This window comes from Pseudomonas sp. JDS08PS003 (assembly GCF_045013505.1).
Lineage (GTDB): Bacteria > Pseudomonadota > Gammaproteobacteria > Pseudomonadales > Pseudomonadaceae > Aquipseudomonas > Aquipseudomonas protegens_B.
Window position 1 is genome coordinate 396,294 of sequence record NZ_CP120724.1, and the last position, 56,219, is coordinate 452,512.

At 63.0% G+C, this 56,219-nt stretch carries 52 protein-coding genes (2 of these 52 cut by a window edge); 25 read left to right on the forward strand and 27 right to left on the reverse strand.

Going from position 1 to position 56,219, the window contains the following annotated elements:
* The 6 genes in view from P7C00_RS01815 to lpdA are tightly spaced (at most 51 nt apart) and all read left to right on the forward strand, a layout consistent with a single transcriptional unit that may run on beyond the window.
* A protein-coding gene (locus tag P7C00_RS01815; RefSeq protein ID WP_346634113.1) for an acyl-CoA desaturase crosses the window boundary here: on the forward strand, positions 1-193 show its 3' portion. 764 nt of this gene lie to the left of the window's left edge; the window shows 193 of its 957 coding nt (coding positions 765-957); its start codon lies off the left edge, out of view; the stop codon is at positions 191-193.
* Positions 194-244: 51 nt separating this feature from the next.
* Positions 245-565, forward strand: coding sequence for an acyl carrier protein (locus tag P7C00_RS01820; protein WP_123724225.1), 321 nt, complete (start codon positions 245-247; stop codon positions 563-565).
* A gap of 18 nt (positions 566-583) precedes the next feature.
* Positions 584-2,563: an alpha/beta fold hydrolase gene (locus P7C00_RS01825; RefSeq protein WP_346634114.1), complete on the forward strand. Its 1,980-nt coding sequence runs from the start codon at positions 584-586 to the stop codon at positions 2,561-2,563.
* A gap of 37 nt (positions 2,564-2,600) precedes the next feature.
* Positions 2,601-2,798 (forward strand): rubredoxin, encoded by a 198-nt coding sequence (locus P7C00_RS01830; protein ID WP_123724223.1) that lies wholly within the window; start codon positions 2,601-2,603, stop codon positions 2,796-2,798.
* Between the two features lie 37 nt (positions 2,799-2,835).
* Positions 2,836-3,762, forward strand: coding sequence for an alpha/beta fold hydrolase (locus P7C00_RS01835; RefSeq protein ID WP_346634115.1), 927 nt, complete (start codon positions 2,836-2,838; stop codon positions 3,760-3,762).
* A complete protein-coding gene (lpdA, locus tag P7C00_RS01840) occupies positions 3,759-5,213 on the forward strand; it encodes a dihydrolipoyl dehydrogenase (protein WP_404938042.1) in 1,455 nt (484 codons plus the stop codon). Before P7C00_RS01835 ends, lpdA begins: the two co-directional genes overlap by 4 nt.
* 55 nt (positions 5,214-5,268) lie before the next feature.
* Here the strand turns inward: lpdA and tauD are convergent, their stop codons facing one another.
* The 7 genes from tauD to P7C00_RS01875 form a co-directional block, all read right to left on the reverse strand.
* Positions 5,269-6,108 carry a taurine dioxygenase gene (gene tauD, locus P7C00_RS01845; protein ID WP_404938043.1) on the reverse strand — a complete coding sequence of 280 codons (840 nt, stop codon included), beginning with the start codon at positions 6,106-6,108 and terminating at the stop codon, positions 5,269-5,271.
* Positions 6,109-6,252: 144 nt separating this feature from the next.
* Positions 6,253-7,092, reverse strand: coding sequence for a taurine ABC transporter permease TauC (gene tauC / locus P7C00_RS01850; RefSeq protein ID WP_404938044.1), 840 nt, complete (start codon positions 7,090-7,092; stop codon positions 6,253-6,255).
* A complete protein-coding gene (tauB, locus tag P7C00_RS01855; protein WP_346634119.1) occupies positions 7,089-7,883 on the reverse strand; it encodes a taurine ABC transporter ATP-binding subunit in 795 nt (264 codons plus the stop codon). The genes tauC and tauB overlap by 4 nt, the downstream gene beginning before the upstream one ends.
* 27 nt (positions 7,884-7,910) lie before the next feature.
* On the reverse strand, positions 7,911-8,888 hold the full coding sequence (gene tauA, locus P7C00_RS01860) for a taurine ABC transporter substrate-binding protein (protein WP_404938045.1): 978 nt from the start codon (positions 8,886-8,888) through the stop codon (positions 7,911-7,913).
* A gap of 161 nt (positions 8,889-9,049) precedes the next feature.
* Complete coding sequence (gene gshA / locus P7C00_RS01865) at positions 9,050-10,633, reverse strand: glutamate--cysteine ligase (protein ID WP_346634121.1); 1,584 nt, start codon at positions 10,631-10,633, stop codon at positions 9,050-9,052.
* A 216-nt stretch (positions 10,634-10,849) separates the two neighbouring features.
* Positions 10,850-11,233 carry a PaaI family thioesterase gene (locus P7C00_RS01870; protein ID WP_011058654.1) on the reverse strand — a complete coding sequence of 128 codons (384 nt, stop codon included), beginning with the start codon at positions 11,231-11,233 and terminating at the stop codon, positions 10,850-10,852.
* On the reverse strand, positions 11,233-13,557 hold the full coding sequence (locus tag P7C00_RS01875; RefSeq protein WP_346634122.1) for a Tex family protein: 2,325 nt from the start codon (positions 13,555-13,557) through the stop codon (positions 11,233-11,235). Before P7C00_RS01875 ends, P7C00_RS01870 begins: the two co-directional genes overlap by 1 nt.
* Positions 13,558-13,917: 360 nt before the next feature.
* Between P7C00_RS01875 and ompR the strand changes: the two genes are divergently transcribed.
* Positions 13,918-14,658 carry a two-component system response regulator OmpR gene (ompR, locus tag P7C00_RS01880; RefSeq protein ID WP_016966992.1) on the forward strand — a complete coding sequence of 247 codons (741 nt, stop codon included), beginning with the start codon at positions 13,918-13,920 and terminating at the stop codon, positions 14,656-14,658.
* Between the two features lie 105 nt (positions 14,659-14,763).
* The gene (locus P7C00_RS01885) at positions 14,764-16,077 is read left to right on the forward strand and encodes an ATP-binding protein (RefSeq protein WP_123724213.1); all 1,314 of its coding nucleotides are present in this window, start codon (positions 14,764-14,766) and stop codon (positions 16,075-16,077) included.
* Positions 16,078-16,152: 75 nt separating this feature from the next.
* Here P7C00_RS01885 and rimK read toward each other — a convergent pair whose 3' ends face one another.
* The 3 genes from rimK to P7C00_RS01900 all read right to left on the reverse strand — a co-directional run bounded on the left by rimK (position 16,153) and on the right by P7C00_RS01900 (position 18,334).
* The gene (gene rimK / locus P7C00_RS01890; protein ID WP_007931744.1) at positions 16,153-17,058 is read right to left on the reverse strand and encodes a 30S ribosomal protein S6--L-glutamate ligase; all 906 of its coding nucleotides are present in this window, start codon (positions 17,056-17,058) and stop codon (positions 16,153-16,155) included.
* Positions 17,055-17,471 carry an ATP-dependent zinc protease gene (locus P7C00_RS01895; RefSeq protein WP_374046134.1) on the reverse strand — a complete coding sequence of 139 codons (417 nt, stop codon included), beginning with the start codon at positions 17,469-17,471 and terminating at the stop codon, positions 17,055-17,057. Before P7C00_RS01895 ends, rimK begins: the two co-directional genes overlap by 4 nt.
* 83 nt (positions 17,472-17,554) lie before the next feature.
* The gene (locus tag P7C00_RS01900; protein WP_346634123.1) at positions 17,555-18,334 is read right to left on the reverse strand and encodes an EAL domain-containing protein; all 780 of its coding nucleotides are present in this window, start codon (positions 18,332-18,334) and stop codon (positions 17,555-17,557) included.
* A gap of 115 nt (positions 18,335-18,449) precedes the next feature.
* Between P7C00_RS01900 and P7C00_RS01905 the strand changes: the two genes are divergently transcribed.
* Positions 18,450-18,854 carry an RNA-binding S4 domain-containing protein gene (locus P7C00_RS01905; protein ID WP_016966989.1) on the forward strand — a complete coding sequence of 135 codons (405 nt, stop codon included), beginning with the start codon at positions 18,450-18,452 and terminating at the stop codon, positions 18,852-18,854.
* Between the two features lie 76 nt (positions 18,855-18,930).
* Here the strand turns inward: P7C00_RS01905 and P7C00_RS01910 are convergent, their stop codons facing one another.
* Entirely contained in the window at positions 18,931-19,743 is an 813-nt protein-coding gene (locus P7C00_RS01910; RefSeq protein ID WP_346634124.1) for a phosphatase PAP2 family protein, read from the reverse strand.
* 99 nt (positions 19,744-19,842) lie between these two features.
* Between P7C00_RS01910 and hslO the strand changes: the two genes are divergently transcribed.
* Both hslO and P7C00_RS01920 read left to right on the forward strand, forming a co-directional pair.
* On the forward strand, positions 19,843-20,745 hold the full coding sequence (hslO, locus tag P7C00_RS01915; RefSeq protein WP_404938046.1) for an Hsp33 family molecular chaperone HslO: 903 nt from the start codon (positions 19,843-19,845) through the stop codon (positions 20,743-20,745).
* Positions 20,746-20,924: 179 nt separating this feature from the next.
* Positions 20,925-22,469, forward strand: coding sequence for a phosphoenolpyruvate carboxykinase (locus tag P7C00_RS01920; protein ID WP_404938047.1), 1,545 nt, complete (start codon positions 20,925-20,927; stop codon positions 22,467-22,469).
* A gap of 62 nt (positions 22,470-22,531) precedes the next feature.
* On the opposite strand, the gene P7C00_RS01925 is transcribed toward P7C00_RS01920, so the two are convergent.
* From P7C00_RS01925 to P7C00_RS01940, 4 genes are all read right to left on the reverse strand, one after another.
* A complete protein-coding gene (locus P7C00_RS01925) occupies positions 22,532-23,386 on the reverse strand; it encodes an EamA family transporter (protein WP_404939891.1) in 855 nt (284 codons plus the stop codon).
* 62 nt (positions 23,387-23,448) lie between these two features.
* Complete coding sequence (locus P7C00_RS01930; protein ID WP_404938048.1) at positions 23,449-24,720, reverse strand: type II toxin-antitoxin system HipA family toxin; 1,272 nt, start codon at positions 24,718-24,720, stop codon at positions 23,449-23,451.
* Entirely contained in the window at positions 24,717-25,211 is a 495-nt protein-coding gene (locus tag P7C00_RS01935; RefSeq protein ID WP_404938049.1) for a helix-turn-helix domain-containing protein, read from the reverse strand. The genes P7C00_RS01930 and P7C00_RS01935 overlap by 4 nt, the downstream gene beginning before the upstream one ends.
* Before the next feature lie 135 nt (positions 25,212-25,346).
* A complete protein-coding gene (locus P7C00_RS01940; RefSeq protein ID WP_404938050.1) occupies positions 25,347-25,700 on the reverse strand; it encodes a DUF1493 family protein in 354 nt (117 codons plus the stop codon).
* A gap of 233 nt (positions 25,701-25,933) precedes the next feature.
* On the opposite strand from P7C00_RS01940, the gene P7C00_RS01945 reads away from it, so the two are divergent.
* The 4 genes from P7C00_RS01945 to P7C00_RS01960 all read left to right on the forward strand — a co-directional run bounded on the left by P7C00_RS01945 (position 25,934) and on the right by P7C00_RS01960 (position 30,907).
* On the forward strand, positions 25,934-27,106 hold the full coding sequence (locus P7C00_RS01945) for a tetratricopeptide repeat protein (protein ID WP_404938051.1): 1,173 nt from the start codon (positions 25,934-25,936) through the stop codon (positions 27,104-27,106).
* Between the two features lie 67 nt (positions 27,107-27,173).
* Positions 27,174-28,304: a polysaccharide deacetylase family protein gene (locus P7C00_RS01950; protein ID WP_346634130.1), complete on the forward strand. Its 1,131-nt coding sequence runs from the start codon at positions 27,174-27,176 to the stop codon at positions 28,302-28,304.
* Between the two features lie 120 nt (positions 28,305-28,424).
* The gene (locus P7C00_RS01955) at positions 28,425-30,359 is read left to right on the forward strand and encodes an ATP-dependent DNA helicase RecQ (protein WP_346634131.1); all 1,935 of its coding nucleotides are present in this window, start codon (positions 28,425-28,427) and stop codon (positions 30,357-30,359) included.
* A gap of 113 nt (positions 30,360-30,472) precedes the next feature.
* Positions 30,473-30,907 carry a thioesterase family protein gene (locus P7C00_RS01960; protein ID WP_123724201.1) on the forward strand — a complete coding sequence of 145 codons (435 nt, stop codon included), beginning with the start codon at positions 30,473-30,475 and terminating at the stop codon, positions 30,905-30,907.
* 21 nt (positions 30,908-30,928) lie between these two features.
* On the opposite strand, the gene P7C00_RS01965 is transcribed toward P7C00_RS01960, so the two are convergent.
* From P7C00_RS01965 to P7C00_RS01975, 3 genes are all read right to left on the reverse strand, one after another.
* Positions 30,929-31,402 (reverse strand): YMGG-like glycine zipper-containing protein, encoded by a 474-nt coding sequence (locus P7C00_RS01965; protein WP_123724200.1) that lies wholly within the window; start codon positions 31,400-31,402, stop codon positions 30,929-30,931.
* Between the two features lie 299 nt (positions 31,403-31,701).
* On the reverse strand, positions 31,702-34,050 hold the full coding sequence (locus P7C00_RS01970; RefSeq protein ID WP_404938052.1) for an FdhF/YdeP family oxidoreductase: 2,349 nt from the start codon (positions 34,048-34,050) through the stop codon (positions 31,702-31,704).
* Positions 34,051-34,330: 280 nt separating this feature from the next.
* Positions 34,331-35,218 (reverse strand): LysR family transcriptional regulator, encoded by an 888-nt coding sequence (locus P7C00_RS01975; RefSeq protein WP_346634133.1) that lies wholly within the window; start codon positions 35,216-35,218, stop codon positions 34,331-34,333.
* Between the two features lie 136 nt (positions 35,219-35,354).
* Between P7C00_RS01975 and lysM the strand changes: the two genes are divergently transcribed.
* Positions 35,355-35,795, forward strand: a complete 441-nt coding sequence (lysM, locus tag P7C00_RS01980; protein ID WP_346634134.1) for a peptidoglycan-binding protein LysM — start codon at positions 35,355-35,357, stop codon at positions 35,793-35,795.
* Positions 35,796-35,865: 70 nt separating this feature from the next.
* On the opposite strand, the gene yrfG is transcribed toward lysM, so the two are convergent.
* Positions 35,866-36,528 (reverse strand): GMP/IMP nucleotidase, encoded by a 663-nt coding sequence (gene yrfG / locus P7C00_RS01985; protein WP_346634135.1) that lies wholly within the window; start codon positions 36,526-36,528, stop codon positions 35,866-35,868.
* Between the two features lie 65 nt (positions 36,529-36,593).
* Between yrfG and nudE the strand changes: the two genes are divergently transcribed.
* Together nudE and cysQ are read left to right on the forward strand one after the other, a co-directional pair.
* The gene (gene nudE, locus P7C00_RS01990) at positions 36,594-37,160 is read left to right on the forward strand and encodes an ADP compounds hydrolase NudE (protein ID WP_060837055.1); all 567 of its coding nucleotides are present in this window, start codon (positions 36,594-36,596) and stop codon (positions 37,158-37,160) included.
* An 11-nt stretch (positions 37,161-37,171) separates the two neighbouring features.
* Positions 37,172-37,999 carry a 3'(2'),5'-bisphosphate nucleotidase CysQ gene (cysQ, locus tag P7C00_RS01995; protein ID WP_346634213.1) on the forward strand — a complete coding sequence of 276 codons (828 nt, stop codon included), beginning with the start codon at positions 37,172-37,174 and terminating at the stop codon, positions 37,997-37,999.
* A 142-nt stretch (positions 38,000-38,141) separates the two neighbouring features.
* On the opposite strand, the gene P7C00_RS02000 is transcribed toward cysQ, so the two are convergent.
* The 7 genes from P7C00_RS02000 to rfbB form a co-directional block, all read right to left on the reverse strand.
* Complete coding sequence (locus P7C00_RS02000; protein WP_346634136.1) at positions 38,142-38,597, reverse strand: YiiD C-terminal domain-containing protein; 456 nt, start codon at positions 38,595-38,597, stop codon at positions 38,142-38,144.
* 37 nt (positions 38,598-38,634) lie between these two features.
* On the reverse strand, positions 38,635-40,041 hold the full coding sequence (locus P7C00_RS02005; RefSeq protein WP_346634137.1) for a sigma-54 dependent transcriptional regulator: 1,407 nt from the start codon (positions 40,039-40,041) through the stop codon (positions 38,635-38,637).
* Positions 40,042-40,115: 74 nt separating this feature from the next.
* On the reverse strand, positions 40,116-41,924 hold the full coding sequence (locus tag P7C00_RS02010) for an ATP-binding protein (protein ID WP_346634138.1): 1,809 nt from the start codon (positions 41,922-41,924) through the stop codon (positions 40,116-40,118).
* 34 nt (positions 41,925-41,958) lie between these two features.
* Positions 41,959-42,840, reverse strand: coding sequence for a dTDP-4-dehydrorhamnose reductase (rfbD, locus tag P7C00_RS02015; RefSeq protein WP_346634139.1), 882 nt, complete (start codon positions 42,838-42,840; stop codon positions 41,959-41,961).
* Positions 42,837-43,382 carry a dTDP-4-dehydrorhamnose 3,5-epimerase gene (rfbC, locus tag P7C00_RS02020; RefSeq protein WP_346634140.1) on the reverse strand — a complete coding sequence of 182 codons (546 nt, stop codon included), beginning with the start codon at positions 43,380-43,382 and terminating at the stop codon, positions 42,837-42,839. The genes rfbD and rfbC overlap by 4 nt, the downstream gene beginning before the upstream one ends.
* Positions 43,379-44,254: a glucose-1-phosphate thymidylyltransferase RfbA gene (gene rfbA / locus P7C00_RS02025; protein WP_346634141.1), complete on the reverse strand. Its 876-nt coding sequence runs from the start codon at positions 44,252-44,254 to the stop codon at positions 43,379-43,381. The genes rfbC and rfbA overlap by 4 nt, the downstream gene beginning before the upstream one ends.
* On the reverse strand, positions 44,251-45,333 hold the full coding sequence (gene rfbB, locus P7C00_RS02030) for a dTDP-glucose 4,6-dehydratase (RefSeq protein WP_346634142.1): 1,083 nt from the start codon (positions 45,331-45,333) through the stop codon (positions 44,251-44,253). The genes rfbA and rfbB overlap by 4 nt, the downstream gene beginning before the upstream one ends.
* Positions 45,334-45,574: 241 nt before the next feature.
* Here rfbB and P7C00_RS02035 point away from each other — a divergent pair, with 241 nt between their 5' ends.
* The 4 genes from P7C00_RS02035 to P7C00_RS02050 all read left to right on the forward strand — a co-directional run bounded on the left by P7C00_RS02035 (position 45,575) and on the right by P7C00_RS02050 (position 51,201).
* Positions 45,575-48,493 carry an aminotransferase gene (locus P7C00_RS02035; RefSeq protein ID WP_404938053.1) on the forward strand — a complete coding sequence of 973 codons (2,919 nt, stop codon included), beginning with the start codon at positions 45,575-45,577 and terminating at the stop codon, positions 48,491-48,493.
* 269 nt (positions 48,494-48,762) lie between these two features.
* Positions 48,763-49,641 (forward strand): N-carbamoylputrescine amidase, encoded by an 879-nt coding sequence (gene aguB, locus P7C00_RS02040; protein WP_404938054.1) that lies wholly within the window; start codon positions 48,763-48,765, stop codon positions 49,639-49,641.
* Between the two features lie 5 nt (positions 49,642-49,646).
* Positions 49,647-50,753, forward strand: coding sequence for an agmatine deiminase (aguA, locus tag P7C00_RS02045; RefSeq protein WP_404938055.1), 1,107 nt, complete (start codon positions 49,647-49,649; stop codon positions 50,751-50,753).
* 247 nt (positions 50,754-51,000) lie between these two features.
* Complete coding sequence (locus P7C00_RS02050) at positions 51,001-51,201, forward strand: hypothetical protein (RefSeq protein WP_123724184.1); 201 nt, start codon at positions 51,001-51,003, stop codon at positions 51,199-51,201.
* Between the two features lie 60 nt (positions 51,202-51,261).
* Here the strand turns inward: P7C00_RS02050 and P7C00_RS02055 are convergent, their stop codons facing one another.
* Complete coding sequence (locus tag P7C00_RS02055) at positions 51,262-53,361, reverse strand: TonB-dependent siderophore receptor (protein WP_346634146.1); 2,100 nt, start codon at positions 53,359-53,361, stop codon at positions 51,262-51,264.
* Positions 53,362-53,623: 262 nt separating this feature from the next.
* Here P7C00_RS02055 and P7C00_RS02060 point away from each other — a divergent pair, with 262 nt between their 5' ends.
* The 3 genes from P7C00_RS02060 to P7C00_RS02070 all read left to right on the forward strand — a co-directional run.
* On the forward strand, positions 53,624-54,319 hold the full coding sequence (locus P7C00_RS02060; protein ID WP_346634147.1) for a DsbA family protein: 696 nt from the start codon (positions 53,624-53,626) through the stop codon (positions 54,317-54,319).
* Between the two features lie 27 nt (positions 54,320-54,346).
* Positions 54,347-54,736, forward strand: a complete 390-nt coding sequence (locus tag P7C00_RS02065; protein ID WP_402893089.1) for a nuclear transport factor 2 family protein — start codon at positions 54,347-54,349, stop codon at positions 54,734-54,736.
* Positions 54,737-54,975: 239 nt separating this feature from the next.
* On the forward strand, positions 54,976-56,219 hold the 5' portion of the coding sequence (locus P7C00_RS02070) for an OprD family porin (RefSeq protein WP_346634149.1). 43 nt of this gene lie beyond the right edge of the window; only the first 1,244 of its 1,287 coding nucleotides appear in the window; the start codon lies at positions 54,976-54,978; its stop codon lies beyond the right edge, outside the window.

Sequence of the window (56,219 nt, forward strand, 5' to 3'; positions counted from 1 at the left end):
CACCTTTGGCGAGGGGCTGCAAAACAATCACCACGCATTCCCTGCCTGGTACCGGCATGGCGTGCATTGGTGGGAGCCCGACTTGTCGGGCTGGACACTGGCGTTAATGGGCAAGCTGAGACTGGTCTCAGACCTGCGTTCACCGTCCCAGGCAATGATCGACAAAGTCCGTAAGCGTCAGGCCGCATCCTGAGCAACGGGATCGTCTGATCTGTAAACCATCCTACTCATCAAGGAAGATCCTATGGCCAACTTCATTTCCAATTTGCTGAGCACTCTGAGCTTCTCGGAGAAAAAACAGGCGGCGGTCGAACTCAACGAAGAGAGCATCAAGCATTGGCTGGTGCAGAAAATGGGTGCGCTGCTGAAGATCGATCCGTCCCAGGTCGATACCGCCCGCAGCTTCGAGTCCTACGGCCTCGACTCGCTGGTGGCGGTGAAGGTGGCGGGCGACCTGGAGAAGTTCATGGAGCAGCGCCTGTCCCCGGCCCTGCTGTTCGAATACTCCAGCATCGATGACTTGTCCAAATACCTGGCCAACGAACTGACCACATCCGAAGTTTGACTTCGCAGGAGCTTGGCCATGGCCATTGCACAGATGCCTTCGCAAAAAAACGATAAATTCAATGACCTGCTCCGACGCTCACAGGAGATCGAAGGCCTGCGTCTGACTGACGCAATCCCCAAGCACCTGTATCAGCCTCGGGTATGGCGCGGGATGCTCAGCTTCGTCGTCAGCTACATGCTCTACATCGGTGCGATAGTGGCGGTCGCCCACGTGCACTGGATGTTCTACCTGCCGCTGTGGCTGGTGGCGGGCCTGGGCGGCTGGGGCTTGTTCTGTGTGGCTCACGATTGCGGGCACAACTCGTTCTCGCGCAATCGCAGCTTCAACCACATCCTCGGGCATATCGCCTTGCTGCCGTTGCTGTACCCGTTCCACGGCTGGCGCCACATGCACAACATGCACCACGCCAACACCAACAACCTGGAAATGGACGTCGACTGGCGCCCGGTACTGCGCGTGCAATACGACGCCATGCCCTGGTGGGACAAGCTGGTCTACAGCAGCACCCGCACCTGGCTGTTCTGGCTGGGCACGGTCAACTACCAGCGTCACTCGGGCTTTCGCCCGTCGATGTTCCACAAGCTCGAAGCGCGCAACGAAGTGCGTCGTTCGATCCTGTTCATGGTGGTGGCTGCGCTGATCTACCTGCCGACCCTGGTGTACTTCACCGGCTTCACCGGGCTGTTCCTGTACTTCGTCGCCCCGTGGCTGGCGACCCATGCCTGGTTCAGCCTGACCACCATGATGCATCACATCAGCGATGAGACTCCGTTCCTGACCAAGGAGCACTGGAGCTTCAACAGCAGCCGACTGCTGCTGACCACTGACTACATGTACCCCAAGTGGTTGCTGTTCCTGACTCACTACATTTCGGTGCACACCGCGCACCACGTGGCGCCGATCATTCCCCACTACAACCTGCCCGAAGCCCAGGCAGCGCTGAAGACCGCCTTCCCGGGCATGGTCCGCGAGAAGCCCATGACCGTGCAGGATGTATGGCACGTGGCGCGCAATTGCCACCTGTACGACCCGGTCAATGGCTTCTATGAGTCCTTTGACCAGCCGGCCCAGGCGACCGGGGACCTGAGCACGCCAGGCGCCAAGGCGGCCAACAGCCCGCTGACCCTGAAGCAGCAAATGCTGCGCAGCTACATGGGCGTGCTGGGGACACTCTCGGTGGACACCGCCGGCGCCAAGGCCACGGACCTGTTCGGCTATACCCGGGAATACATCAAACAGCCGGACAAGGAAATGAGCCCCCTGGGCGCCCAGCGTTTCCATATCAAGGGCATTGCGGGCGTTCCCCATGGCTACCAGTGGGGCACGGGCGACCAGACCATTCTCCTGGTCCATGGCTGGGGGGCGGACAGTCGCAGCCTGTACTCCTTTACTCGTGCACTGCAGCGCCAGGGCTTCAAGGTCGCAACCTTCGATGCTCCGGCCCACGGCATCTCGCCGGGTTCGCTGAGCACCATGACCGAGTTCAAGGATGCGGTGAAAGCGGCCATTGTCGCCCTGGGCGATGTGGTGGGGATCGTCGCTCACTCCCTGGGCGGTATCGCCGCCACCGGTGCCCTGGCCGAACTGGCCGAGACCCATCGGATCAAGGCCCTGTGCCTGCTGGGTTCGCCGGCCAATCTGCCGGTGGTGATCCAGCGCTGGGCCAATGGCTACCTCAAGCTCAAGCCGCAAATCGTCGATGCCATGCACCGCGAACTGTGGAAGCGCAATGGTGTGCCGGTCCAGCATTGGGACATCCCGGCGCTGGGCAATGCCCTGCAACTGCCGACGCTGGTGCTGCATGACCTCAACGACCCGATCGTGCCGTTCTGCGAGGCGCAGCAGATCACCACGCTGATGCCTTGGGCGAAGCTGGAGCCGGTGTCCGGGCTCGGCCACGTGCGCATCCTCTCCGATGCTGCAGTGGTGGAGCAGGTGGCGCAGTTCCTGGCACAGAACATCAAGGTGGCCGAAGTGGCTCAGGCCAGCGCATGAGAACAACGCACAACCCTTTGATGATGGTTAACCACCCATGACGACCTATGCTGAAAACGCTGTGGCCGAGTCCGGCCTGTGGATGTGCCTGATTTGCGGCTGGATCTACGATCAACGGCTTGGCGATCCCGATTCGGGGGTGCCTCCGGGCACCGCCTGGGACGACATTGCCGAAGACTGGACCTGCCCGGAATGTGGCGTGAGCAAGTTGGACTTCAACATGGTGAAGCTGTAAGCCAACGCTTGAACCCTGTAGTCGATGAGGAAGGAAGATGGCGACCCAAGAGCAACCGTCGGCACCTGCCAAGGGCCGGCGCCGCAGCTTCAGGAAAATGCTCTTCAAGGGCATTTATAACGGGGTTCTGGGGCTGCTGCGTTGCAGTTTCTGGATTGAGTCGCGGCTGCTTCCTCGGCGTGCTGCGGTGCGGGCGCTGAAGATGTTCACCACACCGCAACGGCTGCGCCAGCATTTTCCGCTGACGCTGCCCAGCGCCACGGTGCAGGACCTGGACACCGAGGAAGGGCGGCTGCGTTGCTTCCGCTGGACCCCGCAACAGGTCCGCCGGCGAGTGGTGCTGGTGCATGGCTGGAGTGGCGCCAGTACCCAGTGGCAGTACCTTATTCCGCTGTTGCTGGAGGAGGGCTGTGAAGTGCTGTCCTTCGACTGCATCGGCCATGGCGGCAGCGGTGGCCGGCAAGCCTCGCTGCCGACCTTCGTCAGCATGCTGGATCAGGTGCAGAAACAACTGGGGCCGTTTGATACGGTGATCGGGCATTCCCTGGGCGGCGCTGCCGCCGGGTATGCCTTGAGCATCCCGGTCGGCAAGGACTTCCAGCGTGCAGTACTGGTTGCCGCGCCGGCCGACATCGAAAACGTCGTACGGCGTTTTGCGGCCTTTCTGTGGATCAACGATGACGTCAGACAACGCATGCAACTTCTGGTTGAGCAACGCTATCAGAAGGACATGAGCAGCCTGGCGGTCAGTCGTTATGGCCACCAGGTGGATATCCCGGTGCTGCTGGTGCATGACCAGCAGGATCAGGAAGTCCCGGCAGATGACCTGCAAACCTTCGCTGAAGGCTTGCGTCACCGGCAAGTCCTGCAAACCCGAGGGCTTGGCCACCTGAAAATTCTCAAGGACAACGCGACCATGGGAGCCGTGGTCGATTTTGTCTGTGCAAAGGACGGCAATCAATGAGTGAAAAATACGATGTGATCGTTATCGGCGCGGGTCCCGGCGGCTACGTCGCGGCGATCCGAGCTGCGCAACTGGGACTGAAGACGGTCTGTATCGAGCGCTACAAGGGCAAGGACGGCAAGACCGCTCTGGGCGGCACCTGCCTGAACGTGGGCTGCATTCCCTCCAAGGCGTTGCTGGACAGCTCCCATCACTATTACGAGGCGCGCAACGGTTTCGAGGTGCACGGCATCGGCATCAGCAATCCGCAGATGGACGTGCCGGCCATGCTGGCGCGCAAGGACGGCGTAGTACGCAATTTCAACGGCGGCATCGCCTCGCTGTTCAAGGCCAATGGCGTGGCCCTGCTGGAAGGTCACGGCAAGTTGCTGGCCAACAAGGAAGTGGAGGTCACCGCGGCCGATGGCAGCACCCAGCGCATCAGCGCCACCAGCATCATTCTCGCCCCCGGCTCACGGCCTATCGATATCGCCGCCGCGCCGCTGACGGACAAGGTGATCGTCGACTCCACCGGAGCCCTGGAATTCACCAGCGTGCCCAAGCGCCTGGGGGTGATCGGCGCCGGTGTCATCGGTCTGGAGCTGGGCTCGGTCTGGGCCCGCCTGGGCGCCGAAGTGACGGTACTCGAAGCCCTCGACAGCTTCCTGCCGGCAGTGGACGTACAGATCGCCAAGGAAGCGCAGAAGATCCTTGGCAAGCAAGGCCTGGATATCCGTCTGGGTGCCCGGGTGACGGCGTCCGAAGTGCAGGGCGACAGCGTCAAGGTCAGCCTCAGCGAGGCCGGCGAAGACAAGCAGCAGACCTTCGACCGCCTGATCGTCGCCGTGGGTCGTCGGCCCCTGACCACCGACCTGTTGGCGCCTGACAGTGGCGTACAGCTGGATGAGCGCGGCTTCATCCACGTCGACGGTCAGTGCCTGACCAGCGTGCCCGGGGTGTTCGCCATTGGTGACGTGGTACGCGGCCCGATGCTGGCGCACAAGGCTTCGGAAGAAGGGGTGATGGTGGCCGAGAGCCTTGCCGGGCATCACCATCCGCTCAGTTACGAACTGATCCCGTCAGTGATCTACACCCACCCGGAAATCGCCTGGGTCGGCCAGACCGAACAGGCCCTCAAGGCCCAGGGCATCGAGCTGAACATCGGCACCTTCCCCTTCTCCGCCAGCAGCCGCGCCATGGCGGCCAACGACACCGCCGGCTTGGTCAAGGTCATTGCCGATGCGGGCACCGACCGGGTACTTGGGGTGCATGTGATAGGACCGGGCGCTGCGGAACTGGTCCAGGAAGGCGCGATCGGCATGGAGTTCGGCACCAGCGCCGAAGACCTGGGGATGATGGTGTTCTCCCACCCGACCCTGTCCGAAGCCCTGCATGAAGCCGCCCTGTCGGTGAATGGCCAGGCGATTCATATCGGCAATCGCAAGAAGAAAGCTCCCGCCAGCGTGAAATAGCCAGCCTTCCCCGACCTCGCTCAGCGGGGCCGGGGCTTGCTGCATCCCCCGCGTTTCAGCGAAAGAACGGTACATCCCCAAGAATGGTCGCGCGGTGCATGACTCGGCGCTGTGGACGGTAGTCGTCCACCGCATAGTGCTGGGTCACGCGGTTGTCCCAGAACGCCACGTCATTTTCCTGCCAGCGCCAGCGGATGGTGAATTCCGGGCGGGTGGCGTGGGCGAACAGCAGCTTGAGGATGGCTGCGCTTTCGCTCTCGGACAGTTCGTTGATCTTGGTGGTGAAGCCGTCGTTGACGAACAGCGACTTGCGTCCGCTCACCGGATGGGTGCGGATCACCGGGTGCGACAGCGGTGGGTTCTTGCGTCGGGTTTCCTCCCAGCGCGCCAGGTCTTCGGGGGTGTTGCCGAAGCGCTCCAGAGGGAAGGACTTGATGAACTCGTGGGTGGCGGTCAGGCCCTGCAGTAGGTTCTTCATCGGCTCGGACAAGGCTTCGTAGGCGGCGATGCCGCTGGCCCACAGCGTGTCGCCGCCAAATTCCGGCAGCAGCTTGGCGCTGAGCACCGCGCCCATTGCGGGGGTCGGCAGGAAGGTTACGTCGGTGTGCCAGATGGCGTTGTCGCGCACGTCGGTTTCGGCGGTGTCGAGGATCAGCACTTGCGGTTGGTCCGGCACATTGGGGTAGATCGGGTGAATGTGCAGGTCACCGAAGTGGGCGGCAAAGCGCGCCTGTTGCTGTGGGTTGATCGGCTGGTCGCGGAAGAACAGCACCTGGTGCTTGAGCAGTGCCTGCTCGATGGCATCGCGCTGCTCGACGCTGAGCGGCTGGCTGATATCGACGCCACTGATCTGGGCGCCGAGGGCGGAGCTTAAAGGGGTGAGGGTCAGGCTCATGGTCGTTCTCGTATTCGCTGTGTGTAGGAGCCGGCCGCGAGGTGTTCCGCTTGTCGGCGAAGGCAGCCGAGAGGCGGGTATGAGGCTTGCGGGCCTCTTCGCTGGCAAGCCGGCTCCTACATAGGAGAGGGGGATCTGTTGTTGTCAGTGGGATTGGCCGTGCCAGGGCACCAGCTTGCGTTGCAGGGCGCGCAGGCCCATCTCCATGGCGAAGGCGATCAGGGCAATCACCAGTATCCCCAGCACCACTACATCGGTGACCAGGAATTGCGCGGCGGACTGCACCATGAAACCCAGGCCACTGGTGGCGGCAATCAGCTCCGCCGCCACCAGGGTCGACCAGCCCACGCCCAGGCCGATGCGCACGCCGGTGAGGATGTCCGGCAAGGCACTGGGCAGGATCACGTGGCGAATCAACTGCGCCCGGGTCGCGCCCAGGGACTGGGCGGCGCGCAGCTTGGCCGGGTCGACGGTGCGCACGCCGGTGGCGGTGGCGATGGCGATCGGGGCGAAGATGGCGAGGTAGATCAGCAGCACCTTGGACAGCTCGCCAATGCCGCACCAGATAACGATCAGCGGCAGATAGGCCAGTGGCGGTATCGGCCGGTAGAACTCGATCAGTGGGTCCAGCACGCCACGGGCGATGCGGTTGGCGCCAATGGCGATGCCCACCGGAATGGCCGTCAGCACGGCAAAGCCCAGGGCCAGGCCGATGCGTTGCAGGCTTGCCGCCAGGTGCTGCCAGAGGGTGGAATCCATGTAGCCGCTGGTGGCCAGCAACCAACCTTTTTGCAGAACGGCGGCCGGTGGCGGCAGGAACAGCGGTTCGATCAGGCCGGTGGCGGTCACCGCCCACCACAGGGCCAGCAGGATGATCAGGGTCAGCACGCTGATCCAGCGGGTGCTCAGGCTGCGGCGCACCGGCAATGGCGCTTTCGGGTTGGCATCGCGGGTGGCGGTGGCGGGAATCTCGTAGCTGCTCATGGGCGCTCCTGCTGCTGGGTGGCGCTGCGTTGGGAGAACACCCGGGACAGCACGTGTTCGCGGGTTTCGATGAACAACGGGTCGGACTTGATCGCCCGCGCCGATTCGCCGGCGGCGTAGCGCTGGCCGAAGTCCAGGTTCAGGCGTTCGACGATCTGCCCCGGGTTGGGGGCCAGGAGGATCAGGTCGGTGGCCAGGAACACCGCTTCTTCGATGTCGTGGGTAATCAGGAATACCGGCTTGGCGGTGCGGCGCCAGACTTGCAGCAACAGCTCCTGCATCTGCTCGCGGGTGAAGGCATCCAGGGCACCGAAGGGTTCGTCCATCAGCAGCACTCGCGGGTCGGCGGCCAGGGCGCGGGCCAGGCCCACACGCTGTTTCTGTCCACCGGAGAGCTGCCAGACACGGCGCTTTTCGAAACCGGCAAGGTCCACCAGGGCGAGCATCTCCCGAGCCCGGGCTTCACGCCGGTCTCGAGCTACTCCGGCCAGCTCCAGGCCGAAGGCGACATTGGCCAGCACGTCCTGCCAGGGCAGCAGGGCGTCGTCCTGGAACACTACGCCACGCTCGGCGCTGGGGCCCTTGACCGGCACGCCGTCGAGGCTGATGCGCCCGGCGCTGGGGTCGACGAACCCGGCAATCAGGTTCAGCAGCGAAGTCTTGCCGCTGCCGGAGGGGCCCAGGGCGACCAGCAGTTGCTGTGGCCCCAGGGTCAGGGAAATATCCGCCAGCACCGGTTCGGCGGCGCCGGGGTACTGTGCGCTGATGCGCTCCAGTTGTAGCAAGGCCATGACGGCTATCTCCTGTCCGGTCGCGGGTTATTCAGTGATGAACTTGGCGCTGACGTAAGGGGCGTAGTCCGGCAGTACCGCCTCGACCTTGCCTTGCTCCTTGAGGAACACCGCGGTGTCGGTGATGGCCTTGGTGGTCGGGGCGCCGAGGCTGACCACCTGATCGGCGGCCAGTGGGTAGACGTTGCCTTGCAGCAGCAGCGGGATATCGCTGGCCTTGGCCCCGGAGAGCTTCACCAGTTTGTCGACGTTGCCCTGGTTGGCCAGCCAGGCTTGCGGGTCTTTGCGGTATTGGGCATAGGCATCCAGGGTCACCTTGGCGAAGGCCGTGACAATTTCCGGGTGCTTCTCGGCGAAGTCCTTGCGCACGATCCAGGCATCGAAGGTCGGCGCGCCGAACTTGGCCAGCTCACCGGAGGTGATCAGCACCTTGCCGTTTTCCTTGGCCACACCCAGGGCTGGGTCCCACACGTAGGTGGCATCGATATCGCCGCGTTTCCAGGCGGCAATGATCGCCGGTGGCGCGAGGTTGAGGATCTGCACTTTCGAGGAGTCGATGTTCCAGTGTTTCAGCGCCGCCAGCAGGCTGTAGTGGCCGGTGGAAACGAACGGCACGGCGACCTTCTTGCCGACCAGATCCTGAGGGCTTTTGATCCCGGAACCGTCGCGGGCCACCAGGGCTTCGGCGGCGCCGATCTGGGTGGCGATGAGGAAGGTTTCCACCGGCACCTTGCGGGTGATGGCGGCGGTCAGCGGGCTGGAGCCCAGGTAGCCGATCTGCACATCGCCGGAAGCGATGGCCGCGATGACGTCGGCACCGTTATCGAATTTGCGCCAGTTGATCTTGGCCTGGGTGGCTTTTTCATAGCTGCCGTCGGCTTGGGCGACCTTGGCCGGGTCGACGGTGGTCTGATAGGCGACGGTAACGTCGGCCGCCTGGGCAAAGAAACTCGCAGCGGCCAGGGACGCGGCCGCCAGGAGGCGAAGGGGGAAATGCAGCTTCATGGGGGTGCTCCTCATAGGCGGCCGGTGATCGGCGTGGGAGGAGACTAAATGATCTAAGAATGCAGAAATAAATAACTTATTTGCATTAGCTTATGAGGGGAAATTCGTGGGCCTGGCCCGCAGGCTATTGTGGCGAGGGAGCAAGCTCCCTCGCCACGGATCTAGTTGCTGATGGCCAGGATGCTGGCCTGGTAGGCGCCGACGAACACGTCGAAATCACCCACTTCGTTTTGCTCAAGCTCGGTTTGCTGTTCCAGGGATTTGCGCGCCGCGTCTTCGAAGGCGGCTTGTTCTTCCTTGGCCAGGGGCTGGCTGCGGAAGTACTCGGCATGCACCTGACTCTGGCGCAGGGAGAACTGGCTGAAGCTTTCCTTGTGTTCGCTCATGGCCGCCAGCACCTGGGCCGAAGGCGTCAGGGACGAGTCCTTGACCTTGGCCAGTTGGGCGTCCAGCGCCTTGCTGTGCACGTCGCTGCCGTGGCTCTGGTCGAGCAGGGCGGCCAACGGCGCAATCTGCTCCAGCAGTTCGGCGGCCCACTCTTTCATTTCCACCGGCTGGCCCCGGCGTTGCAGTTGCAGGCCCGGGCGGCGGCCTTCCTTGACCACGGCGAGGAAGTTCGAGGTGGCGTTGCCGCACTCGTTGTTCTCGAACAGCGGGCTGTCGTTCAAGGCGCAATACAGCAGGAAGGCGTCGAGGAAACGGGCTTCCTGGACATCGATGCCCAGGGGCAGGAAGGGGTTGATGTCCAGGCAACGGACTTCGACGTACTGGATGCCCCGGGCCATCAGCGCCTGGATCGGCCGTTCGCCGGTGTAGGTCACGCGTTTGGGGCGGATGTTGGAGTAGTACTCGTTTTCGATCTGCAGGATGTTGGTGTTGAGCTGAACCCACTCGCCATCCTTGTGGGTGCCGACCTCCACGTAAGGCGCGTAAGGCGTGGCCACGGCCTTGCGCAGGCTGTCGGTGTAGCTGTTCAGATCGTTGTAGCAAGGGGTCAGGCCGGCCTGGGCCTGGCTCTGGTAGCCCAGGTCGCTCATGCGCAGGCTGGTGGCGTAGGGCAGGTACAGGGTTTCGGCGTCCAACTGTTCCAGCTGGTGCGAACGGCCGCGCAGGAAGCCCGCGTCCAGGGCCGGCGAGGCACCGAACAGGTACATCAAGAGCCAGCTGTAGCGACGGAAATTGCGGATCAGCGCGATATAGGCCGAGGACTGGTAGTCACGGTCGCTGCCGACAAAGCCTTCCGCGTCCTTGAGCAGCGGCCACAGCTGTTCCGGCAGGGAGAAGTTGTAGTGGATGCCGGCAATGCACTGCATGGTCTTGCCGTAGCGCAGGGCCAGGCCCTTGCGGTACACGTACTTGAGCTGACCGATGTTGGAGGTGCCGTAATAGGCGATCGGGATGTCTTCCTCGGCCGGCAATGGGCACGGCATCGATGGACTCCACAGGTACTCGTTGCCGAGCTTGCTGTAGGCGAAGCGATGAATCTTGTCGAGGCTGGCCAGGGTGTCCGCCGGGTCCGCGAGGGCCGGTGTGATGAATTCCAGCAGCGACTCGGAGTAGTCGGTGGTGATCTGTTCGTTGGTCAGCGCGGAACCCAGTTCTTCCGGGTGCGGGGTCTGTGCCAGGCGGCCTTCGCCGGTGACACGCAGGCATTCACGTTCGATACCGTGCAGGCACTGCTCGAGCAGGGAGAGGTTAGCGCGCTCGCCGAGCAGAGCCAGGCGGCGGTTGAGAAGTTCGCTCAAGTTGGATTCCTTCACGCGTCAGTCGCCCCAATATGGGGGTGGGCAGGACGGTCTACAAGGGTGAAGTTAAAACTGGCGTTTTCGCCTTGTTTTTGAGTCAAGCCGACTCGCCTGGAAACGCCAACACTCCATCCTTGAATCTGGCTTCAGCGCGGGCAAGAAAACCCCGACGCCGCTTTCGCAGCGCCGAAATTAACCCAATTTGAGGGCAGGCAGCTATAGGACCGCGAAGGTGCCTTGTGCTTTTGCGACCAGTTTGTCGCCCTGGATCACATCCGCTTCCACCACCAGGGTGCGGCGGCCGGGGTGGATCACCTTGGCCCGGCACAGCACCTCGCCCTCGGCCACGGCGCGGATGTAGTTGATCTTGCACTCGATGGTGGCGCTCTGCTGGTCAAAGCCGTGGGTGCTGGAACAGGCCAGCCCCATGGCAATGTCCACCAGGCTGAAGATCGCCCCGCCGTGGAGCTTCTGCCCGCGATTGCGCAACTGCGGGGTCAGCTCCAGAGCGACGTCCGCCTCGCCTGTTTCCAAGCGTTGCAGACGGCAACCGAGCAATTGGCTGAAGGCGCTTTCGGTCAGACCGGCGGGGATCTGCATCAGCGTTTCTTCAACTGCTTGGCGTTGGCGAACAGCGAGGCCATGGCGTTGTTGCTTGGAGCGGCAGCGGTGGTTTCCTTGCGTGGCGCATTGCCCTGGGAGGAGCGGGGCGCCGAGCCTGGACGAGAACCGCGGGCACCGTCGATCTTCTCGCCCGGGGTGTCGCTCATGCGCATCGACAGGCCCACGCGTTTACGCGGGATGTCGACTTCCATGACCTTGACCTTGACCACGTCGCCGGCCTTCACCGCTTCACGCGGGTCCTTGATGAACTTCTCCGACAGCGCCGAGATGTGCACCAGGCCGTCCTGGTGCACGCCGATGTCGACGAAGGCGCCGAAGTTGGTGACGTTGGTCACCACGCCTTCGAGGATCATCCCCAGTTGCAGGTCCTTGAGGTCTTCGACGCCGTCCTGGAACTCGGCAGTCTTGAACTCCGGACGCGGGTCGCGGCCGGGCTTGTCCAGTTCCTGGAGGATGTCGGTGACGGTGGGCAGGCCGAAGGTTTCGTCGGTGAATTTCTTCGGGTCCAGGCGCTTGAGGAAGCCGCTGTCGCCGATCAGCGAGCGAATGTCACGGCCGGTGTCGGCGGCGATGCGCTGCACCAGCGGGTAGGCTTCCGGGTGGACCGCCGAGGCGTCCAGCGGGTTGTCGCCGTTCATGACGCGCAGGAAGCCGGCGGCCTGTTCGAAGGTCTTTTCACCCAGGCGGGCGACCTTTTTCAGCGCGGCGCGGGTCTTGAAGGCACCGTGTTCGTCGCGGTGACTGACGATGTTCTGCGCCAGGGTCGCGTTGAGGCCGGAGATCCGCGCCAGCAGGGCCACGGAAGCGGTGTTGACGTCGACGCCGACGGCGTTCACGCAGTCCTCGACCACGGCGTCCAGGCCGCGGGCCAGTTTCAGCTGCGACACATCGTGCTGGTACTGGCCGACACCGATGGATTTCGGGTCGATCTTCACCAGTTCCGCCAGTGGATCCTGCAGGCGGCGGGCGATGGACACCGCGCCACGGATCGACACGTCCAGGTCCGGAAATTCCTTGGCCGCCAGTTCCGAGGCCGAGTACACCGATGCACCGGCTTCGGAAACCATGACCTTGGTCATTTTCATGGCTGGGTATTTTTTGATCAGCTCGGCGGCCAGCTTGTCGGTCTCGCGGCTGGCGGTGCCGTTGCCGATGGCGATCAGGTCCACCGCGTGCTTGGCGCACAAGGCGGCCAGGGTGGCCAGGGTCTGGTCCCACTTGTTGTGGGGTACGTGCGGGTAGACCGTGGCGTGATCCAGCAGCTTGCCGGTGGCATCCACCACCGCCACCTTGCAGCCGGTGCGCAGGCCCGGATCCAGGCCCAGGGTGGCGCGCGGGCCGGCCGGGGCGGCCAGCAGCAGGTCGTGCAGGTTGTGGGCAAAAACGTTGATCGCCTCGGTTTCCGCGCCGTCGCGCAGCTCGCCCAGCAGGTCGGTTTCCAGGTGGGTGTAGAGCTTGACCTTCCAGGTCCAGCGCACCACTTCACCGAGCCATTTGTCGGCGGGGCGGTTCTGATTCTGGATGCCGAATTGCTGGCCGATCATGCCTTCGCACGGGTGCATGGTGCCCGGCAGCTCGTCACCGACTTTCAGGGCGGAGCTGAGAATGCCTTCGTTGCGGCCACGGAAAATCGCCAGGGCGCGGTGCGACGGCATGCTTTTCAGCGGTTCGTCGTGTTCGAAGTAGTCGCGGAACTTGGCGCCTTCCTCTTCCTTGCCGGCGACCACGCGGGCGCTGAGGGTGGCCTCCTGCTTGAGGAAGTTGCGCAGCTTGTCCAGCAGGCCGGCGTCCTCGGCGAAGCGCTCCATGAGGATGTACTTGGCGCCTTCCAGGGCGGCCTTGACGTCGGCTACGCCTTTCTCGGCGTTGACGAAGCGGGCGGCTTCGGCTTCCGGGGCCAGGTTCGGGTCGTTGAACAGGCCGTCCGCCAGTTCGCCGAGGCCGGCTTCCAGGGCGATCTGGCCCTTGGTGCGGCGCTTCTGCTTATAGGGCAGGTAAAGGTCTTCGAGGCGGGTCTTGGTGTCGGCCAGTTTGATGTCGCGGGCCAATTCCGGGGTCAGTTTGCCTTGTTCCTCGATGCTGGCGAGGATGCTGATCCGCCGTTCGTCGAGTTCTCGCAGGTAGCGCAGGCGCTCTTCCAGATGACGCAGTTGGGTGTCATCGAGGCTGCCGGTGACTTCTTTCCGGTAGCGGGCGATGAAGGGCACGGTGGAGCCTTCATCCAATAGAGCGACGGCCGCTTCGACCTGTTGTGGGCGTACGCCGAGTTCCTCGGCAATGCGGCTGTTGATGCTGTCCATAAAACCACCTGACAAATGTGTGAAAGCAGGCCCGCGGGCACGAAAATAAGGCCCGGCGAGTCTGGTTGAGCGGCCTGGCCCGCGCCGCCACCTGGATCAAAAGGCTGCCTGTTGACCCGTGAAATCGAAAAAATACTGCCGGCCCAGACAAATAAATAAACCGGCCGAAGTCGTACTGATCAGATATTGCCCAACACAAAAGGCGGCGCATTATACCCAGCGTTAGCCGTTGCGGGGTGATCGCCAGCCTCAGGCCGACAGCGGGTTTGCTGGCGATAGAGGAAAAATCTGCTAACAATGCACACGGTGCGTATAACGGCAGCTACGCCATAATGCGCACCGAGATTAGAGGAGCATCCAATGAGCAGCACTGCACAAACTGCTGAAGGCGAAAAAATTCTTATTGTTGACGACGATCCGGGTCTGAGCAGCCTGCTGGAGCGTTTCTTCGTCAGCAAGGGCTACCGTGCCCGTGCTGTACCGAACACCGAGCAAATGGACCGTCTGTTGGGTCGCGAAGTGTTCAATCTGGTGGTTCTCGACCTGATGCTGCCCGGCGAAGACGGCTTGACCGCATGCCGCCGCCTGCGCAGCGCCAACAACCAGATCCCGATCATCATGCTCACCGCCAAGGGCGACGAACTGAGCCGCATCAAGGGCCTGGAACTGGGCGCCGACGATTACCTGGCCAAGCCGTTCAACCCTGACGAGCTGATGGCTCGGGTCAAGGCCGTGCTGCGTCGCCAGTCGGCTCCGGTGCCGGGTGCGCCGGGCAGCGAAGACGAAAGCGTGACCTTCGGTGACTACGAACTGTCCCTGGCCACTCGCGAGCTCAAGCGTGGCGATGAAGTGCACATGCTGACCACCGGTGAGTTTGCGGTGCTCAAGGCGCTAGTGATGAACGCCCGCCAACCGCTGACCCGGGACAAACTGATGAACCTGGCCCGTGGCCGCGAGTGGGATGCCCTTGAGCGTTCCATCGACGTGCAGATCTCCCGCCTGCGGCGGATGATCGAACCCGATCCTTCCAAGCCGCGCTATATCCAGACCGTCTGGGGCGTGGGTTATGTCTTCGTGCCGGATGGCACCGCGACCAAGTGATAGGTGATTTGTAGGAGCGAACGCCCGGGCCGGCAACGACCCGGGCGTTCGCATTCCGCAACTGTGCGAGCGCGAGTCGCTCCTGCAAAGTGTGTATTGGCTGTTATGAAAACCCCGTTGTGGTTCCCCCAGAGTTTCTTCTCCCGCACCCTGTGGCTGGTGCTGATCGTGGTGCTGTTTTCCAAGGCATTGACCCTGGTTTATCTGTTGATGAACGAGGACGTGCTGGTGGACCGGCAATACAGCCACGGTGTGGCCCTGACCCTGCGCGCCTACTGGGCCGCCGACGAATCCAACCGCGACCAGATCGCCGAGGCCGCAGGGCTGATCAAGGTGGTGGGCAGCGGCGTGCCGGCCGGCGAGCAGCACTGGCCCTACAGTGAGATTTATCAGCGGCAGATGCAGGCTGAACTGGGTGCCGACACCGAAGTGCGCCTGCGCATGCATGCACCTCCGGCACTTTGGGTACGGGCGCCGAGCCTGGGGGATGGCTGGCTCAAGGTGCCGCTGTATCCCCACCCGCTGCGAGGGCAGAAGATCTGGAGCGTGCTGGGCTGGTTCCTGGCCATCGGCCTGCTTTCCACCGCCTCGGCGTGGATCTTCGTCAGCCAGCTCAACCAGCCCCTCAAGCGTCTCGTCTACGCCGCTCGGCAACTGGGCCAGGGGCGCAGTGTGCGCCTGCCCATCAGCGACACACCGAGCGAGATGACCGAGGTCTATCGCGCCTTCAACCAGATGGCCGAAGACGTGGAGCAGGCGGGGCGTGAACGGGAGCTGATGCTGGCCGGGGTATCTCATGACTTGCGCACGCCGCTGACCCGCCTGCGGCTGTCACTGGAATTGATGGGCGCTCACACCGACCTGACCGACGATATGGTCCGGGATATCGAGGACATGGATGCGATCCTCGACCAGTTCCTGGCGTTTATCCGCGACGGTCGCGACGAGTCGGTGGAAGAGGTCGATCTCAGCGATCTGGTGCGCGAAGTGGCAGCGCCCTACAACCAGAATGAAGAGCGGGTGCACCTGCGCCTGGAGCCGATCCAGCCGTTCCCGCTGCGTCGGGTGTCGATGAAGCGTCTGCTCAACAACCTGATCGGCAACGCCTTGAATCACGCGGGCACGGAAGTCGAAGTGGCGGCCTATGTGTCCGGCGACACCAATGCCCCTTACGTGGTGCTGAGCGTGATGGATCGCGGTGCGGGGATCGACCCTTCGGAGCTTGAAGCGATCTTCAACCCCTTCACCCGTGGCGACCGTGCCCGGGGTGGCAAGGGCACCGGCCTGGGGTTGGCCATCGTCAAACGGATTGCCGCCATGCATGGCGGCAATGTGGAGCTGCGCAACCGCCCCGACGGCGGCCTGGAAGCGCGGGTGCGCTTGCCATTGGGGCTGCTGCTGCCCCGTGATGCGGATTGATCAGGGCTTCGCTCCTATAGGCAGCACATCGCCCGTAGGAGCTGGCTTGCCAGCGAAAGGCCGGCAACGCGATCCCTAGCCTTTGCCCTTGGTCCGGGTCATGTTCGGCCCGCCATTCTTCTCGATGTGTTCGATGATGATCCCCGCCACGTTCTTGCCGGTGGTGGTCTCGATCCCTTCCAGGCCCGGTGAGGAATTGACTTCCATCACCAGCGGCCCGTGATTGGAGCGCAGGATATCCACCCCCGCCACGCTCAGGCCCATGACCTTGGCCGCCCGTAGCGCGGTCATGCGTTCTTCCGGGGTGATCTTGATCAGGCTGGCGCTGCCGCCACGATGCAGATTGGAGCGGAACTCCCCTGGTTTGGCCTGACGTTTCATTGCCGCAATCACCTTGTCCCCCACCACGAAGCAGCGAATGTCGGCGCCGCCGGCTTCCTTGATGTACTCCTGGACCATGATGTTCTGCTTCAGGCCCATGAAGGCCTCGATCACCGACTCCGCCGCGGTGGCGGTTTCGCACAGCACCACGCCGATACCCTGGGTGCCTTCCAAGACTTTGATCACCAGGGGCGCGCCGTTGACCATTTCGATCAGGTCGGGAATGTCGTCCGGCGAGTGGGCAAAGCCGGTCACGGGCAGGCCGATGCCGCGCCGCGACAGCAGCTGCAGCGAACGCAGCTTGTCCCGGGAGCGGGCGATGGCCACCGACTCATTGAGGGGGAACACCCCCATCATTTCGAATTGGCGCAGCACTGCGCAGCCGTAGAACGTCACCGAGGCGCCAATGCGCGGGATCACCGCGTCGAAGCCCTCCAGGGGCTTGCCGCGATAGTGGATCTGCGGCTTGTGGCTGGCGATGTTCATATAGGCGCGCAGGGTGTCGACCACTACCATTTCATGGCCACGCTCGGTGCCGGCCTCGACCAGACGACGAGTGGAATACAGACGCGGGTTACGCGACAGCACAGCGATCTTCATGCAACACCTGTGGCAGAGGTAGTGGATACCGGGAACACCGGTTTGTCTTGTACGTACTTGATGCCCGGATTGACCACCAACTGGCCGTCGATCAGGGCCTTGGAACCCAGCAGCAGGCGATAGCGCATGGCCTTGCGGCAGGCGAGGGTAAATTCCACCCGCCACACGCGATCCCCCAGGGCTAGGGTGGTGCTGATCACATAGCGCACCTGGGCCTGGCCGTTGGAGCTTTTAATGGTTTTCATCGCCACCAGCGGCGCTTCGCAGCGCCGGTGACGCAACTGCACCACACTGCCCAAGTGGGCATTGAAGCGCACCCACTGCTCACCGTCGCGCTCGAAGGGCTCGATCTCGGTGGCATGCAGGCTGGAGGTACTGGCCCCGGTATCGATCTTGGCGCGCAGGCCGGCCACTCCTAGATCAGGAAGCGCCACCCATTCGCGCAGACCGACAACGGTCAAATGGTCAAAAGTCTTCAAATATGGGAAATCCGCAATTAGCTTTTCCAGGCCGCGGCCGGAACCTCGGCCAGGGCTTTGAATGCAGGTTTGGCGAACCAGTAACCCTGCATCAGATAAATTCCACAGTCGCCGAGAAAGTCCCGTTCATCGGCGCTTTCAACGCCTTCGGCAATGACTGTAACCCCCAACTCCGCACACATTGTGACAATCGCGCGGATGATCGCCTGGCGTACGCGATCCTGATGGACATCGCGCACCAGCGCCATGTCGAGCTTGATCAGGTCGGGTTGGAAATCCGCCAGCAGGTTCAGCCCCGAGTACCCCGCGCCGAAGTCATCGATGGCGGTCTTGAAGCCGAATTCGCGGTATTCACGCAGAATATTGGTCAAATGGCGACTGTTATCTACGTGCTGGCTTTCCAGGGTTTCGAAAATCAGCCGGTCCAGGGGAAAGTGCTGGGCGCGGGCGGCTTCCAGAGTGCTGCGGATACACAGTTCCGGCCGGTACACGGCGTTGGGCATGAAGTTGATCGACAGGTGGCTTTGCATCCCCAACTGTGCGGCCGTGGTGATGGCCTGGGTACGGCAAAGTTGGTCGAAACGGTAGCGATTGCTGTCGGTGACCTGATCCAGCACCGTTGCGGCGCCTTCGCCATTGGTTCCGCGCACCAGGGCCTCGTGGGCAAAGACCGACTGGTCCCGCAGATCGACTATGGGTTGGTAGGCGAAGGAAAAATCGAAGCCCAGGGGTTGGCTTTGCTGGCAACCTTCGCAGCGATTGCCGGGCGAGGTCAGGGTAGTGGGGAAGTCAGTCACAGGGACTCCTCGCGTATCAGGGCGCAACCTGGGTTATTTTAGGTGAGCGGCAGGATTTATGAGAGCCCGTAGGCGGGCTGTACAGTTGCGACATTTTTCACCGAGAGGAATTCCAGTGGCGCACAAGCAGGAAGAAGAGGACAAGGTTCGTCTGGATAAATGGCTGTGGGCAGCGCGCTTCTACAAGACTCGTGCCCTGGCCAAGGCGGCCATCGAAAGTGGCAAGGTGCATCACCGTGGCGAGCGCTGCAAACCGGGCAAGGAGCCGCGGGTAGGCGATGAATACCAGATTCGCGCCGGCTTCGACGAACGTACCGTGGTGGTCCAGGCCCTTTCCATTGTCCGTCGTGGCGCTCCCGAGGCGCAGACGCTCTACACGGAAACCGAAGCCAGCATCGCCAAGCGAGAAACCGCGGCGGCCCAGCGCAAGGCTGGTGCCCTGGGGGTCAGCACCGATGGCAAACCGAGCAAGAAACAGCGCCGTGATCTATTCAAATTCCACGGCAGCAGTCACGAATGAAACCGTAGGAGCCGGCTTGCCGGCGAATGGGCCCTTGAGGACGCCTTCGCCAGCCAGCCGCCTCCTGCAGGTCTGATCAGCGCAGCAGGCTGCTGGAACGGACCACGCTCATGCGCGAGAGCACGGGCATCCGGGTCATCAGCTTGAACAGCGGGTGCGTCAGGCGCAGCAGGAAGTTCGACATCCGCGCCGCATACGGCGTGTAGTAGCCCCAGCCCAGGGCCAGCACCGCCAGCAGCACGCCGCCGATGTAGTCGTCCTGGCCCCAGTGCGCGCCCGCCACCAGGCGCGGCATCATGAACAGCAGGGTCAGGCCCCAAACGATCAGGAACTGGCCAGCGCTGCGGCTGAAGATCCCCATGAACAGGCCCCAGATCAGCAGCACCGAAGCGTGGTCGCCGGGGAAGCTCTGGCTGGAGCGGTCCTTGAGTTCCCAGGTCTTTTCCCAGCCGGGGAAGTAGTCGCTCATGTGCACGGCGCCTTCGAGCACCATGGACGGGCTGTTGTGTTGCCAGTTCATCAGCGCCACCAGCTTGGAAAACAGTGCGCGAATCACCACCATGAGAATCAGGATCGACAGGAAGCCGAAAAACGCGCGGCGCACGTCCACCGCCTTGAACACCCAGTCACCGCGAATCAGCAGGCTGAGCATGATCAGGCCGACCACGATATCGAAGGGGCGCAGGCTGGCCACGGCCCAGATGTGCAGCCAGGTGGAGTTTGTTGCCAGGGGAGTGTTGAGGTGACGGAACAGCCACTCGTCGAACATCAGGCAGTACATCTGCCCGGTCGGCCACAACCAGAATCCCAGCAGGGCCAAAGGGAGTAAATTGCACAGAACCAGCTTGCCGAGGTTCCACCTTGCTTGGAACAAACCCGGATTGTTCATAAAATATCTCCAATCACCGCAAAAACTGCACCTTCATGGTGCAAAATCGTAATTTTCGGTGCTTGTAACCTTTTTGTCATCATTCAGATACCCAGACCTATGACTGATTTGCCGGATACCGACTTCACTCAACGCTTCATCTTTGATGAGAACGACACCCGCGGCGAGCTGGTGGCGCTGGAGCGCAGTTACGCGGAAGTCCTCGCCAAACACCCCTATCCCGAGCCGGTTGCACAGTTGCTCGGCGAACTGATGGCGGCGGCATCGTTGCTGGTCGGCACCCTGAAATTCGATGGCTTGCTGATTCTCCAGGCCCGCTCCGAAGGCCCGGTGCCGCTGCTGATGATCGAGTGCTCCAGTGAGCGCGAGATCCGTGGCCTGGCCCGTTACGACGCGGCGCAGATCGCCCCCGACGCGACCCTCGCCGACCTGATGCCCAACGGCGTCCTGGCCCTGACCGTGGACCCGACGCATGGCCAGCGCTACCAGGGCATTGTCGACCTGGACGGCGCCAGCCTGGCGGAATGCTTCACTAACTACTTCGTCATGTCGCAACAGACCGGTACCCGTTTCTGGCTCTACGCCGACGGCCGCAGTGCCCGTGGCCTGCTCCTGCAACAACTGCCCGCCGACCGCCTGCGCGATCAGGAAGAGCGCGACGCCAACTGGCAGCATCTCACCGCCCTGGCCAGCACCCTGACCGCCGATGAACTGCTGAGCCTGGACAACGAAACCGTGCTGCACCGCCTGTACCACGAAGAAGCCGTGCGCCTGTTCGACGTGCAACCGCTGCGTTTCCGCTGCAGTTGCTCCCGTGAGCGCTCGGGCAATGCGCTGGTCAGCCTGGGGCTGGAAGATGCTCAGGAGCTGGTGGTGGAGCATGGCGGCAGCATCGAGATCGATTGCCAGTTCTGCAACGAGCGTTATCTGTTTGATGCCGCCGATATCGCGCAATTGTTTGCTGGAGCAGGCGTCGACACACCGTCAGATACTCGTCACTAAAACGGTTCAGCGCAGGTAAATCACCTGGCAAACGCCGGAATTACGCCGTACTGACGGGAGGACCCTACTATTTTTGGGCTTTTCTGGCATAATCCGGCGCACTTTTTTCGCGGTAGTAGTGCGCGAGTTTCTACTACAAAACGTTTGGAGCACTCGGCCAATGGCCGACGGGGAACCTCATGACGCAAGCCAATAACGCCGTGTACACCGATCTGAGTGTGGATGATCTGGTCAAAGAAGCCCTGAACCGCGGTGAGGGCGAACTGGCCGATACCGGCGCTCTGGTGGTTCGCACCGGTCATCGTACCGGCCGTTCGCCAGTGGACCGTTTCATCGTTGAAGAGCCCACCACCCAGGACGCTATCGCCTGGGGCCCGATCAACCGCAAGTTCCCGGCGGCCAAGTTCGACGCCCTGTGGGACCGCGTTGAAGCCTACCTGGGCGAGCGCGAGCGTTTTGTTTCCCACGTGCATGTAGGTTCCGATCCGGCGCACTACCTGCCAGTGAAAATGACCACCGAGACTGCCTGGCACAACCTGTTCGGTCGTTGCCTGTTCATCAACCCCGAGCAGTACAACGCCGGTGGCAAAGACGAGTGGCAGATCCTCAACGCGCCAAACTTCGTTTGCGAGCCAGAGCGCGATGGCACCAACTCCGACGGCACCGTGATCATCAATTTCGCGGCCAAGAAAGTGCTGATCGCCGGCATGCGCTACGCCGGTGAAATGAAGAAAGCCCTGTTCTCCGTGCAGAACTTCCTGCTGCCAGCTGCCGACGTACTGCCGATGCACTGCGCCGCCAACATGGGCGAAGACGGCGACGTGACCCTGTTCTTCGGTCTGTCGGGCACCGGCAAGACCACCCTGTCGGCCGACGAAAGCCGTTACCTGATCGGTGACGACGAACACGGCTGGGGCGTGGGCGTGGTGTTCAACATCGAAGGCGGTTGCTATGCCAAGTGCATCGACCTGTCGGAGAAGAACGAGCCGGTGATCTGGAAAGCCATCCAGCACGGCGCCGTACTGGAAAACGTGGTGATCGATCCGGTCACCAAGAAAGCCGACTACGCCGACGACAGCCTGACCCAGAACAGCCGCGCCGCTTACCCGCGCGAGCTGATCGAAAAACGCGCACCGAAGAACCTCGGTGGCGAGCCTAACGCCGTGATTTTCCTGACCTGCGACCTGACCGGCGTACTGCCGCCGGTCTCGATCCTCAGCGAAGAACAAGCCGCCTACCACTTCCTGTCCGGCTACACCGCTCTGGTGGGCTCGACTGAAATGGGTTCGGGCTCGGGCATCAAGTCGACCTTCTCCACCTGCTTCGGCGCCCCGTTCTTCCCGCGTCCGGCGGGCGAGTACGCCGAGCTGCTGATCAAGCGCATCCGCGGCTTCGGCTCCAAGGTCTACCTGGTCAACACCGGCTGGACCGGCGGTGGCTACGGCGTGGGCAAACGCTTCAACATCCCCACCACCCGTGGCGTGATTGCAGCGATCCAGAGCGGCGCGCTGATCGGTGCCGAGACCGAGCACCTGGACATCATCAACCTGGACGTGCCAAAAGCCGTACCGGGCGTCGAAACCGGCCTGCTCAACCCACGCAACACCTGGGCTGACAAAGCCGCCTACGACGAAGCCGCCAAGGCCCTGGCCGGCCTGTTCATCGAGAACTTCAAGAAGTTCGACGTGAGCGACGCGATCAAGGCTGCAGGTCCAAAGCTGTAAGCCTCGGCCTGCCATGAAAAAGCCGCCCTTCGGGGCGGCTTTTTTGTGGGCTACAGAAAGGCTCACGTCTTCAGATGCAACACCAACGCCCCCAGCAACACCAGTACCACGCCGGTCACTTGCACTGCCGTCAGCCGCTCCTTGAAGAACACATAGCCCAGTACCGCAGCGATGCCGCCGGACAGGGTGCTGATCACTGTCACCACCGATACCGAGCCGCTCATGGCGCCCCAGGAAAAGGCGAAGAACGCGCCGAGGTTCATCAGGCTGGTGGAGGCCAGCAGGCCGCAGTTTTTCAGCGGTGGGATCTTCAGCCCGTCCGCGACTTTGAGCACCATCAGCAGCATTACGCCGCTGCCGACTGCGTAACCCAGCCAGAGCATGCTGATCGGCCCCAGTTGCGGCAGGGTGTAGCGGCCCTGCAGCCAGAAGCTGGTGCCATACAGAACGGCCGAGAGCAGGGCGAAGAAGATCGAGCGGCCGGCGGCGGTGCTGTGGGGCAGTTTGCTGTCCGAGTGCAGGCTGGAGAGGATCACGCCGATCACGCATAACAGGATGCACATGAGTTGCAGCAGGCTGATCTGTTCGCCGCTGGCCCAGGACAGCAAGGTGGTGACCACGCCATAGGAGGTCACCAAAGGGGCGACGATGGAGGCTTTGCCCAGGGCGAAGGCCTTGCCCAGAGCCAGGGCGCCGGAGACGGTAAAGGCCGCGGCGAGCACACCCATCAGCCAGACCTGCGCGGGCGCGGCCATGGCCTTGTAGAGGATGGCGGGAAAGATCGTCAGCAGCAGGCTCATCAGGGTGAAGCCCAGGGACTGGCTGAAGAACACCGCACGTTTCACGCCCACGGCGCGCACGTTGAGCCCCACGAGAAAATCGGTGCCGCCCCAGAGTAGGGCGGCGAGCAAGCCCATCAATACGTCCACTGACTGTCCTTGTCGATTGACGGGTTGGCGGAGCCCAACGGCCGTGCTGTTTACTGCTGTGCGAGTCGAAACGCCGGGGCCATGCGTTCTTGTTCACGCCGTGACAGCCCCAGGGCCTGGGCCAGGGTGGGCCATTGGCGAACCACGCTCTGGCAGTGTTCGATGATGCCTTCTGCCTCTGCACGACCGAGGCGGAAATATGCCGCTACTTCCCGTGCCAGTTCAAGGTCCAGCGCATTGTCGGCTTCGCTGATGTTGAGTTTCAGCCCGCTGGCGTGGGCGCAGGGGTTCATGTCGTAGGCCGGTGACAGGCGCCAGCCGCGCCCGGGTTCGAGCATGAAGCCATGGTTGCGCAGGTGGTCGTCGCTGTTGGACACCAGCAGGTTGAAGACCATGCGCGACCACAGCTCACGCAAATCGGCACGGGTTTGCGCACCGTGGGCGATCAGCACTTCGGCCAGTTCCAGGTAGCTGGCGCCAGTGGAGGCGTCGTCGCCGTCGCTGCGATCGGTGAGGGTCATGGCCGAGGCAAAGTGCAGTCGGCCGCCCGCTTCGGTGCGGTCGAAGCGCTTGACCATGAAACAGTGCTGGTCGCTGGCGAAGCGTTGCGCCATGGCCTCGGGAACCCGCAAGCCGCAATGGCTGGCCAGGGCGTTGAGGAGCATCTCCCAGGCGCCGACGTCATGTTCGTCGCGGACGCTGGGAAACTTGGCGATCCACAGGTGGCCCTTGTCGTCGGCGACGCTGGCTTTGGGGCGGGCGCCGCCCAGTGATCCCCCCGGGGCGATCAGCATGCGCAACCATTGGCCGCCGTCGGCGGCGCTGTTGTGCGGATCGTTTTCCAGGGCGCGGCTGGCCTGTTCCAGGGCCCGCAGTTCGACGAAGGGCGGCGCCGCGAGGCCGTCGCGATCATCCAGGAACGGGCCTTGGTCATCGAGGTGGTAGCGCAGGGCGCCGACGCGATACAGATCATGCACCCCCAGCAGCAGGTCGGCGTCCTGCAGGCGGGTGCCGGCGGGCGCCAGGCCTTCGCGAATGTCCCGTTCCAGCCGGCGTTGCATCAGCAGATGGCCCCAGCGATCGGGGCTTGAGTCGGCAAACACGCCAAAGCGGTTTTGCTGCTGGCCGCTGAATTGCCGGCCGGCGAATCGCCCGATGCGCGGGTCCAGGGCAATGCTGGTCAGCTCGGGATCGAGCAGTGCGGCGGGGTCATATTCGAACTCGAAGACGCTGGCAGCGCGGACTGTCCGGACATGCAGCCAGCCCAGGCGCCTTGGCCCGCCCAAAGACTCCCAATCGGCATATACGGCGATCAGAGTCATGGCTCATCGATCCTGGGTGTGCGCTTTTTCGCGGGCTTCAGGAGGCTGCTCAGCGACTGGGTATTGATCGGAAAGTCCGCCGAGGGCGGCGCTGGGGGGATCGGCTCGGCCGCGGCTTCATGCAGGGTCAGGCCGGCAGCAGGCGCCTTGGTCGAACGCAGGCTGGGGGCGCGGCTTGCTTTGCCTGGTGCGTTGCTGTCTCCCGGCAAGAGCCGGGCATCTTGCAACTGGCGGCCCAGCTCATCGCGGGCTGCCAGTTGCTCCAGGTCCTTTTCCAGCCCCAGCACCTGCATCACCGACAGGTAGGCACCCATGGTCACGCCGGACCCGCCCGATTCCAGGGAACGCAATGTGGTCAGTGACATGCCCGCGCGTTCGGCCACTTGCTTGGCGGTCAGCTTGCGCCGCAGTCGAGCCAGTTTCAGGCGTTCGCCAAAGGCATCGAGCAGCTTGCTTGTGGCCGGCAGGAGTGGGGCGGTTTTCTTAGCCATGTGCCATTATTCCTGTGTTTTTTAACTAAAACTGCCAGAATATTAGCACTTAATTTTGGGTGCGCCAGTTCGTTACTGAGCGAGTCAGGCCGCTGCTGCGGATGTTTTTCGAGGGCGGATTTGACCCTGCCGGGGTTAGAGCGCTTCCAGCACCTGGGTGTCCCAGCGCTGTTGCCTGATCGCCTGGTACAGCATGCCGATGGTCAGCGGCACCTTGTCGCCCCGGCCCTTGGCCCGGCGTTTCTGAAACGGGTCGAAGCCTTCGGGCTGGAAGTAGCGATAGCTGTCGAAGTCGACAAAGTCGATACCGAACTGCTCTTCCAGGGCGTGCAGCAAATGCCGGGCATCGGCGCCGTCGCAGCCCAGGTCGAGATTGATGGCGGTGCTCAGGCGCAGGGTCTTGCGCTCAGGCAGGCCGATTTCTTCATGCAGCAACTGCATCAGTTGGCGCATGGTGGCGTCGTCGGGAAAGCCAGGGGCCAGTTGCATGATCGGAGTTCACTTGCGGCGTTTGAGAAGGTGGAGTGTACGGCGATTCTCCGGCTGAGTTGCAAGTCACCAAGTGGTTGCGCCAGCGGGCCATTTCGAGAGCTTGGCACTGTTTTTTTGCCCGGTATTTCCCTGGTTGGACCGAGCATTGGCGGGCAAAACTGTGTATGGTTCGCCGCTGGCTGGTGGGCCGGGGCAGAGGCCCGGTCACCCTTATCTACAGGGATTTTGTTATGGCTTTTTTTCGCCTCGCGGCGCTGTTGTGGCTAGGGATGCTGGCGAGCTCGGTACAGGCTCAGGCGCTGTCGATCCAGGTGCTGGATGCGCTGGCCAAGGGCGCGCCGCTGGCCGATGCCCAGGTGCAGGTGCAACAGGGCGCGACTCAGGTTTCAGGAAGCACCGATGCCCAGGGCCGGGTAACCCTGACGGCCCAGGTAACCGATTCGCCGGCCAGTGAGTTGCTGATCCGTAAAGCCGGCTACGCCGACCTGCGGGTCAAGTGCCCGTGCCAGGGCTTGAATTATGCCCTGAGTCCGGTGCTGGACAACCCCGAAAGCCTGCGCGTGGTGGTGAGTTGGAGTGCGCCGGGTGAAGACCTCGATGCTCATCTGAGTTATCCCCACAAGCTGTTGTACTTCGCCACCGGCAAGGGGCCGGGAGCCCGTCTGGAGGCAGACAGCAGCGACAGCAGCCGCCCGGAAACCATCACCATCGATGAGCGTGTGCCGGGCGACGCCTACGTCTTTGCCGTGCACGACTTCACCAACAGCACCAACTACGAAGCGTTGCGCCTGGGCCGCAGCCAAGCGCGGGTCTTTGTCTATAAAGGCGCTGCGCTGATCCGCAGCTACCGCGTGCCGCAGAACCGCAAGGGCAATCTGTGGGTGGTGTTTCGCCTGACTGCCGATGGCCGCCTGCAGGATATCGATCGGCTGCTGCTAGGCAGCGAGGAGCCGGAATCGGTCATGAGCGCGCTCGACCCGCTGCTGGAAAATGCCAAGTCCATCGATGAAGTGGTGGGCAAGGACTTCGGGCCGGTGGATGCCAAGAGCCTCAATCTCAAAGGCGAGGAGTCCTACCGCAAGGGCGATTTCGGCGGGGCGCGGATCTTCTACAGCGAAGCCATCGAGCTCGACCCGGGCTTTGCCCAGGCCTACAGCAACCTGGCCCTGGCCAATCGCAAGAACAGCCGTCCGGATGAGGCCCTTGCCGCTGATCGCAAGGCCATCGCCCTGGCCAGCGGCCCGGCCGCATCGACCATTCGCGCCAGTGCCTACTACGACATGGCGCGCATCTACGAGGACGCCGGGCAGTTGGCCACGGCGCTTGAGCACTACCAAAAAGCCCGGGAGCAGAAGGCCAACCCGGTGTACGACAAGGCCATAGAGCGGCTGCAAAACCGCTGATCACACAGGCAGAAGTTATCTCCACAACGCGCCGGCAGTGGCGCGTTGTGCATTTATGGAGGTTGGTATGCGATTTCGTGTTTTCCCCTGGTTGCTGGCGCTGTGCCTGTCCGGCGGCGTGGCCCAGGCGGCCGGGCCGCAGGTGTTCGCCACCATCGACCGCAGTGGCTGGCCGAATGCCCTGACCAGCGCCGCGGAATTCGACACTGCCTCACGGGGTGAGATTCTGATGTTTGGCAAGGCGCTGCTGGCCAGCGAAGCCTTGGACGAACAGGCCTTGAAGCAGCGGCTCGGAGTCAGGCAGCTGGATCTGAAGTCAGTGAATCAGGTGCGTCAGCGCTTCTGGGAGTTGTTGCTGAACAACTACCGCCTGGCTAGCCAGGACTGCGAAGGTGCACCGTTCTGCCTGCCGGTGCGCAACCTCGGCGAGCTGCGGCAGTTGGTGGTCAGTTTCACCGGTGGCAGCAAGGCCACTTATGGCAGCTGGGCCGAGGCCAGTGCGCTGTTTCATCTTCAGTACCTGAATGAGCAGTTGCGCTTGGCGGCGCTGTTCCCGAGCGTCAGCAGCGAGATCCAGCGCATGGACCCGGCAGAGCGGCTGGGCGATGAACTGGCTGACCGTCAGTTCCTGCTGACCTTCGACGACGGCCCGAGCATGTACGACGGGCGTACAGACCAACTGATCGATGTGCTGCGTGCCCAGGATCTGCATGGCCTGTTCTTTGTCCTGGGAGACTCTTTTCAGGCGCGTCTGAGCCATTCATCGGCTGTGCAGATGCGCGAGTTGTACGACGGTCAGTGCGTTGGCGTACATGGCTGGGAGCACAAATCCCACTCCTCATGGCGCGAGTGGCAGAACTCGGTGATCCACAGCGCCAACCTGGTCAATCGCACCCTGACGGATGAATACCAGCCCTTGTTTCGTCCGCCCTACGGGCAACGACGCAGCGACAGCGCCGCGTTCTTCAAGGCCCAGGGGCTGCAACTGATGTTGTGGAACATCGACTCCCAGGACTGGAGCAAGAAGGTCAGTGCGCCGGCTGCCGTCCAGCGGGTGCAGACCCTGATGCTGCTCTGGCGGCGTGGCATCATCCTGTTCCATGACACCCACGCCAAGGCGCCCCAGGCGGTGCCGGCACTGCTCGAGGCCAATCGGCACAATGGCGTGCAATGGCTGGACTGCCGAAGCTTGCGTTAGGTCCTGTCGCCCCCTTCGCCCGGTATCATCCGGTATCTGTTTTTCCACGACCTTTTCTCGAACCGCCGACCTGTGCCGCTAGTCTTCAAGGACAGGTCAGCGGTCAAAGGAGTGACCCTTATGCACAGCACCCTCGAACAGGTCTTCGGTTATCCACAGTTTCGTCCGGGCCAGGAGGCCGCGATCAGCGCGGTGTTGGCCGGGCGCTCGGCGGCGGCGATCTTTCCCACTGGCTCCGGCAAGTCCCTGTGCTACCAGTTGCCGGCCTTGCTGCTGCCGCATCTGACCCTGGTGGTCTCGCCGCTGCTGGCGTTGATGCAGGATCAGTTGGCCTTTCTCCAGCGCCACGGCATCGCTGCCGCCAGCATCGATTCGGCACAGAGCCGCGATGACGCCAATGACGTCATGGCTCGGGCCCGCTCCGGTGAGCTGAAGATCCTGATGATCTCGGTGGAGCGTTTGAAGAACGAGCGCTTCCGCAACTTTTTGCAGCAGGTGCCGATTTCCCTGCTGGTGGTGGACGAGGCCCACTGCATCTCCGAATGGGGCCACAACTTTCGTCCCGACTACCTGAAGCTGCCGGATTATCAGCGCCAGTTCCACATTCCCCAGGCCCTGCTGCTGACGGCCACGGCGACGCCCAAGGTGATCGCCGACATGCAGGCCAAGTTCGCCATCGACGCGGCCGACGTGGTGACCACCGGCTTCTATCGGCCCAACCTCAACCTGCTGGTGGAACCGGTGCGCGGCGCCGACAAGCGCCAGCGCCTGGTGCAGTGGATGGGCGAGCGGGCCGGGCAGCCAAGCATTGTCTACGTGACCCTGCAAAAGACCGCCGAGCAGATCGCCGAGCACTTGAGCCGCCAGGGCATCGCCGCCGAGGCCTACCACGCGGGGCTGCCCCATGAGCAGCGCGAGTCGATCCAGCGGCGGTTCATGGAAGGGCGCAGCAACTGCATCGTCGCCACCATCGCCTTCGGCATGGGCATCGACAAGAGCGACATCCGTAACGTGGTGCACTTCGATCTGCCCAAGTCCATCGAGAACTACAGCCAGGAAATCGGCCGCGCCGGTCGCGACGGCCAACCTTCGGATTGCCTGGTGCTGGCCAACCGCGACAGCCTCAACGTGCTGGAGAATTTCGTCTACGGCGACACTCCTGAGTTGAGCGGCATTCGCTGTGTGCTGGATGAATTGCAGGCGTCGGTGCCGGAAGGACAATGGGAGTTTCTGCTCGGGCCTCTGGCGGACCAGAGCAACATCCGCCAGTTGCCACTCAAGACCCTGCTGGTGCAGTTGGAGTTGCGGGGCCTGATCGCCCCACGCTATGCCTACTTCGCTGAGTACCGCTTCAAGTTCCTGCTGGAGCCTGAGGCCTTGCTGGCGCGTTTCGAAGGCGAGCGCCGGGACTTCGTCCAGGCCGTCATCAACACCTCCAGCCGGGCCCGGACCTGGGCCACGGTGAATTTCGACGCGCTCTACGAGCAGTACCAGGCGCCGCGCAACCGGGTGGTCAAGGCCCTGGATTATTTCCAGGAGAAGGGTTGGGTGGAGCTGGAAAGCAAGCAGATGACCGAGGTCTACAGCTTGCTGCAAACAGACTTCGATGCCGGTGCCTTGAGCACAGACCTGCACGCTTACTTCACCCGGCATGAAGGCAGCGAGATTGCGCGGATTCACGCCATGCTCGACCTGTTTGCCACCGAGCAGTGTCTGGGGCATCGCCTGGCGCAGTATTTTGGTGATGATCAGGCGCCCCAGCGTTGTGGGCATTGTTCGGTCTGTCATGGCCAGGTAGCACGACTGCCGGAACCACCCGTATTGCCCGCGCTTGTGGATAAAAACTTCAACGGGCTGTGCGGCGACTTTATCCACAGGCATCAGCAGCACACCGGCGATGTGCCGGGAGCGGAGCGACTGACGCGCTTTCTCTGCGGCATCAGCGTGCCCTTGTTCACCAAACTCAAGGCGCGCAGTATCCCGGGGTTCGCGGCACTGGAGGACTATCCATACGCTGCCGTGCGTGAGTGGTGCGAGGCTCATCTGGCCGCCTGACAAGCCACCGGCGCAAGGGGCGCAAAAGGGTTTGCCCAGGCTTAGCTGTCTGCGGTGAAATGCCGGGCGATCAACCGATCGCCCGGCCTTCAATCCATGGGAGAGAGCCCCCGATGTCCGAGCCTATGCCGCAACGTGGCGACTATCGCCACTTCCAGCCGATCATTACCCGCTGGCACGACAACGACGTCTACGGCCATGTGAACAACGTCACCTATTACAGCTTCTTCGACACGGCGGTGAACACCTACCTGATCGAACAGGGCGGGCTGGATATCCATGACGGCGAGGTGGTGGGATTCGTGGTCAGCTCGGCCTGCGACTACTTCGCTTCCATCGCCTTTCCCGAACGTATCGAGATCGGCCTGAGGGTCGGCAAGCTGGGCAACAGTTCGGTGCAGTACGAACTGGCGGTGTTCAAGGCGGGAGAAGCGGATGCCTGTGCGGCGGGGCGTTTCGTCCATGTGTTCGTGGATCGGCGGTCGAACCAGCCGGTGCCGATTCCGCCCGCGTTGCGAGCGGCCCTGGAGCACCTGCTGGTGGTTTGACCCCGATACCTGTCGGCCAGATCAGTCGCGATAGTGACGGTGTTTGCGATGCCCGTAGGCATGGCCACGGCCACGGTGGCCGTCGCGGTAGTAGCGGCGGTCGTCGCGGCCACGGTAGTCGCGATCTTCCCGGGCGCTTTCATTGCCCATGTAGTTGCCCAATGCGCCGCCGGCGCCACCGCCTGCCGCGGCCCCGATCAGGCTGCCGGTATTGCCGCCCATGCTGCGGCCGACCACGTTGCCGCCGGCTGCACCCAGGGCACCGCCAATGGCTGCCTGGCCACGGCTGCGTTTGTCCGCACCCACCGCACTGCCGCCTGCGCCGCCCAGGGCCGCGCCGATGGCCGAACCGGTATTGCCGCCGATCTGCTGACCGACCACCGAGCCTAGAACCCCGCCCAATGCGCCGCCCACACCTGCTTCAGTGGTGCCACCAGCAGAGGCGATGCCGCTGACCAGGCCAAGGGACAACAAGAGAATCGAGGAGAACTTCATACATGAGCCTCAAAGGGATGACGGCGCGATCCTGAGGCTGTACCACGACGCTTACAAACGAAATCCGACGAATAGCACGAGTTGTACACAATCTCGTAACTTATTGTTTTTATTGCGGAACTTAAGTGGTTTTTACGGGTCTTTAGCTACTTCGGAACGGCCGCTTTTATACAAGAGCGGCCTTTTTTGTGCCTGCGGTTCAGCACCGTGGGGAGTCGTTCGCCGGCAAGCCGGCTCCTACGGTTCACGGGCTAACCGTAGGGGCTGGCTTGCCAGCGAAGAGGCCCTCAAGTCAGGCATCAGGCCGAGCGAGCCATGATCAGGCCGTTGTCGCTGGCCGCTTCCAGGCGGATGGCGATGAACTTGGACGTTGGGGTGTGGCTGCCATCGCCGGTGCTTTCCAACGGTACCAGCGGGTTCACTTCCGGGTAGTAGGCCGCAGCCTGGCCGGCCGGGATGTCGAAGGCCAGCAAGGTGAAGCCCTTGACCCGACGCTCACGGCCGTCATCCCACAGGGAAACGATGTCGGCTTTCTGCCCCGGCTTGAAGCCCAGGCGGATGATGTCCGCTTCGTTGGCGAACAGCACGTCACGCTGCCCCTTGACCCCGCGGTAGCGGTCATCGAGGCCGTAGATGGTGGTGTTGTACTGATCGTGGGAACGCATGGACTGCAGGATCAGGTCCGGCAGTTGCCCGGTGGCCCGGGTGCGTTCGTGGATCAGGTCCTTGGGCAGCAGGTTGGCGCGGAAATTGGCGCGTCCCGAAGGGGTGTTCCACTGGCGCGAGCCGGCGCTGTTGCCCAGGTAGAAACCGCCCGGGTGCTTGAGCCGTTCATTGAAGTCCTTGAAGCCGGGAATGGTGTCGGCGATCAGGTCACGGATGCGCCCGTAATCCGCTGCCAGCCAGTTCCAGTCCACCGGTTGACTGCCCAGGGTCGCGGCAGCCATCCCGGCGAGGATCCATGGCTCGGAGCGCATCTGCGACGACAGCGGCTGCAACTGGCCGTTGGAGGCGTGGACCATGCTGAAGGAATCTTCCACGGTCACCGCTTGCGGGCCGCCGGCCTGCTGGTCGATGTCGGTGCGACCCAGGCATGGCAGGATCAGCGCGTCCTTGCCATGAGCCAAGTGGCTGCGGTTGAGCTTGGTGCTGATCTGCACGGTGAGGTCGCAATTGCTCAGGGCCTGGAAGGTCCGCGGGCTGTCCGGAGTGGCTTGGGCGAAGTTGCCCCCCAGGCCGATGAATACCTTCGAGCGGCCTTCGAGCATGGCGTGGATCGCCTCGACCACGTTGTGGCCGTTGTCCCGAGGAACCTTGAACTGGAAGCGCCGCTCCAGGGCATCGAGGAATGTCACAGGCGGGCGTTCGTTGATGCCCATGGTGCGGTCGCCCTGCACGTTGCTGTGGCCACGCACCGGACACAACCCGGCGCCAGGCCTGCCGACGTTGCCCCGCAGCAGCATCAGGTTGGCGATTTCCTGGATGGTCGGCACCGAGTGGCGGTGCTGGGTGATGCCCATGGCCCAGCACATGATCACGTTCTTGCCCTTGGCGTACATGCGTGCCGCTTGCTCGATTTCCACCAGGGTCAGGCCGGACTGCTCGACAATCTGCTCCCAGGGGGTGTCGTCGATGGTGCCCAGGTAATCGAGGACGTGGGCGGTGTGGGCGTTGAGGAAGTCATGGTCGAACACCGACGCCGTCCCGGCTTTCTGCGCATCGCGCTCCCACTGCAAAAGGAACTTGGCCATACCCCGCAGCAGCGCCATGTCGCCGCCCAGGGCCGGGCGGAAGTAGGCGGTGTTGGTCGGTCGATTGCCGTTGGTGAGCATTTCAAGCGGATTCTGCGGGTGTTGGAAGCGTTCCAGGCCGCGCTCCTTCAACGGGTTGACGCATACCACCTGGGCGCCGCGCTTGACTGCTTCGCGCAGCGGTTCGAGCATCCGCGGGTGGTTGGTGCCGGGGTTCTGGCCCCAGACGAAAATCGCGTCCGCGTGTTCGAAATCGTCAAAGGTCACGGTGCCCTTGCCGACCCCGACGCTTTGCGCCAGGGCTACGCCGCTGGCCTCGTGGCACATGTTCGAACAGTCGGGGAAGTTGTTGGTGCCGTAGGCGCGCACGAACAGTTGATACAGGTACGCCGCTTCGTTGCTGGCCCGGCCCGAGGTATAGAACTCGGCCATGTCCGGGCTGGGCAGGTTGCACAGGTGCTTGGCGATCAGGCTGAAGGCATTTTCCCAGCTGATGGGCTGGTAGCGGTCGGTTTCGGCGTTGTAGCGCATTGGCTCGGTCAGCCGGCCCTGGTACTCCAGCCAGTAGTCACTTTGCTCCAGCAGGGAGGTGACGCTGTGCTTGGCGAAGAAGGCCGCGTCCACCCGGCGCTTGGTGGCTTCCCAGTTCACCGCCTTGGCGCCGTTCTCGCAGAATTTGACCATGCCGCTTTCCGGCGAATCGCCCCAGGCGCAGCCCGGACAGTCGAAGCCGCCGTTCTGGTTAGTCTTGAGCATCATGCGGATGTTCTTCAGCGCGTTGTCGCTGGTCAGCCAGGCCTGGGCCACGCTGATCAGGGCACCCCAGCCACCGGCCGGGCCCTTGTAGGGCTTGTAGCGGGCAACGGGTGTCTGATCGGCTTGGTTGTGTGTACTCACAGGGCTTCTCCATCGCGGGGCTGTGGACCCGCGGCGCACAGTTCTGCGGCAGGTGGGCAAGGTTGAGGCGGTGATGACGCGGCCATTGCACGGGCCTGGCGGGTGTCATCCGCTGACGGGCGCTCTGGGTGGTTGTGGGGCTGGCGGGCGCCGAGCGCGGCTGCGGGAGTTGCCAGGGCTGGCATTGAGTGAGGGACCAGCGGTCATCGGGTCCCAAGACTAAGCGCGGCATTGTGTCGCGTCTAATTGCTAGTACTGATCTATTGATAGATGGCGTCGATCAACAATGGCTGAAGGATTCCTGGTAGAGGCTGAAACAGGCTTGCGCCAGGGCCGAACGCGGCGCGCTGCGGCGCATGATCAGGCCCAGGCGTGCCAGGGTCTGCGCGTCGGCGATGGGGTGGAGGCGCAAGTGTTCGGTGAGGATCTCCAGGCCACTGTCCAGGGGCATCACTGCGCAGCACAGGCCGCCGTGGACCATACGCACGAGTTGATGGACGGCGTCGGTTTGCAGCACCGGCTGCGGCTGCAGCCCGCGAACATGGAAGTGGTGGTCGATGGACTGGCGAAAGTGCATGCCGCTGGTGAGCAGGCCCAGGGGCAGTTCGATCAGCGCCTCCCAGCTCAGGGGCTGTTCGCCGAAGCTGAAATACCGCTGGTCATAGAGCAGGCCCATGTGGGTCGGGTCCAGGGTCAGGGCGTCGAAGAGCTCGCTGTCCAGGCGATCCAGGTAGGACACGCCGAGGTCCAGGCGATTGCTCGCCAACTGTTCGAGGATCTGCTCCGAGCTCAGGGACGAGAGTTCGAAGCGCAGGTTGGGGTGTTCGGCATGCAGGCGCTGCATCAGCGGCAGAGGGTCGAAGCTCGATAGCGGCACCACCCCCAGGCGTAGGGTGCCCACCAGATTGCCCCGGCACGCAGCGGCCTCTGCCAGCAAGCCGTCATAGGCGGTCATGACGCTCCGGGCCCAGGCCAGCACCCGTTCGCCGGGTGCGGTAAAGCCTTCGAAGCGCTGACCACGGTTGACCAGGGGCAGGTCGAGCTCTTCCTCGAGGCTGCGCAGGCGCATGGACAGGGTTGGCTGGGTGATATGGCAGCGCGCGGCGGCCTGGCCGAAGTGGCGGGTTTCGTCGAGGGCGATGAGGAATTTCAGCTGCTTGAGGTCCATCTTCGCTCCGGAGCGGCAAAAGGCCGGGATTCTACCGTGCCGGCAGGGCCTTGGGTCACTGGTCGCCCGGGAACCTCATTGCCCCAGGCTGGTCTAGTCTTTCGCGTCTGGATCTATCAACCAAGGAGTGTGCGACATGAGCATTTTCAGCTTTGTGAAAGAAGCCGGTGAAAAACTGATCGACCTGCTGACCCCGGGCAACGCCAATGCCAGCGAGCAGCTCAAGGAGCACATCGAAAAGGTCGGCCTGGGCAATCCCAATGTTCACGCCACGGTGGAAGGTGACAAGGTCACGGTGAGCGGTGAAGTGGCGACCCAGGAAGAGAAGGAAAAAATCCTCCTGGCCCTGGGCAACATCGCCGGTGTCGGCAGTGTCGAGGACCAGATCACGGTGACCGGTCCCGTGGTGGTTTCTGCGGTGTTCGTCACCGTGAAGAAGGGCGACACCCTGAGCGCCATCGCCAAGGTGCAATACGGCGACGCCAACAAGTACAACAAGATTTTCGAGGCCAACAAGCCGCTGCTGTCCCACCCGGACAAGATCTACCCGGGCCAGGTGCTGCGCATTCCTGAATGATCGACCCTCTTCTTCGCGGGCAAGCCCGCTCCTACGGGTTCTGTAGGAGCGGGCTTGCCTGCGAAGGGCTTCACAACCCTTCGATCAACGCCCGGTAATCCCCCACTGCCGCGAACTCGGCCGTGTCCTTCAGCCCTTTGCGGCTGTCCGGCTGGCTCACCGCGAGCAACTGCGCCACGCCGAAATCCCGCGCGCTGCGCAGAATCGGCAGGGTGTCGTCGATAAACAGGCTGCGGGCCGGATCGAATTGAATATCGGCCTGCAGTGCATCCCAGAACTGTGGATTCTCCTTGGGGAACCCGTAGTCGTGGGAACTGATCAGGCGCTCGAAGTAAGGCGCCAGTTCGATCCGTTCCAGCTTCAACGACAAGGAGTCACGATGAGCGTTGGTGATCAGTATCACCCGCTTGCCGGCCTTCTTGATCGCCGCGAGAAAAGTGTCGGCGTCCGGCCGCAGGGCGATCAGGTGAGCCGTCTCCAGCTTCAGTTCACGCACCGAGAGCTTGAGCTCGGCGCTCCAGAAGTCCAGGCAATACCACTGCAACTGGCCGGCGTTGCGTTCGAACAGCGGTTGCAGTTCCAGCTCGGCCATGGCCCGGCTGACCCCGTGCAACTCGGCGTAACGCTGGGGCAAGTGTTCCATCCAGAAGTGGTTGTCGTAGTGCAGGTCCAGCAGGGTGCCGTCCATATCCAGCAGGACGGTATCGATATCGCACCAGGGCAGCAGGGCCATTGAACACTTCTCCAGCGGTAAGAAAACAGCCTGTATAGTAACCCGCTATCGCCAAGGAGCCCGCTATGCGCCAGAAACCCACTGTACTCGCCCGCGAGATCGTCGCCACCAGTCGTCTGTTCTGTGTCGAAGAGGTGCAGTTGCGGTTCTCCAATGGCGTCGAGCGCACCTATGAGCGGCTGGTGGGCAAGGGGGCGGGTTACGGCGCGGTGATGATCGTGGCCATGCTCGATGCGGAGCATGCGGTGCTGGTGGAGGAGTATTGCGGCGGCACCGACGCCTACGAGCTGTCCCTGCCCAAGGGGCTGATCGAGCCGGGGGAAGATGTGCTGGCGGCGGCCGAGCGTGAGCTCAAGGAAGAGGCCGGTTTTGGCGCACGGCAACTGGAGCACCTGACCGAGCTGTCGCTGTCCCCGGGCTACATGAGCCAGAAAATCCAGGTGGTACTGGCCACCGATCTGTATGAAGAGCGCCTGGAGGGCGACGAGCCTGAGCCGATGCGGGTCGACAAGATCAACCTGCGCGAACTGGCCAGCCTGGCGCAGAATCCGCAATTCAGCGAAGGCCGGGCCCTGGCGGCGCTGTACCTGACCCGCGACCTGCTAAGCCAGCGCGGAGCCTTTCCAGCATGAGCATGACCTCGATGAACTTTCCCCATCCTTTATTGGCGCCAGTGGCCGAGTTGGCCTTGCGCGCCGGCGAGGCGATCCTGCCGTTCTGGCGTGCCGATGTGGCCGTCGAGCATAAGGCCGACGAGTCGCCGGTGACCGCTGCCGACCTCGCGGCCCATCACCTGATCGTGGCAGGCCTGACGGCACTGGACCCAAGCATTCCGGTGCTGTCCGAAGAAGATGCCGATATTCCCCAGGCCACTCGCGCCGGTTGGCAGCGCTGGTGGCTGGTGGACCCGCTGGACGGCACCAAGGAGTTCATTTCCGGCAGTGAAGAGTTCACCGTCAACATCGCCCTGATCGAACAGGGACGTGTGGTGTTTGGCGTGGTGTCGATGCCCACCAATGGCCGCTGCTACCTGGGCGGTGCCGGCCTGGGGGCCTGGCGCGTGGATCAGGGGCAGCCGCCGCAAGCGATCCAGGTGCGTGAGCAGCCGGGGCCGGGCGCAGCCTTTACCGTGGTGGCCAGTCGGCGCCATTCAAGCCCGGAGCAGGAGCGCTTGCTCAGTGGTTTGAGCGCTGCCCTGGGTGAGTTGCAATTGGCCAATATCGGCAGTTCGCTGAAGTTCTGCCTGCTGGCCGAAGGCGCGGCGGACTGTTATCCGCGCCTGGCGCCGACTTCCCAGTGGGACACCGCTGCGGCCCAGGGTGTGCTCGAAGGGGCGGGTGGAGAAGTGCTGGATCTTGCGGGCGCACCGTTCTGCTATCCACCCCGGGAGTCCTTGCTCAACGGCTTCTTCCTGGCGCTGCCGGCCAAGGCGCCGTGGCGCGGAAAGCTGTTGGAGCTGGCCCGCTCCTGATCGCCCCGCGGCGACTTGCCTCTGCCGCCCCTTGTGTAGGAGCCGGCTTGCCGGCGAAGGGGCCCTTGAGTCCTGTGCAAGAATTTTCGGCCTCTTCGCTGGCAAGCCAGCTCCTACAGATGTGAGCCGGCTCCGAAACGGGTTAGCGGTGCAGGACGTACTGGCCGGCAAAGCGTACGGCGTCTTCTTCGCTGCCGGCGTTGACCACGCGGCTGTGCAAGGTCAGGCGGGCACGACCGTAGCGCTGGTACATCGAGAGGAATTTCTTCCAGACCTTGTCATCAGGTGCAGTGCAGATCGCCACGGCATCGCCGGTTACCGGTAGCGGGTAGCTGATCTGCCCTTCCTGGATGACGATATGCCCGTCATCTATCCCTTGCTCCTTGAGCCGCAAATGCAGCCAGCCCCAACCGGCCAGCACGGCGCCGCAGTACAGGCTGCCGCCGAACATGGTGCTCTTGTGGTTGACGTTGGCGTCCAGCGGCAGTTGCAGGCGCAGTCGTTGAGCCTGCCAGTCGAGCACCTTCAGGCCCATGTCCCGGGTCAGGGGAATGTCGTGGTGAAGGATGGATTCCAGGTAGCGACTGTCGCGGTTCATGCACGGGCCTCAAGGGTCGAAGGGTTGACGGTGCGGCTCATTCGGATTCATCGCTGGCGTGGCTGGTGCCGCCGTCGGCGAAGCTCAAGCCGTGTTTGCGCAGCTTGTCGTGCAGGGTCTTGCGCGGTATTCCCAGGGCTTGGGCAAGGCTGCGCATCGAACTGTGGGGTTGCGTCAGTTCAGCGGCGATCAGGCTCTTTTCGAAGTGTTCCACCTGTTCGCTCAGGCCGCCGGCGATCAGCGTCGGAGCGGCGATGGCAGGGTGGTCCGGCTCGTTGTTGTCCAGGGCCAGCTCCAGGCCCAGGGCGAAGCGTTCAGCGGCGTTCTGCAGTTCCCGCACGTTGCCCGGCCAGCTATGCCGCAACAGCAGGGCACGATGTCCGGGTTGCAGTTCCTGGGGCGGCAGGCCGTGGCGAGTACTGGCTTCGTCGGCGAAGTGCTGGAACAGCATCAGCGCGTCTTCGCCGCGTTCGCGCAGCGGTGGAATGCGCAGCGGTGCCACATTCAGGCGGTAGTAAAGGTCGGCGCGAAAGCGCCCCTGGTCCGCGGCCTGGCGCAGGTCTTCCTTGGTCGCGGCGATGATGCGGATATCCAGGGGGATCAGCTGGTTGCCCCCCAGGCGCTCCACCACTCGCTCCTGGAGCAGGCGCAGCAACTTGACCTGGACATCCAGGCTCATGCTCTCGATTTCGTCGAGGAACAGGGTGCCGCCGTTGGCAAATTCGAACTTGCCGATGCGGCGTTTCTGCGCGCCGGTGAAGGCTCCCGGTTCGTGGCCGAACAGTTCGCTTTCCACCACCGACTCGGCCAATGCCCCGGCGTTGATCGCCACGAACGGTCCGTTGCGCCGCCCGGAAAGATCGTGCAGAGCGCGGGCTACCACTTCTTTGCCGGCGCCGGTTTCGCCCAGGATCAGCACATCGGCCCGGGTCGCCGCCAGGGCGCCGATCTGCTGGCGCAGACGCAGCATCGGCGCTGACTGGCCCACCAGCCGCGCGCTCAGTTCCTGGCGGTCACTGAGGGCCAGGCGCAGGCTGCGGTTGTCCAGCACCAGGCGCCGCCAGTCCAGGGCGCGGCGTACGCTGTCAAGCAGGGCATCGCTGGCGAAAGGCTTCTCCAGAAAGTCATAGGCGCCAGCGCGCATCGCCTGCACGGCCAGGGGCACATCGCCGTGACCGGTGATCAGCAACACCGGCAACTCGGGGTCCTGGGCATGCAATTGGGTGAGCAGTTCCAGGCCGTCCATGCCGGGCATGCGGATGTCGCTGACCACCACCCCCGGCCAGTCCCGCTCCAGGCGCGGGGCCAGGCCCTGGGCTTGGGCCAGGGACAGCACCTTGAGGCCGGCCAGGTCCAGGGTCTGGCTCAGGGCCTGGCGCAGGTGAGGATCGTCGTCGATCAACACCACTTGCAGCTGAGGGTCGAGGCTGTCGGGACGGGTCATCGGTCACTTTCCAGGTTGTGTCGTGGCCGGCATCGCTGGGCCGGGCGTGGTTGCTAACGAATGGCCGCTGCGCTTCATACCCCGCGATCCTCGGAGGGCTGCAGGCTCACTCCGGGGGCCCCGGCGCGCAGGCGCAGGGTAATCAGGGCGCCGCCTTCGCGGTGGTTGGCGAACGACAATTCACCGCCGAAGGCGCGCATCAGGGTGTCGCAGATCGCCAGTCCCAGGCCCAGTCCCTGGGTCCGTGTCTTGGTGGTGTAGAACGGCTCTCCGGCGCGTCCCAGAGCCTCCATGCAGAAGCCCGGGCCATTGTCGCGGATGTACAGATTGACGCCTGCGGCGGTGGATTCGGCACTCAGCCAGAGTTTGCGCGGCGGACCCTTTTCGGTCAGGGCATCGAGGGCGTTGGCCAGCAGGTTACCGAGCACCTGGCGCAGACGGGTTTCCCCGGCCTCGACCCACAGGGTGGCGGCCGGCAGGTCGCGGATCAGCTCCACTTCCATGGCCCGGCGGCGCTTGGCCAGTAGGGCCAGGGCATCGTCCAGGGCCGGTTGCAGGGCGACGCTTTCCGGGGCGTGGTGATCGCGCCGGGCGAAGGCTCGCAGGTGGGCGATGATCGAGGCCATGCGCCCGGTCAGTTCGCTGATCAGTTTGAGGTTGCCCCGGGCGTCATCGGTGCGTTGATGGTCCAGCAGCACTTCGGCGTTTTCCGCGTAGCTGCGGATGGCCGCCAGGGGCTGGTTGAGTTCGTGGCTGATGCTCGCGGACATGGTGCCCAGGGCCGAGAGCTTGCCGGCCTGGACCAGATTGTCCTGGGCGCGCACCAGCTCCTGTTGAGCGGTTTCGCGCTCCAGCACTTCCTGTTTCAAGCGCCGGTTGAGGCTCTCCAGATCGCTGGTGCGCTCGGCCACGCGCCTCTCCAGCTCGCGTCGGGCCTTGGCTTCGAAGGCGATCCGCTCCAGGTAGTGGCGGCGGCGCTGCATCATCAGGCCGAGCAGCAGCATCAGCACCAGTAGCGCAGCGGCGCCGACCGCCACCACGGTGCGGACCGGGCGATCGATCAGGGTGCGCGGGGCGAGGATGCTGACGCTCCAGCGGGTTTCCTCGATCTGTTGCGTCTGGGTCAGCCAGGCATCGGGATTGAGGTTCAGTGGGCGCGGGTCCCGGGTTGGGTAGGGCTGGATGGCGACGATGGCCTGGCGTTCCTCGTCGCTCAGAGGACGGGTCGCACGAAAGCGCCATTCAGGGCGCGAGGTGAGGATCACCACACCATTGTGGTCGGTCATCAACAGCTGTTCCGGGGTTTTGCCCCACAGGCTTTCGGTGTGGTCCAGGTCTACCTTGACCACCAGCACGCCGAGTATCCGTTCGCCGTCGCGCACCGCAGCGGCGAAGAAGTAGCCACGCTTGGCCGAGGTAGTGCCCAGGCCGAAGAAGCGTCCCAGGCGTCCGGCCATGGCTTCGCTGAAGTAGGGGCGGAAGGCGAAATTGCGCCCGACGAAACTGTCGTGCTTGTCCCAGTTGGAGGCCGCCAGGGTCTTGCCGCTGGTGTCCATCAGGTACATGACTTCGGCGCCGGTCTGGGCGCTGATGTTTTTCAGCAGGCGGTTGGCGTTGCCCTGGGTCACGCCGTCGTCCGGGGCGCCCAGCACCGCCCGCAGCGCCGGCAGGTCGCCGAGGATCTGCGGCAGCACTTCGTAGCGGTGCAGGGTGCCCAGCAGGTTGGCCACGTAGAGGTCGAGGGTCTGGCGATTCTGGCTGGTCAGCTCGTTGCGATAGTAGCGCTCGGCCAAGTGCTCCAGCGGCCACAGCAACGGCGCCAGGCACAGGGCCAGCAGTGCCAGGCTGCGCCAGCGGGGACGACGGGGAAGAGGTGCGGTCATGGAAATGGCGCCTGTGGATACAGGCGCATTATGCCTAGCCCTGCTCGGCAAGACACTCGCGCAGTGCGCTGTGCCAGTCCGGCTGGATCACGCCCCACTCCCGAGCCAGGCGGCTGCAGTCCAGGCGTGAGTTCAGCGGCCGGGGAGCCGGGGTCGGGTAAGCGCTGGAGGGGATGGCTTCGAGCACCGCGCAAGGCTTGTCCAGGGCCAGCAACTGCTCGCCGATGGCCTGGGCGAAACCGAACCAGGAAGTCTCGCCGTGGGCGGTGAGGTGGTAGGTGCCCCAGGCGCCGTGATTCCCGGACTGCCAGCGTTCGATCAGGGCGCGGGTGCTGTTGGCGATGGTGCCGGCCCAGGTGGGCGCGCCGATCTGGTCGGCCACCACCCGCAGCTCGGGTCGTTCCTGCAGCAGGCGCTGCATGGTCAGCAGGAAATTCTTGCCGTGGCTGGAATAGACCCAGCTGGTGCGCAGGATCAGGTGCTGGCCCTGTACCTGGTTGATGGCCCGTTCGCCCGCCAGCTTGCTCTGGCCGTAGACCCCCAGCGGATTGGGCTCGTCCTCCTCCACGTAGGGCGTGTCCTTGCGGCCGTCGAACACGTAGTCGGTGGAGTAGTGAATCAGTGGCACACCCAGCGCCAGGGCCTCCTCGGCGAAGATCCCGGGAGCGCTGGCATTGATCGCAAAGGCCAGCTCCGGCTCGCTTTCGGCCTGATCGACGGCGGTGTGGGCGGCGGCGTTGATGATCAGGTGCGGGCGAATGGTGCGGACCTGCTGGCGGATCTGTTCCGGGTGGCTCAGGTCCAACTGGTCTCGACCAAGGACCACCAGTTCGCCCAGGTCGCCGAGCCGCTGCTGCAGCTCGCGGGAAACCTGGCCGTGCTGGCCGCTGATGAGGATTTTCAGGGGAGTGTTCATGGGAACAGATCGGCCTCGCTCAGCAGGGTGCCAGCCTGATCCTTGGCGGACAGTTGCGGGGGCTCGGTGAGCTCCCAGTCGATGGCCAGGGTCGGATCGTCCCAGCGAATGCTGCGCTCGGCGGACGGGGTGTAATAGTCGGTGGTCTTGTAGAGAAACTCGGCAAAGTCGCTGAGCACCACGAAACCGTGGGCGAACCCTTCGGGAACCCAGAGCTGGCGATGATTTTCGGCCGAGAGGCGTACGGCTACCCATTGACCAAAGTGCGCCGAGCTGCGACGGATATCGACAGCCACATCGAGCACTTCGCCCTGGGTCACGCGCACCAGTTTTCCCTGGGTGTTCTGCAACTGATAGTGCAGGCCACGCAGCACGCCTTTCTGCGAGCGTGAATGGTTGTCCTGGACGAACTGAGTATCCAGGCCTGTGGCATCGGCGAAGGCCTTGGCATTGAAACTCTCATAGAAAAACCCACGCTCGTCGCCGAACACCTTGGGCTCGATGATCAGCACGCCGGGCAGGTCGGTAGGGATGACCTTCATTGTGCCTCCCCGGCCAGGGTGAACAGGTACTGGCCATAGCCGGTCTTGCCGAAGTAGGCGGCGCGCTCCAGCAGGTGCTCACGGCTGATCCATTGGTTCTGGTAGGCGATTTCCTCCAGGCAGGCGACCTTCAAACCCTGGCGGTGCTCGATGGTCTGCACGTACTGCGAAGCCTCCAGCAGGCTATCGTGGGTGCCAGTGTCGAGCCAGGCAAAGCCCCGGCCAAAACGCTCCACATGCAGATCGCCACGCTTGAGGTAGGCGTTGTTGACGTCGGTGATCTCCAGTTCGCCGCGGGGCGACGGCTTGACCGCCTTGGCGATCTGCACCACGTCGTTGTCATAGAAATACAGGCCGGTGACGGCGTAGCTGGATTTTGGGTTCTTGGGCTTCTCTTCGATGGACAGGGCGCGGCCTTCGCTGTCGAAGTCGATGACCCCGAAGCGCTCCGGGTCCTTGACCCAGTAACCGAATACCGTAGCGCCGGAGCTGCGTTTGGCGGCATCGCACAGTTGTTCGCCGAAGTACTGTCCGTGAAAGATGTTGTCACCCAGGATCAGGCACACCGGGTCATTGCCGATGAACTCTTCACCAATCAGGAATGCCTGGGCCAGGCCATCCGGCGAAGGCTGTTCGGCATAGCTGAAGCGCACGCCGAACTGGCTGCCGTCACCCAGCAGGTTGCGGTACTGCGGCAAGTCCTGGGGGGTGGAGATAATCAGGATGTCCTGGATGCCGGCCAGCATCAGTACCGAGATCGGGTAATAGATCATCGGCTTGTCGTAGATCGGCAGCAGCTGCTTGGAGACACCGAGGGTGATGGGGTGCAGACGGGTGCCGGAGCCGCCCGCCAGAACAATGCCTTTAATCATGCAATCAGATCCTTGATGTCGGTGGAACCCAGGCGTTCGCCCTGGTAGCTGCCGTCTTGTACCCGGCGGCACCACTCGAGGTTTTCCAGGTACCACTGCACAGTCTTGCGCAGTCCGCTGGTGAAGGTTTCGTCCGGCACCCAGCCCAGTTCCCGCTCGATCTTGCCGGCGTCGATGGCGTAGCGCAGATCGTGGCCTGGGCGGTCCTGGACGAAGGTGATCAGGTCGGCATATTGCGCGACACCCTGGGGTTTGTGCGGGGCCAGTTCTTCCAGCAGGCTGCAGATGCCGCGTACCACGTCGATGTTCTTCTGCTCGTTATGGCCACCGATGTTGTAGGTCTCACCGACCACGCCCTCGGTCACCACCTTGAACAGCGCCCGGGCGTGATCCTCGACGTACAGCCAGTCGCGTACCTGCAGGCCATTGCCATAGACCGGCAGCGGTTTGCCTGCCAGGGCATTGAGAATCACCAGGGGGATCAACTTCTCGGGAAAGTGGAACGGGCCATAGTTGTTGGAACAGTTGGTGATCAGCACCGGCAGGCCATAGGTGCGCTGCCAGGCGCGGACCAGATGGTCGGACGCGGCCTTGCTGGCGGAGTAGGGCGAGCTGGGGGCGTAGGGCGTGGTTTCGGTGAACAGGTCGTCGACGCCATGCAGGTCGCCATAGACCTCGTCGGTGGAAATATGGTGGAAGCGGAAAGCGGCCTTTTCCGCTTCGGGCAGTTTGTGCCAGTACGCGCGGGTTGCCTCCAGCAGGCTGTAGGTGCCGACGATATTGGTCTGGATGAAGTCGGACGGCCCGTCGATGGAGCGGTCGACATGGGACTCGGCCGCCAGGTGCATGATCGCGTGGGGCTGGAAGCGTGCGAGCACGGCGCTGACGGTGGCCTGGTCGACGATATCGGCCTTAACGAATTCGTAGCGGCTGTCGCTGGCGATGCTCTGCAGCGATTCCAGGTTGCCTGCGTAGGTCAGTTTGTCCAGGTTCAGCACTTCGTGTTCTGTGTGCTGGATCAGATGGCGGACCAGAGCCGAGCCGATGAATCCGGCTCCGCCGGTGACGAGAATGCGCATGTTGGAGGGCCTGTGTCCTTGAAAACGATCATTTACCGCAAAAAATGCAGCATAGCTTGTCGACACGGCGCCTGAGGTGCAATAGGCGCCATCAGTCGATTTCACCGCGTACGGTCGGAAATTTCGCAAAGTGCAGCTTTGAAGCGGGGAAGGTGCCTGTCTGTTTCCCGTTCTTTGGGGTTGCGTAACGCCTTGGGCAATGGCGATATAAGCGGCTTATAACAATTCCAGGGATCGTTGTATGTTGCTCGCCACCTTGATCCACCGCGCCAGTCTGCCCAGCCCTCAGGTCACCGCACAGCAAGCGCTGGAGCTGCTGGAAACCCATTACGGCCTGCAAGGCAGCGTGCAGTCCCTGGGGAGCCAGCAAGACCTCAACTATCGCCTCGACAGTCCCCAGGGCCGCTTTGTCCTGAAGATCTGCCGCGGCGACTATTCAGCCCTGGAGTTGCAGGCGCAGCACGCGGGCCTCCAGCATCTGCAGCAATACCCCGAATTGCGAGTACCCAGGGTGATTCCGGCGAAAAACGGTGCGGACCTGCTGTCCCTAGAGATTGCCGGGCAAGCGCTGCACGTGCGGCTGCTGGATTATATAGAGGGCCGCTCCCTGACCCACCTGCCGCACCTGGGGGACGAACTGGTGGCAGGCCTGGGCCGGCTCTGCGGGCAGATGGACCTGGCCCTGGAAGGTTTTCAGCATCCGGGGCTCGAGCGCACCCTGCAATGGGATGCCCGGCATGCCCAGACGCTGATCGGGCACCTGTTACCGGTCATCCAGGACCCGCAGCAACGGGCCTTGATTGCAGACACCGCGCAGCGTGCCGAACGTCGCCTGCAGCCCTTGCAGGAGCTGTTGCCGGTGCAGGCGATCCACATGGACATCACCGATGACAACGTGGTCTGGCAGCGGGATGCCGCGCGCCATTGGCAGCAGCAGGGGGTGATCGATTTCGGCGACCTGATCCGGACCTGGCGCATCACCGATCTGTCGGTGACGTGCGCTGCACTGCTGCATCACGCCGAGGGCGATCCGCTGCGCATCCTGCCGGCGATCCAGGCCTATCACCAGATCAACCCGCTGCAACGGGCCGAGTTGCTGGCGCTCTGGCCTTTGATCGTGGCCCGGGCCGCGGTGCTGGTGCTCAGTGGCGAGCAGCAGGTCGGCATCGACCCGGGCAACGCCTACAGCCGCGCCAATCTGCTGCACGAGTGGGAGATTTTCCGGGTCGCCAGCGCCGTGTCTTTCGAGCTCATGGAAGCGGCGATCCTCAGCGCTGTCGGGGAGTCCTTGCCGGCCATTGGCAGTGACGGGTTCGTTCCGCTGCTGCCGAGCCTGGTGGGTCGCGAGTTCGCCCTGATCGACCTGGGAGTGCTCAGCCCGCACTTCGAAGCCGGTAATTGGGAGCAGCCGGGGATCGATGATCGCCTGTTGGCCGAAGCCGGTGTTGCCCATGGCCTGGCCGCCAGTCGCTACGGCCAATACCGTTTGTCGCGGACCTGTCCCGACAGCGCCCAGGAACCGCAAACCTGCCCGTTGCATGTGCAATTGCAAGTGCCGGCAGGCACGCCGGTAGAGGCGCCGTTCGCCGGTGTGCTGCACCGTGCCGAAAACGGCCTGTTGCGCCTGGATGGTCCGGCGCTGAGCGTGCGCCTGTGGGGCGTCGAGCCGTCGTTGCAGTCGGGCGCGGCCCTGGTCAAGGGGCAGGTACTGGGCGCCGTGGTAGCCGATGGCCGGCTCAAGGTGCAGCTGTGCCGAGCGGCTGAGCTGGAACCGCCGCTGTTCTGTAGCCCTTCCCGGGCGCCTGCCTGGCAAGCGTTGTGCCCTTCTCCGGCAGCCCTGCTGGGGCTGGCCTGCGATGCCGAGCCGGAACTGGACCCGCAGACCCTGCTGGAGCGTCGCGACGCCAGCTTTGCCCGCTCGCAAAAGCACTATTACGTCGACCCGCCGCGGATCGAGCGGGGCTGGCGCAATCACCTGATCGACATGCAAGGGCGCTCCTACCTGGACATGCTCAACAACGTCGCGGTGCTCGGCCACGGTCACCCACGCATGGCCGCCGAGGCGGCGCGCCAATGGTCGCTGCTCAATACCAACTCGCGTTTTCACTATGCCGCGATCGCCGAGTTCTCCGAGCGCCTGCTGGCCCTGGCGCCGGATTCCATGGACCGGGTGTTCCTGGTCAATAGCGGCACCGAGGCCAACGACCTGGCGATTCGCCTGGCCTGGGCCTACAGCGGTGGGCGCGACATGCTCAGCGTGCTGGAGGCCTATCACGGCTGGTCGGTGGCGGCCGATGCGGTGTCCACCTCCATCGCCGACAACCCCCAGGCGCTGACCAGCCGTCCGGACTGGGTGCACCCGGTAACGGCGCCCAATACCTATCGCGGCGAGTTTCGCGGCCAGGACAGTACAGCGCAGTACCTGCGCAGCGTTGACCAGCAGTTGCACAAGCTGGACGAGCAGCATCGCCAGTTGGCCGGGTTTATCTGTGAGCCGGTGTATGGCAACGCCGGGGGCATTTCCCTGCCGCCGGGTTATCTGCAGGAAGTCTACGAACGGGTTCGGGCCCGGGGTGGCGTATGCATCGCCGATGAGGTCCAGGTGGGCTATGGACGCATGGGCAAGTTCTTCTGGGGCTTCGAAGAGCAGGGCGTGGTGCCGGACATCATCACCATGGCCAAGGGCATGGGTAACGGCCAGCCTCTTGGGGCGGTGATCACCCGTCGCGAGATTGCCGAGGCGCTGGAGGCCGAGGGCTATTTCTTCTCTTCATCCGGCGGCAGCCCGGTCAGTTGCCGCATCGGCATCGCAGTGCTGGATGTGATGCAGGAGGAGGGCCTCTGGGAGAACGCCCAGGTGGTCGGTGAGCATTTCAGGCAGCGCCTGGAAGCGCTCAAGGATCTGCATCCCCTGGTGGGGGCGGTGCATGGCTCCGGTTTCTACCTGGGGCTGGAGCTGATCCGCAATCACCAGACCCTGGAGCCGGCCACCGAGGAGACCACTTTGCTGTGTGATCGTCTGCGACAACTGGGGATCTTCATGCAGCCCACCGGGGATCATTTGAACATCCTCAAGATCAAGCCGCCGATGGTCACCAGCCGGCGGAGCGTGGACTTCTTTGTCGACATGCTGTCGAAGGTGCTGGGCGAGGATCTGTAAGGCTTCGTCGTTCGCTTGCGTTCATTTCCATTCGCCGGCAAGTCGGCTCCTACACCTTTCTGTGGGGGCTGGCTGGCCGGCGAATGTGTTTGTGCTTACTCGATTGTTATCGGTATTTTGTCGAATATCTTTTGGTTTAACGATTCTTCTGGCTTCTAAAGTCGATATTTATCGGATATAAAGTGGCCATCGCCGGGCGCGAGTTCATCGTGCCTTGCCCTTTTCCTATCCGTGGTCATCGACCGCGTCCATTGCCCGGGAGTTGTTCCATGAGCCGTATCGTTACTGTCGCCGCTACCCAGATGGCTTGTTCCTGGGACCTTGAGGCCAATCTGGAAACCGCAGAAAAACTGGTCCGTGAAGCCGCCGCCAAGGGCGCGCAGATCATCCTGATCCAGGAGTTGTTCGAGGCACCGTACTTCTGCCAGAAGCCCAACCCGGACTACCTGCAACTGGCCACCACGGTCGATAGCAACGTCGCCATCGCGCACTTCCAGAAAGTCGCCAGGGAGTTGCAAGTGGTGCTGCCCATCAGCTTCTACGAGCTGGCGGGGCGCGCGCGATTCAACAGCATCGCGATCATCGATGCCGATGGCAGCAACCTCGGGATTTATCGGAAAAGCCATATCCCGGACGGTCCCGGTTACCACGAGAAGTACTACTTCAACCCGGGCGATACCGGCTTCAAGGTGTGGAACACCCGCTACGCGAAGATCGGCGTGGGCATCTGCTGGGACCAGTGGTTCCCCGAGTGCGCCCGCAGCATGGCGTTGCAAGGGGCGGAAATCCTCTTCTACCCCACCGCCATCGGCAGTGAGCCCCATGACAAGAGCATTTCCTCCCGCGACCACTGGCAGCGAGTGCAACAGGGCCACGCCGGGGCCAACCTGATGCCGTTGATCGCCAGCAACCGCATCGGCAATGAAGAGCAGGACGGCTACGACATCACCTTCTACGGTTCATCCTTCATCGCCAATCAGTTCGGCGAGAAGGTTCAGGAGCTCAACCAAACCGAAGAAGGTATCCTTGTGCACAGCTTCGACCTCGACGAGCTCGAGCACATCCGCAGCGCCTGGGGCAGTTTCCGTGACCGTCGTCCGAGCCTCTATGGCGCGCTGAAAACCCTCGACGGTTCCCTGGAGTCCTGAACACTATGAGCACTTTGCACAGCACGCCGCGCGCCGACGGTTTCTACATGCCGGCCGAATGGGCGACCCAGACCCAGACCTGGATGATCTGGCCCGAGCGTCCGGACAACTGGCGTCTGGGCGGCAAGCCGGCCCAGGCTGCCCACACGGCGGTGGCCAAGGCCATCGCCCGCTTCGAACCGGTGACCGTGGCCGTGTCCGCGGCCCAGTATGAAAATGCCCGGGCGCGCCTGGACGTACCCAATATCCGTGTAGTGGAGATGTCCAGCGACGACGCCTGGGTCCGCGACACCGGTCCGACCTTCGTCATCAACCACAGCGGCGAAGTGCGCGGTGTGCACTGGGGCTTCAACTCTTGGGGCGGCTTCGAAGGCGGCCTCTACGCGCCGTGGAACCGTGACGAGCAGGTGGCCAGCAAGGTGCTGGAGATCGAGCGTTGCCAGGAGTACCGCACCGAAGGCTTCGTGCTCGAAGGCGGTTCGATTCACGTCGACGGCGAAGGCACGCTGATCACCACCGAAGAATGCCTGCTCAATCACAACCGCAACCCGCATCTGTCCCGTGAACAGATCGAGGCGGTGCTGCGCGAGCACCTGGCGGTGGAGCAGATCGTCTGGCTGCCGGATGGCCTGTACAACGACGAAACCGACGGTCATGTGGATAACTTCTGCTGCTACGTGCGCCCGGGCGAAGTGCTGCTGGCCTGGACCGACGACCCCCAGGACCCGAACTATCCTCGCTGCCAGGCGGCCATGCAGGTGCTGGAAAACACCCGCGACGCCAAGGGCCGCACTTTCAAGGTGCACAAGATGCCGATTCCCGGTCCGCTGTATGCCACCGAAGAGGAATGTGCCGGTGTGGATGCGGTGCAAGGCAGCCAGGAGCGCAATCCTTCAGTGCGCCTGGCGGGTTCCTACGTGAACTTCCTGATCGTCAACGGTGGGATCATTGCACCGAGCTTTGACGACCCGATGGATGCCCAGGCCAAGGCCATTCTGCAGGAGCTGTTTGCCGAGCATGAAGTGGTGATGGTGCCAGGGCGCGAACTGTTACTGGGTGGCGGCAATATCCATTGCCTTACCCAACAACAGCCCGCGCCGCAGCGGAATTGAGTGCCGTTGTAACAGATGTTGTCGCCTGTTTGACGGCGTCGGACCGGTTCCGCCGCTGACGCTTTTCAGCGAGCCCGCAGCCCAGATGGGTTGCGGGCTTTTTCATGGCCGTATGTCGAGCCACCTGGCACTTTGGCATAGCTCTTGTATCTGTCTCGTGGTGATTCTGAGACAGGTGGAACTTTTGTTGTTCTGTCATAAACCTTGGATAAGTTAGGCCGCTCAGGAACCAGGAGAGAGCGCTGGAATGAATATGGTCAGCGAGCGGGCACCCCATCCCTTGGCAATGAATAACGAGTCGCTGCAGGTGCTGGTGCAATGGTTGAAGTCCAATGGAACGCGTCAGATCAGGGAACCTGATCCGCGCCGGATCATCATTGATCGTTACCCCGCTGGATTGCTCAGCGAGGCGGAACTGCAAGCACTGTGGGATGTGGTGAAAGGATAGAAAGACAATGGATTGTAAAAAGCGCTGCCGGGATGGCAGCGCTTTTTTTTGGCCGCTCTTTTAGAAGCGGTAGTTGCCGGTGACCACCAGGCTGCGGGGCTCCCCCGGCTGGATCTGGAAGGCACTGGTGGCGGAGCTGTAGTACTCGCGGTCGGCAATGTTGTTCAACGCCGCGCGCACGTCCCAGTCCTTGTGCCGGTAGCCGGCCAGGGCATCCCAGCGGCCGTAGCCCGGTAGCACCACGGTGTTGGCGCCATCGGCGTAGCGATCGCCCACCAGGGTCAGGCCGGTCTCGGCGTACCAGCCCAGTTCCGGTTTCCAGGTGATGAACAGGCTGCCATTGCGCTTGGCCACGTTATTCACCCGCTTGTCTTCGAAACCGTTGTTGTCCTTGACCACCACCGCGTCCTGCAGGCCGATGCCGCCACGCAGGTACCAGTTGCCGACGATCTTGCCGTTGGCAGTCAACTCGATACCCCGGGAGCGTTGCAGGCCGGTCATCAGGATGATGTTGCGATCCAGCGGATCGGTGGTGCGACGGTTGTAGAGCTCCAGCTCATACACCGCCAGGGTGGTGCTCAGGCGTTCGCCCAGCCAGTCGCTCTTGACCCCGACTTCCTTCTGCCGGGTCAGCTCCGGGCTCAGGTCGTTGCCGTTGCCGGCCGCGTTCGGGGTGATGCCGATCAGGCCGCCGCCTACCGGTGAGAACGATTTGCTCCACGAGGCATAGAACGAGTGGTGCTCCAGCGGCGTCCAGACTGCCCCCAGGCGCGGACTGACGCTGTGACTGTCGCGGCTGTCGGACACCCCGGTGCGACGGTTGGTGGTCTCGACATCGAAGTTGTCGTAGCGCAGGCCGGCGAGCAATTGCCATTGATCGTTCAGGCGCAGTTGGTCCTGCACGTAGAGCGCTCGGCTTTCGACCTCGGTGTGGTTGTTGCTGGAGACCTGCATGCGGCCGGTGTGGCTCTGGTACGGATTGGGGTTGTACAGATCCACGGCGGGCACCGCCTGGCTGCCCGGTCCGGAAGTGGCGGCGTTGTAGAGGATCGGGTCGCGGCGCTGGCTGCCGATCTCGATGCCGGTGAGCAGGCGGTGTTCCAGGCCAAAGGTGTCGAAGCGGCCTTCGAGCTCGGTGTTGTTGTAGATGTTGCGAGTCTTCAGGTCCTGCTGCCAGCGCTGGCGCTGCACTTTGCCGGTATTGGCGTTGTAGCCGGTCTGGTAGGTGTTGTCGAAGTCGCTGTCGAGCTTGAACACGGCCAGTGTGTGGCGCAGTTGCCAGTTGTCGTTGAGCTCGTAGGTCAGCTTGGAGCGCAAGGACTGGGATTTGTCGTCGATGTAATCGCGGTGATCGCCGTAGGTGGTTTCCCGGCCGACGTTCGCCGGACGTCCGTTGAGGCTGGTGATACCGCGGTCCGGGGTGCGGTTGTAGCGGCTGTATTCGTACTGCACCAGCCAGTTCAGGTCCGGGGTCAGTTGCCAGCTCATGGACGGTGCGAACAACTGGCGGTTGCCACTGACGCCGTCGCGGAAACTGTTCTGGTCCTGGTTGCCCAGGTTCAGGCGCAGGCTGATGTTTTCTGCCGGATCGGCACTGAGGTCGGCGTACAGGCTGCGCAAGTCCTGGCTGCCGCCCTGGACCTCGATGCTGGAGCGGCGGCCGAACTCCGGCAGCTTGCTCACCCGGTTGACGATGCCGCCCTGGCTGCCACGGCCATAGAGCACTGCCGCCGGACCCTTGAGTACTTCGATGCGCTCGATGTTGTGCAGGTCGCGCACGTACTGGCTGTCGTCGCGGACGCCGTCCAGGTAGAAGTCGTTGCTGGCATCGAAACCCCGAATCCGCAGGCTGTCGAAGCGGGTGTCGGAGCCGCTGCTGACGTTGGGAATGCCGCTTAGGGCGCTGCCCAGATCGTTGTGGCCGTAGTCCAGTACGTTGGCGGTCTTGATCGTGTCGATGGCCTGGGGCACATAGCGCGCTGCGGTGGCGGTGCGGGTCGCGGTGCTGACTTCCTTGACCCGGGGATCGTCGGGGTCGGCCTCGGCTTCGGCGCTGATGGAGGTCGTTGGCAGGGTGGTGCTGGCGGCACAGGCAAAACCGGCAGTCAGCAGGGTGCAGAGTCCCAGTGACAGGGGCGTAAGGCGGAAATGGGCAGGCATCTGAAGCGCATCCGAAAGGAAGGTGAGTCGAGGGGTGCGAATGATAATGCGTGCTATTTACTTATGTTAATTATTCGCTAAAAGTTCCCTTGCTCTATTGTTTCTAATTGTGTCGACGGCGTATCTGCCCGCATACACAGGCTAAACGGACCGATTCGACCGGATACAGCAACAGACTAAAAACCATTTCGAGGTTTTTTCCCTGACGTCCGGGGCATAGTCTGCGTGCCATCGAATTCTCAAGATCCTGTTGGAGTCCCCCATGTCCTCGGCCACCCTTCACTACATTTATGACCCGCTGTGCGGTTGGTGCTATGGCGCCAAGCCACTGGTCCAGGCTGCCCAGGCAGTGCTGCCGGTGGTGGCCCATGCCGGGGGCATGATGACCGGCCGCAACCGCCAGTCGGTGTCGCCGCAGCTGCGTGATTACGTCATGCCCCATGACCGGCGCATCGCCGAGTACACCGGGCAACCTTTTGGCGAGGCTTATTTCGAGGGCTTGTTGCGTGACCACTCGGCGGTTTTCGACTCGGCACCGCCGATCGCCGCTGTATTGGCGGCCGAAGCCTTGGGCGGTCGTGGACTGGAGTTGCTGGGGCGCCTGCAGACGGCCCACTACCTGGAAGGCCGGCGGATTGCCGATCGCGACGTCCTGCTGGAACTGGCGCAGACCCTGGGTTTTGCCCCGCAGCCGTTCGCCGTCGCCTACGATCAGGCGGTGGCCCTTGAGCTGGATGAGCATATAAAGAGCAGCCGGGCGCTGTTGGCCAAAGTCGGCGGCCAGGGTTTCCCGACCCTGGCGCTGGAGCGGGACGGCCGCTATCAATTGCTCGATGTCAGCCCCTGGCTGGGTAAGCCCGAGGCCTTCGCGCAGTGGCTGAAGGCTTCCCAGGGCGCCAGTAGCGACCCTCAACATGGCGCGCTCCAGGCCTGTGGCCTGGACGGTTGCGCGCTCTGATCTCACCTGACCTGTGTGGAGTCACCCATGGATAACCTAGCGTTGATCAAAAGCACCTACGAAGGTGCCAACTCCCAGGAAAATGCGCGCAACACCGCGGCGGCCCTGGCCCCCGATGCGCGCTGGACCGAAGCGGCGGGCTTTCCCTATGCCGGCACCTACGTCGGTTTCGAGGCGGTGCTGGAGCATGTTTTCAAGCGCCTGGGATCGGAGTGGCAGGACTTCACCTTCAAGGTGGAAAACTATGTGGCCCAGGGCGACAAGGTGTTCGCCTATGGCAACTATCAGGGCATCTATAAAGGCTCGGGCAAGCCTATTGATGTGCGAGTGGCCCATCTATGGACGCTGAAAGAGGGCAAGGTCACCCATTTCGAACAGTTCGTCGACAGTCACAGCGTGCAGCTGGCAATGCTCTAGCCCGCAGTTCTTAGAATATTTTCAGCTATTCAAAGACGATTCACGAAATTGACACGTTGTTAAAGGCACGGATAGGATTCGCCCCAACGCCTGTGGCCAAGAGCCATATTTCAGAATAATAAAAGGCCCGCCGCGATCACCCGCGGTCGGGCTTTTTTGTTTCGACGGTAGAAGAGCGTGCAAACGCCATAGCCAAAAGAGCTCACAGCGCGTCATCAAACCGTAATAAGGAAAATAAAATGTCGAAACAGCGGATCTGCTTGATTGCACTGGGGATTTTGAGCGCTACACAGGCCATGGCCGACGGCCAGGCCGATGCCAAGGGCTTCGTCGAAGACAGCAGCCTGAAAGTGCTGCTGCGCAACGCCTACATCAACCGTGACTACAAAGACGGTAACAAGGACAAGGCCGAGTGGGGCCAGGCTGCCATCGGCACCTTCTCCTCGGGTTTCACTCAGGGCACCGTGGGCGTGGGCGTTGACGCCTTCGGCCTGTACGCACTGCGTCTGGACGGTGGCAAGGGCCGCAGCGGTGCTGGCGGTATCGACTTCTTCAAGCAAGGCGACAGCGGCAACGCCGCCGATGACCTGAGCAAGTTCGGTGCAGCGGTCAAGTTCCGCCTGTCCAACACTGTGCTGACCTACGGTGATCAGATGCCGGCCCTGCCGGTGCTGAACTACGACAACTCGCGTCTGCTGCCGGAAAGCTACACCGGTACCCTGATCACCTCCAAGGAGATCAAGGGCCTGGAGCTGAACGCCGGTCACTTCACCGCCGAATCGCGCAAGAGCGCCGAAGGCCGTGACAGTGGTGGCCTGAAGTCGATCAACGTATTGGGCGGTAGCTACCAGTTCACCGAACAGTTCAAGGGCGCGCTGTACGCTTCCGACGTCGAAGACGTGCTGAAGAAACAATACGTGAACCTGAACTACGTGTTCCCACTGGCCACCGACCAGTCCCTGACCCTGGACTTCAACGGTTACCGTACCGAGCTGGACAAGTCCTACGCGCAGAAGGCCAAGGCTGGCGGCGAAGACAACAAGATCTGGAGCCTGGCAGCCACTTTCGCCACTGGTCCGCATTCCTTCACCCTGGCGCACCAGCGCAGCACCGGCGACAGCCACCTGGGCTATGCCTACGGCGGCTACCAGCGTGGTCAGAACCGCGTGGGCGATGGCGGCAACACCATCTACCTGGCCAACTCCTACTGGTCCGACTTCAACGCTGAAGACGAGCGCAGCTGGCAGCTGGGCTACGGTCTGGACTTCGGCGCCTTCGGCGTACCGGGCCTGACCTACAACGTGGCCTACGTGCGTGGCGACAACATCACCACCTCGACCACCACTGGCGGCAGCGAGCGGGAAATCTTCAACCAGCTGAAGTACGTGGTACAGAGCGGTCCAGCCAAGGACCTGAGTGTGAAAGTACGTAGCTCGGTACTGCGGGTTTCGCAGAAGTCTTCCGAGTACAACGTGGGTGGCAA

Coding starts and splice junctions, on each gene's coding strand:
- P7C00_RS01820 (WP_123724225.1), top strand. CDS start 245: ATGGCCAACTTCATTTCCAATTTGCTGAGCACTCTGAGCTTCTCGGAG.
- P7C00_RS01825 (WP_346634114.1), top strand. CDS start 584: ATGGCCATTGCACAGATGCCTTCGCAAAAAAACGATAAATTCAATGAC.
- P7C00_RS01830 (WP_123724223.1), top strand. CDS start 2,601: ATGACGACCTATGCTGAAAACGCTGTGGCCGAGTCCGGCCTGTGGATG.
- P7C00_RS01835 (WP_346634115.1), top strand. CDS start 2,836: ATGGCGACCCAAGAGCAACCGTCGGCACCTGCCAAGGGCCGGCGCCGC.
- lpdA (WP_404938042.1), top strand. CDS start 3,759: ATGAGTGAAAAATACGATGTGATCGTTATCGGCGCGGGTCCCGGCGGC.
- tauD (WP_404938043.1), bottom strand. CDS start 6,108: ATGAGCCTGACCCTCACCCCTTTAAGCTCCGCCCTCGGCGCCCAGATC.
- tauC (WP_404938044.1), bottom strand. CDS start 7,092: ATGAGCAGCTACGAGATTCCCGCCACCGCCACCCGCGATGCCAACCCG.
- tauB (WP_346634119.1), bottom strand. CDS start 7,883: ATGGCCTTGCTACAACTGGAGCGCATCAGCGCACAGTACCCCGGCGCC.
- tauA (WP_404938045.1), bottom strand. CDS start 8,888: ATGAAGCTGCATTTCCCCCTTCGCCTCCTGGCGGCCGCGTCCCTGGCC.
- P7C00_RS01870 (WP_011058654.1), bottom strand. CDS start 11,233: ATGCAGATCCCCGCCGGTCTGACCGAAAGCGCCTTCAGCCAATTGCTC.
- P7C00_RS01875 (WP_346634122.1), bottom strand. CDS start 13,557: ATGGACAGCATCAACAGCCGCATTGCCGAGGAACTCGGCGTACGCCCA.
- ompR (WP_016966992.1), top strand. CDS start 13,918: ATGAGCAGCACTGCACAAACTGCTGAAGGCGAAAAAATTCTTATTGTT.
- P7C00_RS01885 (WP_123724213.1), top strand. CDS start 14,764: ATGAAAACCCCGTTGTGGTTCCCCCAGAGTTTCTTCTCCCGCACCCTG.
- rimK (WP_007931744.1), bottom strand. CDS start 17,058: ATGAAGATCGCTGTGCTGTCGCGTAACCCGCGTCTGTATTCCACTCGT.
- P7C00_RS01910 (WP_346634124.1), bottom strand. CDS start 19,743: ATGAACAATCCGGGTTTGTTCCAAGCAAGGTGGAACCTCGGCAAGCTG.
- hslO (WP_404938046.1), top strand. CDS start 19,843: ATGACTGATTTGCCGGATACCGACTTCACTCAACGCTTCATCTTTGAT.
- P7C00_RS01920 (WP_404938047.1), top strand. CDS start 20,925: ATGACGCAAGCCAATAACGCCGTGTACACCGATCTGAGTGTGGATGAT.
- P7C00_RS01925 (WP_404939891.1), bottom strand. CDS start 23,386: ATGGGCTTGCTCGCCGCCCTACTCTGGGGCGGCACCGATTTTCTCGTG.
- P7C00_RS01930 (WP_404938048.1), bottom strand. CDS start 24,720: ATGACTCTGATCGCCGTATATGCCGATTGGGAGTCTTTGGGCGGGCCA.
- P7C00_RS01935 (WP_404938049.1), bottom strand. CDS start 25,211: ATGGCTAAGAAAACCGCCCCACTCCTGCCGGCCACAAGCAAGCTGCTC.
- P7C00_RS01940 (WP_404938050.1), bottom strand. CDS start 25,700: ATGCAACTGGCCCCTGGCTTTCCCGACGACGCCACCATGCGCCAACTG.
- P7C00_RS01945 (WP_404938051.1), top strand. CDS start 25,934: ATGGCTTTTTTTCGCCTCGCGGCGCTGTTGTGGCTAGGGATGCTGGCG.
- P7C00_RS01950 (WP_346634130.1), top strand. CDS start 27,174: ATGCGATTTCGTGTTTTCCCCTGGTTGCTGGCGCTGTGCCTGTCCGGC.
- P7C00_RS01955 (WP_346634131.1), top strand. CDS start 28,425: ATGCACAGCACCCTCGAACAGGTCTTCGGTTATCCACAGTTTCGTCCG.
- P7C00_RS01960 (WP_123724201.1), top strand. CDS start 30,473: ATGTCCGAGCCTATGCCGCAACGTGGCGACTATCGCCACTTCCAGCCG.
- P7C00_RS01965 (WP_123724200.1), bottom strand. CDS start 31,402: ATGAAGTTCTCCTCGATTCTCTTGTTGTCCCTTGGCCTGGTCAGCGGC.
- P7C00_RS01975 (WP_346634133.1), bottom strand. CDS start 35,218: ATGGACCTCAAGCAGCTGAAATTCCTCATCGCCCTCGACGAAACCCGC.
- lysM (WP_346634134.1), top strand. CDS start 35,355: ATGAGCATTTTCAGCTTTGTGAAAGAAGCCGGTGAAAAACTGATCGAC.
- yrfG (WP_346634135.1), bottom strand. CDS start 36,528: ATGGCCCTGCTGCCCTGGTGCGATATCGATACCGTCCTGCTGGATATG.
- nudE (WP_060837055.1), top strand. CDS start 36,594: ATGCGCCAGAAACCCACTGTACTCGCCCGCGAGATCGTCGCCACCAGT.
- cysQ (WP_346634213.1), top strand. CDS start 37,172: ATGAACTTTCCCCATCCTTTATTGGCGCCAGTGGCCGAGTTGGCCTTG.
- P7C00_RS02000 (WP_346634136.1), bottom strand. CDS start 38,597: ATGAACCGCGACAGTCGCTACCTGGAATCCATCCTTCACCACGACATT.
- P7C00_RS02005 (WP_346634137.1), bottom strand. CDS start 40,041: ATGACCCGTCCCGACAGCCTCGACCCTCAGCTGCAAGTGGTGTTGATC.
- P7C00_RS02010 (WP_346634138.1), bottom strand. CDS start 41,924: ATGACCGCACCTCTTCCCCGTCGTCCCCGCTGGCGCAGCCTGGCACTG.
- rfbD (WP_346634139.1), bottom strand. CDS start 42,840: ATGAACACTCCCCTGAAAATCCTCATCAGCGGCCAGCACGGCCAGGTT.
- rfbC (WP_346634140.1), bottom strand. CDS start 43,382: ATGAAGGTCATCCCTACCGACCTGCCCGGCGTGCTGATCATCGAGCCC.
- rfbA (WP_346634141.1), bottom strand. CDS start 44,254: ATGATTAAAGGCATTGTTCTGGCGGGCGGCTCCGGCACCCGTCTGCAC.
- rfbB (WP_346634142.1), bottom strand. CDS start 45,333: ATGCGCATTCTCGTCACCGGCGGAGCCGGATTCATCGGCTCGGCTCTG.
- P7C00_RS02035 (WP_404938053.1), top strand. CDS start 45,575: ATGTTGCTCGCCACCTTGATCCACCGCGCCAGTCTGCCCAGCCCTCAG.
- aguB (WP_404938054.1), top strand. CDS start 48,763: ATGAGCCGTATCGTTACTGTCGCCGCTACCCAGATGGCTTGTTCCTGG.
- aguA (WP_404938055.1), top strand. CDS start 49,647: ATGAGCACTTTGCACAGCACGCCGCGCGCCGACGGTTTCTACATGCCG.
- P7C00_RS02050 (WP_123724184.1), top strand. CDS start 51,001: ATGAATATGGTCAGCGAGCGGGCACCCCATCCCTTGGCAATGAATAAC.
- P7C00_RS02055 (WP_346634146.1), bottom strand. CDS start 53,361: ATGCCTGCCCATTTCCGCCTTACGCCCCTGTCACTGGGACTCTGCACC.
- P7C00_RS02060 (WP_346634147.1), top strand. CDS start 53,624: ATGTCCTCGGCCACCCTTCACTACATTTATGACCCGCTGTGCGGTTGG.
- P7C00_RS02065 (WP_402893089.1), top strand. CDS start 54,347: ATGGATAACCTAGCGTTGATCAAAAGCACCTACGAAGGTGCCAACTCC.